The sequence below is a fragment of the Paenibacillus sp. FSL H8-0332 genome (assembly GCF_037963835.1).
GTDB lineage: Bacteria > Bacillota > Bacilli > Paenibacillales > Paenibacillaceae > Paenibacillus_AQ > Paenibacillus_AQ rhizoplanae.
On record NZ_CP150145.1, the window covers coordinates 6,626,500 to 6,684,170 of the forward strand.

General features: G+C 53.8%; 51 protein-coding genes and 1 pseudogene (2 of these 52 only partly in view). 13 read left to right on the forward strand and 39 right to left on the reverse strand.

Annotation, left to right across the window (positions count from 1 at the left end; all coding sequences use genetic code 11):
- Positions 1 to 685, forward strand: partial view of a GTP 3',8-cyclase MoaA gene (gene moaA / locus NST43_RS28835; protein WP_339220794.1) — the 3' portion only. 317 nt of this gene lie to the left of the window's left edge; the window shows 685 of its 1,002 coding nt (coding positions 318-1,002); its start codon lies off the left edge, out of view; the stop codon is at positions 683 to 685.
- 412 nt (positions 686 to 1,097) lie between these two features.
- Here the strand turns inward: moaA and NST43_RS28840 are convergent, their stop codons facing one another.
- Positions 1,098 to 1,301, reverse strand: coding sequence for a hypothetical protein (locus tag NST43_RS28840; protein WP_339220795.1), 204 nt, complete (start codon positions 1,299 to 1,301; stop codon positions 1,098 to 1,100).
- A 186-nt stretch (positions 1,302 to 1,487) separates the two neighbouring features.
- Between NST43_RS28840 and NST43_RS28845 the strand changes: the two genes are divergently transcribed.
- Complete coding sequence (locus NST43_RS28845) at positions 1,488 to 1,817, forward strand: hypothetical protein (RefSeq protein ID WP_209989094.1); 330 nt, start codon at positions 1,488 to 1,490, stop codon at positions 1,815 to 1,817.
- A gap of 358 nt (positions 1,818 to 2,175) precedes the next feature.
- On the opposite strand, the gene NST43_RS28850 is transcribed toward NST43_RS28845, so the two are convergent.
- From NST43_RS28850 to NST43_RS28865, 4 genes are all read right to left on the reverse strand, one after another.
- A complete protein-coding gene (locus NST43_RS28850) occupies positions 2,176 to 3,498 on the reverse strand; it encodes a helix-turn-helix transcriptional regulator (protein WP_209989101.1) in 1,323 nt (440 codons plus the stop codon).
- 5 nt (positions 3,499 to 3,503) lie between these two features.
- Complete coding sequence (locus tag NST43_RS28855; protein WP_339220797.1) at positions 3,504 to 4,823, reverse strand: helix-turn-helix transcriptional regulator; 1,320 nt, start codon at positions 4,821 to 4,823, stop codon at positions 3,504 to 3,506.
- Positions 4,824 to 4,898: 75 nt separating this feature from the next.
- Positions 4,899 to 5,078, reverse strand: coding sequence for a Spo0E family sporulation regulatory protein-aspartic acid phosphatase (locus tag NST43_RS28860; protein ID WP_209989105.1), 180 nt, complete (start codon positions 5,076 to 5,078; stop codon positions 4,899 to 4,901).
- 331 nt (positions 5,079 to 5,409) lie between these two features.
- Positions 5,410 to 6,804: a helix-turn-helix transcriptional regulator gene (locus tag NST43_RS28865; protein ID WP_339220799.1), complete on the reverse strand. Its 1,395-nt coding sequence runs from the start codon at positions 6,802 to 6,804 to the stop codon at positions 5,410 to 5,412.
- On the opposite strand from NST43_RS28865, the gene NST43_RS28870 reads away from it, so the two are divergent.
- The gene (locus NST43_RS28870; protein ID WP_209989108.1) at positions 6,788 to 7,060 is read left to right on the forward strand and encodes a hypothetical protein; all 273 of its coding nucleotides are present in this window, start codon (positions 6,788 to 6,790) and stop codon (positions 7,058 to 7,060) included. The two genes, NST43_RS28865 and NST43_RS28870, sit on opposite strands and share 17 nt — an antisense overlap.
- Positions 7,057 to 7,440, forward strand: coding sequence for a hypothetical protein (locus NST43_RS28875; RefSeq protein WP_209989110.1), 384 nt, complete (start codon positions 7,057 to 7,059; stop codon positions 7,438 to 7,440). Before NST43_RS28870 ends, NST43_RS28875 begins: the two co-directional genes overlap by 4 nt.
- Positions 7,441 to 7,465: 25 nt before the next feature.
- Here the strand turns inward: NST43_RS28875 and NST43_RS28880 are convergent, their stop codons facing one another.
- A complete protein-coding gene (locus tag NST43_RS28880) occupies positions 7,466 to 8,083 on the reverse strand; it encodes a LysE/ArgO family amino acid transporter (RefSeq protein ID WP_339220801.1) in 618 nt (205 codons plus the stop codon).
- 427 nt (positions 8,084 to 8,510) lie between these two features.
- Here NST43_RS28880 and NST43_RS28885 point away from each other — a divergent pair, with 427 nt between their 5' ends.
- Complete coding sequence (locus tag NST43_RS28885; RefSeq protein WP_339220802.1) at positions 8,511 to 10,115, forward strand: PLP-dependent aminotransferase family protein; 1,605 nt, start codon at positions 8,511 to 8,513, stop codon at positions 10,113 to 10,115.
- A gap of 137 nt (positions 10,116 to 10,252) precedes the next feature.
- On the opposite strand, the gene NST43_RS28890 is transcribed toward NST43_RS28885, so the two are convergent.
- From NST43_RS28890 to NST43_RS28900, 3 genes are read right to left on the reverse strand one after another with little or no spacing between them, the layout of a single operon-like run.
- Positions 10,253 to 11,320 (reverse strand): HAMP domain-containing sensor histidine kinase, encoded by a 1,068-nt coding sequence (locus tag NST43_RS28890; RefSeq protein WP_339220803.1) that lies wholly within the window; start codon positions 11,318 to 11,320, stop codon positions 10,253 to 10,255.
- Between the two features lie 2 nt (positions 11,321 to 11,322).
- Positions 11,323 to 11,994, reverse strand: a complete 672-nt coding sequence (locus tag NST43_RS28895) for a response regulator transcription factor (RefSeq protein ID WP_209989119.1) — start codon at positions 11,992 to 11,994, stop codon at positions 11,323 to 11,325.
- A complete protein-coding gene (locus NST43_RS28900) occupies positions 11,924 to 13,789 on the reverse strand; it encodes an ABC transporter ATP-binding protein (protein ID WP_339220804.1) in 1,866 nt (621 codons plus the stop codon). The genes NST43_RS28895 and NST43_RS28900 overlap by 71 nt, the downstream gene beginning before the upstream one ends.
- Positions 13,790 to 14,029: 240 nt before the next feature.
- On the opposite strand from NST43_RS28900, the gene NST43_RS28905 reads away from it, so the two are divergent.
- Positions 14,030 to 15,247 carry an MFS transporter gene (locus NST43_RS28905; RefSeq protein WP_209989123.1) on the forward strand — a complete coding sequence of 406 codons (1,218 nt, stop codon included), beginning with the start codon at positions 14,030 to 14,032 and terminating at the stop codon, positions 15,245 to 15,247.
- A gap of 72 nt (positions 15,248 to 15,319) precedes the next feature.
- Here the strand turns inward: NST43_RS28905 and NST43_RS28910 are convergent, their stop codons facing one another.
- Positions 15,320 to 17,023 carry a glutamine--tRNA ligase/YqeY domain fusion protein gene (locus NST43_RS28910; RefSeq protein ID WP_339225554.1) on the reverse strand — a complete coding sequence of 568 codons (1,704 nt, stop codon included), beginning with the start codon at positions 17,021 to 17,023 and terminating at the stop codon, positions 15,320 to 15,322.
- 180 nt (positions 17,024 to 17,203) lie between these two features.
- On the opposite strand from NST43_RS28910, the gene NST43_RS28915 reads away from it, so the two are divergent.
- Entirely contained in the window at positions 17,204 to 17,449 is a 246-nt protein-coding gene (locus tag NST43_RS28915; protein WP_209989126.1) for a DUF2164 family protein, read from the forward strand.
- A 42-nt stretch (positions 17,450 to 17,491) separates the two neighbouring features.
- Positions 17,492 to 18,040 (forward strand): GNAT family protein, encoded by a 549-nt coding sequence (locus NST43_RS28920; RefSeq protein ID WP_209989130.1) that lies wholly within the window; start codon positions 17,492 to 17,494, stop codon positions 18,038 to 18,040.
- 663 nt (positions 18,041 to 18,703) lie between these two features.
- Here the strand turns inward: NST43_RS28920 and NST43_RS28925 are convergent.
- The 21 genes and pseudogenes from NST43_RS28925 to NST43_RS29025 form a co-directional block, all read right to left on the reverse strand.
- Positions 18,704 to 19,366 (reverse strand): MOSC domain-containing protein, encoded by a 663-nt coding sequence (locus NST43_RS28925; protein ID WP_339220805.1) that lies wholly within the window; start codon positions 19,364 to 19,366, stop codon positions 18,704 to 18,706.
- The gene (locus tag NST43_RS28930; protein WP_209989133.1) at positions 19,356 to 19,880 is read right to left on the reverse strand and encodes a GNAT family N-acetyltransferase; all 525 of its coding nucleotides are present in this window, start codon (positions 19,878 to 19,880) and stop codon (positions 19,356 to 19,358) included. The genes NST43_RS28925 and NST43_RS28930 overlap by 11 nt, the downstream gene beginning before the upstream one ends.
- A 60-nt stretch (positions 19,881 to 19,940) precedes the next feature.
- Positions 19,941 to 21,152, reverse strand: coding sequence for an MFS transporter (locus NST43_RS28935; RefSeq protein ID WP_339220806.1), 1,212 nt, complete (start codon positions 21,150 to 21,152; stop codon positions 19,941 to 19,943).
- A 49-nt stretch (positions 21,153 to 21,201) separates the two neighbouring features.
- Positions 21,202 to 21,507, reverse strand: coding sequence for a hypothetical protein (locus tag NST43_RS28940; protein WP_339220807.1), 306 nt, complete (start codon positions 21,505 to 21,507; stop codon positions 21,202 to 21,204).
- Positions 21,508 to 21,622: 115 nt separating this feature from the next.
- A complete protein-coding gene (locus tag NST43_RS28945; protein ID WP_339220808.1) occupies positions 21,623 to 22,450 on the reverse strand; it encodes a formate/nitrite transporter family protein in 828 nt (275 codons plus the stop codon).
- A 228-nt stretch (positions 22,451 to 22,678) separates the two neighbouring features.
- Complete coding sequence (locus NST43_RS28950) at positions 22,679 to 24,043, reverse strand: FAD-dependent oxidoreductase (RefSeq protein ID WP_339220809.1); 1,365 nt, start codon at positions 24,041 to 24,043, stop codon at positions 22,679 to 22,681.
- 395 nt (positions 24,044 to 24,438) lie between these two features.
- On the reverse strand, positions 24,439 to 26,073 hold the full coding sequence (locus NST43_RS28955; RefSeq protein WP_339220810.1) for a formate--tetrahydrofolate ligase: 1,635 nt from the start codon (positions 26,071 to 26,073) through the stop codon (positions 24,439 to 24,441).
- A gap of 242 nt (positions 26,074 to 26,315) precedes the next feature.
- Positions 26,316 to 26,792 (reverse strand): glutathione peroxidase, encoded by a 477-nt coding sequence (locus NST43_RS28960; protein ID WP_209989147.1) that lies wholly within the window; start codon positions 26,790 to 26,792, stop codon positions 26,316 to 26,318.
- A 118-nt stretch (positions 26,793 to 26,910) separates the two neighbouring features.
- On the reverse strand, positions 26,911 to 27,933 hold the full coding sequence (locus NST43_RS28965) for an LLM class flavin-dependent oxidoreductase (RefSeq protein ID WP_339220812.1): 1,023 nt from the start codon (positions 27,931 to 27,933) through the stop codon (positions 26,911 to 26,913).
- A gap of 300 nt (positions 27,934 to 28,233) precedes the next feature.
- The gene (locus NST43_RS28970; protein WP_339220813.1) at positions 28,234 to 28,572 is read right to left on the reverse strand and encodes a DUF3243 domain-containing protein; all 339 of its coding nucleotides are present in this window, start codon (positions 28,570 to 28,572) and stop codon (positions 28,234 to 28,236) included.
- A 166-nt stretch (positions 28,573 to 28,738) separates the two neighbouring features.
- On the reverse strand, positions 28,739 to 29,572 hold the full coding sequence (locus NST43_RS28975) for a M15 family metallopeptidase (RefSeq protein WP_209989153.1): 834 nt from the start codon (positions 29,570 to 29,572) through the stop codon (positions 28,739 to 28,741).
- 533 nt (positions 29,573 to 30,105) lie between these two features.
- Positions 30,106 to 31,776, reverse strand: a pseudogene (locus NST43_RS28980) (DEAD/DEAH box helicase); the annotation flags it as partial.
- Between the two features lie 547 nt (positions 31,777 to 32,323).
- The gene (locus NST43_RS28985) at positions 32,324 to 33,994 is read right to left on the reverse strand and encodes an AarF/ABC1/UbiB kinase family protein (protein ID WP_339220814.1); all 1,671 of its coding nucleotides are present in this window, start codon (positions 33,992 to 33,994) and stop codon (positions 32,324 to 32,326) included.
- The gene (locus tag NST43_RS28990) at positions 33,995 to 34,354 is read right to left on the reverse strand and encodes a polyhydroxyalkanoate synthesis regulator (protein ID WP_339220815.1); all 360 of its coding nucleotides are present in this window, start codon (positions 34,352 to 34,354) and stop codon (positions 33,995 to 33,997) included.
- A gap of 74 nt (positions 34,355 to 34,428) precedes the next feature.
- Entirely contained in the window at positions 34,429 to 35,061 is a 633-nt protein-coding gene (locus NST43_RS28995; RefSeq protein ID WP_173135990.1) for a ThuA domain-containing protein, read from the reverse strand.
- 63 nt (positions 35,062 to 35,124) lie between these two features.
- On the reverse strand, positions 35,125 to 35,937 hold the full coding sequence (locus tag NST43_RS29000; RefSeq protein ID WP_339220817.1) for a uroporphyrinogen-III synthase: 813 nt from the start codon (positions 35,935 to 35,937) through the stop codon (positions 35,125 to 35,127).
- Between the two features lie 91 nt (positions 35,938 to 36,028).
- A complete protein-coding gene (locus NST43_RS29005; RefSeq protein WP_339220819.1) occupies positions 36,029 to 38,083 on the reverse strand; it encodes a methyl-accepting chemotaxis protein in 2,055 nt (684 codons plus the stop codon).
- Between the two features lie 487 nt (positions 38,084 to 38,570).
- Positions 38,571 to 38,966 (reverse strand): transcriptional repressor, encoded by a 396-nt coding sequence (locus tag NST43_RS29010; protein WP_339220821.1) that lies wholly within the window; start codon positions 38,964 to 38,966, stop codon positions 38,571 to 38,573.
- A gap of 72 nt (positions 38,967 to 39,038) precedes the next feature.
- The gene (locus NST43_RS29015) at positions 39,039 to 40,154 is read right to left on the reverse strand and encodes a Ger(x)C family spore germination protein (protein WP_209989175.1); all 1,116 of its coding nucleotides are present in this window, start codon (positions 40,152 to 40,154) and stop codon (positions 39,039 to 39,041) included.
- Complete coding sequence (locus NST43_RS29020; protein WP_339220823.1) at positions 40,151 to 41,251, reverse strand: GerAB/ArcD/ProY family transporter; 1,101 nt, start codon at positions 41,249 to 41,251, stop codon at positions 40,151 to 40,153. The genes NST43_RS29015 and NST43_RS29020 overlap by 4 nt, the downstream gene beginning before the upstream one ends.
- Positions 41,248 to 42,615 (reverse strand): spore germination protein, encoded by a 1,368-nt coding sequence (locus NST43_RS29025; protein ID WP_339220825.1) that lies wholly within the window; start codon positions 42,613 to 42,615, stop codon positions 41,248 to 41,250. Before NST43_RS29025 ends, NST43_RS29020 begins: the two co-directional genes overlap by 4 nt.
- Positions 42,616 to 42,768: 153 nt before the next feature.
- Between NST43_RS29025 and NST43_RS29030 the strand changes: the two genes are divergently transcribed.
- The 3 genes from NST43_RS29030 to NST43_RS29040 all read left to right on the forward strand — a co-directional run bounded on the left by NST43_RS29030 (position 42,769) and on the right by NST43_RS29040 (position 45,646).
- Entirely contained in the window at positions 42,769 to 44,322 is a 1,554-nt protein-coding gene (locus NST43_RS29030; RefSeq protein WP_339220827.1) for an FAD-dependent oxidoreductase, read from the forward strand.
- Between the two features lie 244 nt (positions 44,323 to 44,566).
- Complete coding sequence (locus NST43_RS29035) at positions 44,567 to 45,286, forward strand: 3-ketoacyl-ACP reductase (RefSeq protein WP_173135974.1); 720 nt, start codon at positions 44,567 to 44,569, stop codon at positions 45,284 to 45,286.
- A 42-nt stretch (positions 45,287 to 45,328) separates the two neighbouring features.
- Entirely contained in the window at positions 45,329 to 45,646 is a 318-nt protein-coding gene (locus NST43_RS29040) for an antibiotic biosynthesis monooxygenase (RefSeq protein ID WP_339220829.1), read from the forward strand.
- Between the two features lie 392 nt (positions 45,647 to 46,038).
- On the opposite strand, the gene NST43_RS29045 is transcribed toward NST43_RS29040, so the two are convergent.
- The 7 genes from NST43_RS29045 to NST43_RS29075 form a co-directional block, all read right to left on the reverse strand.
- Positions 46,039 to 48,267, reverse strand: a complete 2,229-nt coding sequence (locus tag NST43_RS29045; RefSeq protein WP_339220831.1) for an MMPL family transporter — start codon at positions 48,265 to 48,267, stop codon at positions 46,039 to 46,041.
- Positions 48,268 to 48,961: 694 nt separating this feature from the next.
- A complete protein-coding gene (locus NST43_RS29050) occupies positions 48,962 to 50,866 on the reverse strand; it encodes an ABC transporter ATP-binding protein (protein ID WP_339220832.1) in 1,905 nt (634 codons plus the stop codon).
- Positions 50,863 to 52,623 (reverse strand): ABC transporter ATP-binding protein, encoded by a 1,761-nt coding sequence (locus tag NST43_RS29055; protein ID WP_339220833.1) that lies wholly within the window; start codon positions 52,621 to 52,623, stop codon positions 50,863 to 50,865. The genes NST43_RS29050 and NST43_RS29055 overlap by 4 nt, the downstream gene beginning before the upstream one ends.
- Positions 52,616 to 53,002: a MarR family transcriptional regulator gene (locus tag NST43_RS29060; protein WP_209989194.1), complete on the reverse strand. Its 387-nt coding sequence runs from the start codon at positions 53,000 to 53,002 to the stop codon at positions 52,616 to 52,618. Before NST43_RS29060 ends, NST43_RS29055 begins: the two co-directional genes overlap by 8 nt.
- Before the next feature lie 403 nt (positions 53,003 to 53,405).
- Positions 53,406 to 54,812: a DNA-binding protein gene (locus tag NST43_RS29065; RefSeq protein WP_209989197.1), complete on the reverse strand. Its 1,407-nt coding sequence runs from the start codon at positions 54,810 to 54,812 to the stop codon at positions 53,406 to 53,408.
- Between the two features lie 143 nt (positions 54,813 to 54,955).
- Entirely contained in the window at positions 54,956 to 55,240 is a 285-nt protein-coding gene (locus NST43_RS29070) for an aspartyl-phosphate phosphatase Spo0E family protein (protein ID WP_339220835.1), read from the reverse strand.
- Positions 55,241 to 55,357: 117 nt separating this feature from the next.
- Positions 55,358 to 56,275, reverse strand: coding sequence for a LysR substrate-binding domain-containing protein (locus tag NST43_RS29075; RefSeq protein WP_339220836.1), 918 nt, complete (start codon positions 56,273 to 56,275; stop codon positions 55,358 to 55,360).
- Between the two features lie 112 nt (positions 56,276 to 56,387).
- Here NST43_RS29075 and NST43_RS29080 point away from each other — a divergent pair, with 112 nt between their 5' ends.
- Both NST43_RS29080 and NST43_RS29085 read left to right on the forward strand, forming a co-directional pair.
- Positions 56,388 to 56,759 (forward strand): CidA/LrgA family holin-like protein, encoded by a 372-nt coding sequence (locus NST43_RS29080; protein ID WP_209989414.1) that lies wholly within the window; start codon positions 56,388 to 56,390, stop codon positions 56,757 to 56,759.
- The gene (locus NST43_RS29085) at positions 56,759 to 57,439 is read left to right on the forward strand and encodes a CidB/LrgB family autolysis modulator (protein ID WP_209989411.1); all 681 of its coding nucleotides are present in this window, start codon (positions 56,759 to 56,761) and stop codon (positions 57,437 to 57,439) included. Before NST43_RS29080 ends, NST43_RS29085 begins: the two co-directional genes overlap by 1 nt.
- A 27-nt stretch (positions 57,440 to 57,466) precedes the next feature.
- Here the strand turns inward: NST43_RS29085 and NST43_RS29090 are convergent, their stop codons facing one another.
- Positions 57,467 to 57,671, reverse strand: the 3' portion of a protein-coding gene (locus NST43_RS29090) for a Gfo/Idh/MocA family oxidoreductase (protein ID WP_339220837.1). Its footprint extends 764 nt past the window's final position; only the last 205 of its 969 coding nucleotides appear in the window; its start codon lies beyond the right edge, outside the window; the stop codon is at positions 57,467 to 57,469.

A 57,671-nucleotide genomic window follows, 5' to 3' on the forward strand; every position in this document is an offset into this window, starting at 1 on the left:
AGCGGCTCTCCTGAAGCAGGCCGGGCTGTCCCGGGTGAACATCAGCCTGGATTCGCTGCGGCCGGAGCGCTTCTCGATGATTACCCGCGGCGGCGATGTCGCCAAGGTGTTGAAGGGAATTGAAGCCGCAGAAGCCGCTGGCCTGTCCCCGATCAAGCTGAATGTCGTGCTGATGAAAGGCATTAACGATGACGAGATCAAGAATTTCATCGCCTTGACCCTGAACAGCCCGCTGAATGTGCGCTTCATTGAATACATGCCGATTGGCAGCGCCAGCGATGCCTGGCGACAGACCTATCTGCCGCTTGAGACTGTGATAGAAGCCTGCAAGGAAGCTGGCTGGACCACCGAAGAGGCCGACATGCCCTCCGGGAATGGCCCTTCCCAGAACCGGCGTGTCACCGGCGCGAAGGGAACCTTCGGGCTGATCCACCCGGTCAGCGAGCATTTCTGCGACAATTGCAATCGGCTGCGCCTGACCGCCGACGGCAACATCAAAGCCTGCCTATACTGGCAGGACGAATATAATGTGCGCCCGCTGATCAGCGACCCTGCGGCGGTGCAGGCCCTGTTCCGCCAGGCGCTCGGCAACAAGCCGCATAACCACGAAATGGCGCTGGCCCTGGAGCACAAAGCCCAGAGTCACACGCCAACCGCCCGCCGCATGTCGCAGATTGGGGGGTAGGGCGCTGGTAGTTAAGGATGGGAGCTTGCTAGAATAATGTGAGCATTAGGCGTTAATCCTCACGAAGTGGACGAAGGGAAATAGCCTGCTGAACGTACCAATCTTTTAGAAAGAGGATACGTTTATGCTAGACTTGGCACAAACTTAAACAAAAAGATGGGCTACTGAATTGAAGGTTTTATCCTACCTTCAATCAGTAGCCCAAATATTATTATGCTAACAATTAAAGTTTCCAGCCTCCGCTATCCAGGTAGGTTTTCACGGTCTTAAAGTAAGGAATAAGGATGTTGTTCAAGTCACTAGCAGTTGCATCATAGTCAACTGAAAATAGATAGCCGTTCCCGTTGGTTGTCCAGCTGCTACAGCTTGGTTTACAGCTATTTCTATAGGTGTCATTAATCGTGCTGAAGCTTCAAATCGTTCTTCGAAGAAAGGCCTCTGGAATCCATTTACCCGTAGTCTCATCGTTAAGTATAACTGTTTTTTTACCTTCCGCTTTATTATAAAGCTTATCCTCCTTTTCAGCTGCTGCCAAAATATCCTTCTTCTGTTGATAGGTATACGTCAATTTGGTGAGTTTGTCTTCAGTTACAACACCAGTATTTTCTTTTTCCATTTCGGAAATGCTGGAGCAGTGGAAGAAGTTCATCATTGTTCCTCCAGCGTTTATTATTGTCTCTATTTTAAAAGTATAGGCTCTTAAGGTCACAGAGAAGAGAAAGTAATTTGCATTGACGAAATATTTATTTAAGACTAGTATAGGTAAATAAATCAAAATAATAGAATAATAAGGATATTTTAAATGATGGTAGAAACTTACGTTAGAATAGTTTTAGTTACATTAATATCTTTAGTTGTTGTATACTACACATATCTATTGGCACAAGCAAGGGCTATATTAAAACAAGCCCATAAGGATTCAACTGATGAAAGTGTGGAACGCATCGTACTTCTTAAGCAAAAGCTCGTTCCAACGGTATGTTATTTACTATGCATGGTTACCATCGGAGTGCTCTATCTCGTAGGAATTAATATCGGAGTCATGTTGTGTGTGCTCATAATCTTAAATGTTATTATTGCTTTCGTTGGCGACAAAAGGATTTTGTCAAAAGCAGAAATCAAGAAGAAATAAGTTCGGCTTTTTCGTGACGCATTCAGTGGCACAAAGCAAGACGAGACGGAAGTGTGGACTTTGATGTTACTCGCAAGATTGTAATTACAAATTCGCTCTTTACCATAACCAATTTTGGATGTGCGAAAAAAAGACTCTAGGCTATAAGCTGCTCCCGGTACCCAACCGGAGGTAGCTTATTTAACTTTCGTTACGTTCGATGCTTATTGTTAAAGTGGGAAAGTTCACATAAAGGCATCAAATATATTTCATTTTTTTTTGGAAATTAGTTATATTATTCTATCTTGGTCAAACGTACAACGGCCGAGATTCCAGAAGGATTCTCAGCCGTTGTACAAGGATTGTGTATGTGTATACTTCAGCACGACTTCGGAATATTGGAAATCGCAATTTCGAAATCGACGGATATCGTCCCCCGGATCACTTGTTGCTCACTGTCTAATTTGGCAGATAAGTCTACGCTTTGCATAATTACATCATCGCCTTTATACCGATTGCGGGACAGATAGTAAGTCGCCAGCTCGCTGCAGAATTGTGTGTAGTTTTTTTCATGAATGAATTTGTTGTGTTCACCAAAGATACTGTAAACCTTCCGGTAAGGAATGTAGTCCGCAAATCTCTGTATCACATGATCCACGTCCCACTTATACTGATTAGCCAATTGAACGATCTTAAACAGCGCCATGAATATTTCATTTTCGTGATTTGAGATGTATTCCACATATGTGTCAAGGACCTCAATCTGTCCATCCATTACGCGGTACAGGTACGTATTAGCCGTTCCCCATTCTATATATTGAGCCTTAATACGCCTTGCTTCTTCGTCATCTTCCCTTATCCAGCTATGATCCATATACTGAGGTAACGTGTCCAGTGCAGTTTTGTAATCCCCCATCTCTTCATAATTACAGGACCTCATAAGCTGAGCATGTAATATATAGGTATAAAGCGGCCTTTTATATAACTTATGATCTCTATGCCTACGGCATGATTCATCATGAAGGTCATAATGGAAGGAGGCCACTCGGAGCATTTCTTCTACAACCTCAGATACCTTATCCCATTCCTGAAGCGCGTGATAGATATCCGCCAACTGCTTCAGCGCATCCAGCTGATTAATTTCATCCAGCTTATCGACATAATTCTCCAGCAAAATAGCGGCGATTAAATTTTTCTGCGGATCATCGCCCAAATGAATTAGGAATAACCGATATTGACAGAGCGCCAAGCGTTCGGAATGCTGATATTTCTCGCTGGCTCCTACATTTTCATAGATTAATGCTGCGGCCTGCCAGTTCTTCTGTTCAAATAACTCCTCGGCAATCTCGAACAGCAGTGGTGCATACAGCAGATTATCCAGTAAATTCTGTGCCACCCGCTCAATACAATCCAGACGCGATAACGCTGCGCATTGCAGCAGAAAAGGCCGTAAACGCCGCCAAGTAGGTGTCGAATCATATAGACATTCATCCACATACTTACTATAAAAGTAGTCCTCCGACAGTCCCATCCCGCTTGTCACGCGAGTCAAATGATTCATCGCCAAGGCCTGCTGTCCCTTCATCACCCGGCTGAGTGTACCAGAATGAATTCCACTGGAAATTGCAAATTGATTAATAGACAGTTTATGTTTTGTAAGATACGCCGCTATCTCGTCTCGAATTTTGACTGTATGTACCACAGCATTTACCACCTTTTTTCATCCGAGATCGCAATCTCGAAATCCACGGATATCGTCCCCCGAATCACATGATGCTCGCTGTCTAATTTGGCGGATAAGTCTACTCCTTGCATAGACACCTCATCGCCTTTATACCGATTGCGGGACAGATAGTATGTCGCCAGTTCGCTGCAGAACTGCTTATGCTGATCACTCATCATCTGGTTGTTACGCTCTCCAAAAATACTTGAATATTTACGATGACGAATATACCCAGAAAACCTTTGAAGAACATGATCCACATTCCAATTGTAGCGATTGGCCGCCTGGACAATCCTAAATAATGCTATAAATATTTCATTCTCACGGGTCGAAATATATTCTACATATTCACCAAGCACCTCGAACTGTCCATCCATTAGACGGTTGAGATAAGTATTGGCTCTACCCCAATCCTGGTATTGGGCAATAATCCGCCTCACTTCTTCATTATCTTCCCGTATCCAGTTTCCATCCATATATAAAGGTATTATTTCTAGCGCAGCCTTGTGATCTCCGCACTCCTCGAGCACATACGCACGAAGAAGCTGGGCGTAAAGAACATAGGCGTACAGCGGCCTTTTGTGTACCTGTCCATTATTTGGCTTACGATTTGATTCTTTATGAAGATCATACAGATTTGCAGCGACCCTCAGAATTTCCTCTGCTAATTTACCTACCTTATCCCACTTCCGCAAGGACGAATAAGTGTGGGCCAACTGCTTCAACGCATCCAACTGATTGATTTCATCCAGCTTATCTACATAATTCTCAAATAATGAGGCTGCAATTAAATTTTGCTGCGGATCATCGCCCAAATTAATCAGGAAGAGCCGATATTGACAGAGCGCCAAACGTTCGGAATGCTGATATTTCTCGCTGGCTCCCACATTTTCATAGATTAATGCTGCGGCCTGCCAGTTCTTCTGCTCAAATAACTCCTCGGCAACCTCGAACAGCAGCGGTGCATACAGCAGATTATCCAGTAAATTCTGTGCCACCCGCTCAATACAATCCAGACGCGATAACGCTGCGCATTGCAGCAGGAACGGCCGCAGACGCCGCCAAGTCGGTGTCGAATCATATAGACATTCATCCACATACTTACTGTAAAAGTAGTCCTCCGGCAGCCCCATCCCGCTTGTCACGCGAATCAAATGATTCATCGCCAAGGCTTGCTGCCCTTTCATCACCCGGCTGAGTGTACCGGAATGGATTCCGCTGGCAATTGCAAACTGATTAATAGATAGTTTATGTTTTGTGAGATACGCTGCTATTTCATCCCTGATTTTGACTGTATGCTCCACAGCATTTACCACCTTTTTTATACACGTGTCCAATGGATTTTATATTTGAATTTGCAGTATTTTCTAGATCAATGCTTAAGCAGGCGGCATTGTCATCATCCGGTAGGCATTGTCGTAAGCATTGAGCAGTTCATCCAGTACTATGGATTGCTGCAAGACCACAGGATGATCAAAACCGCCATATTGACTATGTAATTTATAAAGCTTGCTTCTGGCTCGCTCAATACGAATTCTAACGATTGCTGGACTATGCATGGGAATCCCGCCTCCTTATGCAACATTATAGATTTTTATGTAAAATTACACAAAACAGGTCTCTTTGCATTGTCTACTATATTGGTTATAGATACAATAATTTCAAAACCATGGCGCAGCCAAACTAAACTGTCTACACGACAGGCTAGGTTCTGAATATATTCCCTTTAAAAATCAGCAAATAAAAAACGTTCCCGGAATAAACGGGAACGTTAGTTGAGGGGTCAGTTAACCACCAATACCATGTGAATTAGTTTGGATTAAAGACTGAATGCTGCTATTTTTTACAATTCCACTAGTTGAAATTGTAGACAAAATTACGACAGATAAGCTACATAGAACTAGAAGCTTGATAAATTGTTGTTTCATTTGGTTTGCACACCTCTCTGATTAAAAGTTTGTATCTTTCCATCTCTTCTCCACTGGCAGCATCCCTGTATTGTTCAAACAAATTGACACAAGTGATTACTACACTCTCGTTATTTATAATAGATGAAGATTCCAAACTTTCTAGTAAGAATTCTATCCCTCTGTTTCTCTTATTATGTAAATAATAGTTTGCCAATTCAGCGAGAAATCTGGCGTGTTTGTCTGCCATAATCTGTGAGTTGTATTGACCAAATTCTGATTTATAAGTTCGATATGGGATATAGGCAGAGAAGCGCTCCAGAATGTGATCAACATTCCAATTATACCAATTTGCACATCGGATAATATTGTACATCGCCGTAAATATCTCGTCAGTTTGTGCAGATATATATTCGACATACTCGTCTAGCACTTCTATTTGTCCGTCCAGCATGCGGTATAAATAAATATTCGCAGTACCCCATTCTCTAAACTGAACTAACGTCCGTCTCGCTTCTTCATCATCTTCCTTTATCCAGCTTCCGTCCATATAGCGCGGCACAAGTTCTATAGCAGATTTATAATCCCCGTATTCCATGCAAATACTAGAGAGAAAGAGATGAGCGCGCAAAATATAGAGATATAGTGGAGTTTTAGAAGTTTTAATGTTACCTCGATTAAGGTTTGACTGGAGCTGGAGATTATACCGTAGTGTAGCCAGTCCAAGCATCTTCTCTGCGAGTTCATCAACTTTAGGCCACTGCTGCAAGGAATAATAGACTTCCAACAAATCCTTCAACCCATCCAACTGATCCGCCTCATTCAGCCGCGGAACGTAACTCTCAAACAAAGTGGCCGCGCGCAGGTTCGTGCTCTGGTCATCACCCAGGGCAATCTGGAACAGGCGGTATTGGCAGGTGGCCAGACGTTCGGAATACTGGTATTTCTCACTGGCGCTTACATTCTCATAGAGCAGTGCAGCCGCCGGCCAGTGGCCCTGCTGGAACAAGCCTTCCGCAACTTCATACAACATGGGAACATAGGTCAGATTATCAAGCAGGTTCTCCACCAGACGCTCAATACAATCCGTTCGCCCCAGTTCCGCACACTTCACAATGAACGGGCGAAGCCGCCGCCAGGTCGGTGCCGAATAATAGAAACATTCCTCCACATACAAGCTGTAAAAAAAATCCTCACTGAGCCCCATTCCTGCAGTGATTAACTCCAGATGGCTCATGGCAATGGGCTGATGGCCATTAATAATCCGGCTCAGTGTCCCGGAATTAATACCGGAGCTTATGGCGAACTGATTAATGGACAGCCCATGCTGGGTTAAATAATCTGCAAGCTGGTCTCGAATCATGACTGCAGGCTTCAAAGCAACACCACCTCCCACATTCCATAATTTAGAACATTATGTTTATATCTGTATGGTAGAGGATGGGATTTCAACCGTCAATAGAATAGAGTCAAATAAAACAACTATAGCTCGAAAGTGTGAAGAAATAGAAACAGTTTGGCAACCTGCTTGCCGAACCATAGGAGGTGAAGTTATTGAATCAAATGGTTTAGTCGATTTTGGTGAACAAAAGATAAAGGCCAGGAACATTTCTGTAAGGAGGGATAGTTTATGAGAAAAATCGGCATCATTTCATTGATGATATTACTTGTTTTTATATATATTTTAGTCAGACCAAATCCTGAGATTGTTAGCGTCAGTCTTATTTCCGAAACAGCTGAAACTGCTTACACTGATAACGATAGCATTCGAATATTCAAAGATGCTATAAGAACTGTGAAAAAAGTACGCGGGGCTGTTGATGTGGGTCCACCAACGTATCGAATGAATGTTACTTACGCGGATACCGAAGTTGTGAAATTCAGCCTTTATTTAGATTTTGAGACCAAAAGTGGATTTTTGATTAAGGATAGTAATAGCGAAAAAATGTTGAAATTAAAAGATCGCAGTTCTAGAGAATTAACAGATCTATTGAGTAAAGTAAGTACAAACTAAAATAGTCAGTTAAATGAGGATTGCTTTAGCCATACAACAGCCACCACAACTGAACTCCCATGTAAACGGCGATTGCCCAGATCAGCAGGGCCGAAACGGTATTCAGCCCCTTCATGACCTTGCCGGACGCATCCATCCTGCCAAGCTGGCGGCCCGCTGCAGCAAGACCCAGGAACCAGAGCCAGGAGACGCCCACCGTCGCCGCCGCGAAGGTCCAGCGCACCGCCCCTTCGTATTGCAGCGAGCTGGTTCCGATCACGCCGACCGTATCCAGAAGGGCATGCGGGTTCAATAGAGATACTGACAGCGCATAGAGTATCTGTCCCTTCGGCGAGAGACGGCCCGACTCATCCTTTGCCGGAGCAGAGTGCCAGATTCTCCAGCCCATGAAGGTGAGAAACAAAATGCCCACACCATATATAACAGGCGTGACCCAGCGCAGCGATAAAATGACCAAGGAAACTCCACCGACTGCGGCAGCGATAAGCAGTGTGTCGCATACCGCTGCCGTCAGTGCGACAGGCAGTACACTGCGAAATTTGGGGTGTTGTGCCCCTTGATTAAAAACAAATATATTCTGCACGCCCAACGGCAGAATCAGCCCGAAGGCCAGGATCATTCCATGTAGAATGGCTTGCACCATTTCTTATCCCCCTTTGATCTTCCTTATGATGCTTCGCGATAAACAAACCTCTCAGGCTTCCTCCGGTTATAACCTACTGATCGTACCCTGCCATAGCGGCTGCCGTAACCATCCAAGTTCTTCGACACACACCAACCAAGAGGAATGAAAGGAGAGGAATCATGGTAGACTGGAAGAACGAAAGAGAGAGAAAGCAAGCAAGCAATGAGGGATTATGTTAGTCAACAGCGGCTGTGAAGGGGGACAATCGCTCGGTGGCCTGCGCAGTGAGCAATGTGTTCGGTTTTTCGCATACAATTGGCCCGATTGCCTGCGCAGAGCATAATGTATTCGGTTTTCCGCATACAATTGGTCCGATTACCTACGCAGTGGATAATGTGCTCGGTTTTCGCTTTTGTACAATAATTCGTCCGGAAGGGGCCTGCCCTTGACACATCCACAACGCTCCAACCATGCAGACTTAAACACGCCCAGCCCATCCGTACATACGGAGGCTTCCCGGCCCGCAGCTCCTGGAGCGCTGCAAGCTGGTGCTGGCTCCGACCTACCGGAGAACTGGAAGCCGGACCCGGCTTCTCCGCTGCCGCTGCATGGTCAGATCTCCGGCTACTTCCTGACCAAGATCAGCACCGGGGCCTGGCCTCCCGGTATGCGGCTGGCCCCGCAGCGGGTGCTGTGCCGCAAGCTCGGAGTGAATCGCAGCACGGTGGTTACAGCGTTGGGCCAGCTGACCGCCTTGGGCCTGATTGAAGGCAGACGCGGCGGCGGAACTATAGTTACAGGTATGCGGCAGCCTATCGGCCATACAGATACGGCAGACGCAGCAGCTCCGGCCGGAACGGAGCGTTCAGCCCACGGTAACTGGAACGACTATGTGGAGGAGGGGATTCACTATCCCAACCTGCCCACCGTACAGGACATTAACCGGCTCGAATACGAGCCGGGCCTGATCCGCCTTGGCACGGGTGAGCCAGCGCCTGAGCTGCTGCCCGGAGCCGCGATGAACGAGGTGCTGGCCGGACTCGCGCAGCGCGTTCTTCCTCCGCTCTCCTATGAAGAGCCGCTCGGTAGTCCGGTGCTGCGGGCGGCGGTCAGCCGGTTACTGGCCCGGAGCGGCATTACCGCTGGCCCGGACTCCATTCTGATTACCTCCGGCGCCCTTCAGGGGCTTCAGCTCATTGCCCTCGGGCTGCTGCCGCGCGGCTCGTCTATTCTGCTGGAGAAGCCGTCTTATCTGTATTCGATTCATGCCTTTCAGTCTGCGGGGGTGAAATTCAGCGGCCTGCCTATGGATGAGCGTGGTCTGATCCCGGACCGTCTTGCAGCCGAGGCGGTCCGCAGTAAGGCCGCGATGCTCTACAGTATCCCTTCTTTTCATAACCCTACAGGGATCTTGATGGACGCCGAGCGCCGCCGGGAGCTGATGCAGGTCACAGGCAGACTCGGGCTGCCCATTCTGGAGGATGGGGCCTACCAGGAATTATGGCTGGACACACCGCCTCCACCACCGCTGAAGGCGCTGGATCAGGAGGGACGGGTCCTGCATCTGGGCACCCTGTCCAAGGCAGCCAGCCCCGGCCTGCGCATCGGCTGGATTGCCGGACCGGAGCCGGTCGTCCGGCGGCTGGCCGACATCAAGATGCAGAGCGATTATGGCGCAAGCTCCCTGTCCCAGCTGGCGGCCGCAAGCTGGCTTACGGGCGGCTATCATGAGGAGCATCTGCATGTGCTGCGCGGCAGACTACGCGCGCGCCGCGACCACATGCTTGAGCTGCTGCAGCTCCATTGCACCGGACTGGCAACCTGGAATGTGCCAGCAGGAGGCTTCTATATCTGGCTTTCTCTCCACCAGGCTGTTCCTCCGCGCAAGCTGTTCAGTGCAGCGCTAAGTGCCGGACTGCTGCTTAATACAGGCGATCTGTATGACCGCAGCGACGGGAGGCATCTCAGACTGTCCTACGCTTATGCCTCTGCGGCAGAACTGGAGCGCAGCATTCCCCTGCTGGCTGAGCTGATCCGGCGGGGACTGTGATTGGAGGCAGCACAAATAGCCCCGAACCCCTGACAACATCATCTGTGTGTCATGGTTCGGGGCTATACTGTTCGGACGCCTGGCCGTTGAAAGCTCGGACTGGATTACCGGGTGGATCATTCACATCAACGGCGAATTCATCCGCTCTGCTGCGGCAGACGCACGACGAATGCCGTCCCCTCTCCGGGACGGCTCGTTACGTGTACGCTGCCTTCGTGGAGCTCCACGATCTTCTTCACGAGCGGGAGTCCCAGCCCGCTTCCGCTGCCGCTGTTGACGCTTCTGGACTTATCCGCCTTATAGAACCGTTCGAAGATCCGCTCCAGCTCCTCTTCGGTCATGCCGATCCCGCTGTCCCTGACCTCCACCTCCACCCACTCCCCCATGCTGCGCACAGTGACGATAATCCGTCCGCCCTGCGGGGTGAACTTAATGCTGTTATGCAGCAGGTTGGTCCATACCTGGCTCAGCAGATCCTGTACCGCAGTTACGGTGGTCTCCTGAAGCTCAGCCTCTACCTCAATCTCCTTGCCGAGCCACTGCGGCTCTGCGGCCAGGATCATCACCTGCACTTGCTTATCCAGCCTATAAGGCTTCCGCTCGAACGGGAAGCTCTCCGCCTCCAGCACGGACAGCTTCAGCAGATTGTCGCTCAGGCCGGACAGACGGCGGCTCTCCGCTTCAATAATATCCAGGTAATGCTTGCGGATATCCGGACTGAGGTTCTCCTCTTGCAGCGCGGCAGCGAACCCGCGGATCGAGGTCAGCGGGGACTGGATCTCATGGGATACGCTTGCGATGAAGTCCTGCCGCATCAACTCCATCCGGCTCAGCTCACTCGCCATTTCGTTGATCCCTTCCACAATCCCTCCGAACTGCCGGTATTGGCCGCTGTTCTCCAGTTCAACCTTGAAATCGCCTTGGGAGATCTGCCGCATAGCCGTAAGGATCGGCCTATAGAAGTTCTGATCCTTTCCGCGTGTAGCGTAGGCAATAGTGGCCCCGCAGACGAAAAAGATGATAATCTGCATAGCCATAACAAACAGGTGATACCCGTATTCAGAGAAGGACCAGCCGAAATGACGGACCAGCAGTCTTGATCCGAAATAGCTCCCGTTCCAGGAGATATAGAGCATAATCAGCATTCCGGCGATAGGTCCGGCGATATCCATTTTATCCCATATCTTCATGATTCTACGCTTCATGCCTATCCCTCCAGCCGGTAGCCAAGCCCCCGGATCGTACGAATGGAGAATCCGAATCTCTCCTGCGGAAAACGCTCGCGCAGACGGCCCACATGTACATCCAGCGTCCGCTCATTGCCTTCGTAATCGTAGCCCCAGATCTCCTCAATGAGCCGGTCACGGGTCAGCGTCTGCCCCCGGTAACTGGCCAGCTTGAAAAGCAGCTCGAATTCCTTCAGTGGCAGCGTGAACTCGCCATGCTCGGAAAGCACTTCATAGGTTGCGCGGTTCATCCGCAGATTGCCAACGGTAACACTCTGGGCAGCCGAAATCTGGTAACGCTTCAGCAGCGCCTTGACCCTGGCGATCAGCACCGGCGGCTCGAACGGCTTGACCAGATAGTCGTCTGTGCCCAGCTCGAAGCCTTTGACAATCTGCGAGGTCTCCCCCTTGGCCGTCAGCATCAGTATCGGAAAATCGTACTGCCCCCGCAGCTCCCGGCACAGCTCCCAGCCGTCCATATTCGGCATCATAATATCAATGATCGCCATATCCGCCGCAGTCTCTTCGAGCAGCTGCAGCGCCTCCAGTCCGTCAGAAGCGCTCAGCACCTCTGCCATCCCTTCAGCTCTCAGGAACACTCCCACCAATTCGCGGATGTGCGGATCGTCGTCCACTACCAGTATTTTGACCATAGTCTGTAGAACCCTCCTCTATCCCTTGGCTCAGAAGCTCAGGTGTGTTCAGCTGCAGCTGCTGCTCGGCGAATTCACGGTACAGCTCATGGTCCCTCAGCAGCTCCTCATGCGTGCCCTTGCCGGTAATCCGGCCCTTCTCCATAAAAATAATCTGGTCCGCGTTCACCACCGTAGCTAATCTATGGGCGATTACAATCGTGGTCCGGCCCTGCATCAGATTGCCCAGCGCCTTCTGCACCACGGCCTCCGACTGGCTGTCGAGGCTTGAGGTAGCCTCATCCAGCATGAGGATCTTCGGATCGCGCAGCAGCGCTCTGGCGATGGCAATCCGCTGCCGCTGTCCGCCGGACAGCTTCACCCCGCGTTCACCGACATCTGTGTTGTAGCCGTCCGGGAGCTCCTCAATGAAGCCGTCAGCGTAGGCCATGGCCGCAGCCCGCTTCAGCTCCTCCTTGCTGACCTCGCGTTCCAGTCCGTATCCGAGATTCTCGGCAATGGTACCGGCCAGCAGCGGACTTTCCTGTGAGACATAACCGATCTGCTTCCGCCAGGATTTCAGGGAGAACACGGGCGCCGGTTTGCCATCCAGCCGGATGACTCCGCTCTGCGGCTCATAGAACCGTTCCAGCAGTGAGAACAGGGTTGTTTTACCGCCGCCGCTCGGGCCGACTATGGCAGTCACCTGCCCAGGCTGCATAGTGAAGCTTACCTTGCTGAGCACCTTCTCTCCTGTCTTGTATCCGAAGCTGAGGTCTTCCACAGCGATTGGCCCCTCTGTGCCTTCAGCCTCTTCCACGCCTTCATACACCTCTTCCTCTGCTTCAAGGGTCTCAATAATCCGCTCGGAGGCACCCTTGGCCTTCTGGAGCTGGGTGAAGAATTGCGTCAGCTGCGTCAGCGGCATAATAATCTGAATCAGATACAGAATAAAGGCGACCAGTTCACCGGCGGTGAGCGCCCCTGAGGATACCAGCATCCCGCCATAACCGATAATGACCACCAGCAGCATCATGAAGACGAAGGAGATCAGCGGGCTGATCAGGGCGCTGATCTTGCCCTCACGAATCCCGAAGCCCAGCAGATTCATAATCCCTTGCCGTCCAGCTTCATACTCCTTCTGCTCCGCTCCCGAGGATTTCACCAGCCGGATCTCGGACAATACGCCGCTGAGCACAGCGGTGAAGGAGGCCGTCTCATCCTGCGTTCCCTTGGAGATTTTGTACATCTGCCGTCCCAGCGGCACCAGAATGAGCGCCGACAGCGGGAGCACCGTGAACAGCACCAGCGTCATTTTCCAGTTCAGATAGAACAGCACCAGGACAGAACCGACAATGGAGATGAGGCCGGTGAACAGACTGGCCAGATGCTCCGAGATCAGTGTCTTGAGAATTCCTGTATCATTAGTCATCCGGCTGACGCTCTCGCCTGTCCGGTTCTCATTGTAGTAGGATACGGGCAGCACCAGGAATTTGCGCCACAGCCTGTCACGCAGACCCGCCACGACTCTTTGCCCGACGGCATTCAAAAGGTAGATCGAGACTCCGCCGGCAACGGTCTGCGCAATGAACGCTCCGGCGATGCCGGCAATCTGCAGCTTGCTGACAGAAGCCAGCGAGAAGCCGTCCACCAGATTCTTCGTGAACATGGGAATCACCAGACCGACTAGGGTCGAAATCACGCTGAGGCCAAGGGCCAGCGCCAGCAGCAGATAGGATGGTTTGGTTTCGTGCAGCAGCTTCAGGAACGGCTTCATGGCCGCCCCCTGCTTCTGCGGTGCTTGCTTGTTCTTCATAAGGAATCCCCTTTTCCGGCAGATAGGTGTATGGAGCAGTGGGGCCCCGCTTCCGCCTTAGAACCCAGAATAACTGGCCTTTGTAAACTGAAGTTAAACAGATATTTTGCCATTGATTTGTAATTCCCCATAAAAGTTGGTTTGTATCCCTTTTCAACAAATGTTACAGTGATATCAGCGGCATAATAAGGCGGACACAGCAAGAATGCAAGGCATCCTAGCGGGAAAGGAGTGCAAAGTTTGCGGGAGAATCTCGGTAAGCAGCTGTCTTTCACCTCTCTGAAATGGTTCAACTTCTTCGTATATGGAACGGTTGTCCTCTTCACCAGCTTCTTTCCCTTATATCTGCAGGATGTGGGGATGAATAAGCTGGAGATCGGGAGCCTGATGTCTGTAGGCGCACTGGTATCCATTATTGCCAACCCCTTCTGGGGCATCTGGAGTGACCGGTATCAGAATATCCGGCGGATTGTCCTCGTCATGCTGACGGGAACGCTCGTCTTATCCCAGCTTGTCTTTCAGGCCAATACATATGAAATGATCTACATATCCATCCTGTTCTTCTATTTCTTCCAGGGGCCGCTGTTCGCCCAGAGCAACACGATGATTCTCAGCTATATTGACGGAACCAGCCGCAGTTTTGGCTCTTTCCGGCTGTGGGGGTCGCTCGGGTGGGCACTCACTGCCATACTTGCCGGACCTGTGATTGAATGGGCCGGCATCTCTGTGCTGTCTTATCTGTTTGCGTCACTGCTCTGTGCGGCGATGATTGCACTGATCACTCTGCCGAAGCTGGACCATTCGATCGGAATCGCCCCCTTGCCCTTCAAAGGAATGCGTCAGATCTTCTATAATCCGTTCTTCCTGTGCTTCATCGTATTCGGCATCCTGGTCTCGATCCCGAATACAATGAATAACACCTTTGTGTCACTGTACATCACAGAGCTGGGCGGAAGCAAGACCATGATCGGTCTCGCTGTGTTCCTGTCCTCCATTCTGGAGATGGGTGTGCTGCTCCTGTGCAATTACGTTCTCCGGCGCAAAGTCTCAGTCCTGCTGGCCTCGCTCACGTTGGTCAGCGCGCTGTTTTTCCTGCGGTGGTGGCTGATGGCCGATGCAACGACCCCGCTGCAAGTCGCACTTATTCAGGTGCTGCACTCCATTACCTTCGGCGGCTTCTTCTATGTCGGAACCCAGTTGACCATGCTGCTGGTGCCAAGGCCCTACCGTTCGTCGGGACAGGCTCTCTACACGCTCACCTGGAGCGGAATGTCCGGCATTCTCGGCGGAGTCTTCGGCGGCTGGATGTATCAGACCCTTGGCGCGCAGACGATGTATCAATCCGGTGCGCTCCTGGCCCTGTTCGGGGCCATCGGCTTCGGAATCATGTGGCTCACCGTCATTCGCGGCGGCTACCACCCTCCGGCTGATCCCGAGGATGAGCTGGCAGAAGACTAGGAATGCGCAATACAGCAAACAGGCTTGGCCTCCCGGCGGGAGACCAAGCCTGTTGCCTTATATGGAGCTCTTCTAGCCTTTCTTGGGCTGGAAGGAGCTTTTGAGGGATACAATCAGATTGAACACCAGATGCTCCGGCGACGAATACTTGCTGTCTACGTTGAAGTACCCGTGACGGAAGAACTGGAACTTATCCTGAGCCACACTATCCTTCAGCCCAGGCTCCACGAAGCCCTGCAGGATCTCGATGGACTTCGGGTTCAGCTGATCCAGGAAGGTTGGCTCCGGCTTGTCAGCGGAAGCTTCCAGACCTTCTACTTCGGCATCCGTCTCCGCCTCTTCAGCAGAGATCAGCGGCTCATAAAGACGGAATTCCGCCGGTACAGCCTGTCCAGCATCTACCCAATGCAGCGTTCCCTTAACCTTGCGGCCGGTGAACCCGCTGCCGCTCTTCGTCTCAGGATCATAGGTGCAGTGCAGCTCCACCACTTCGCCGTTCTCGTCCTTGATGAAGTCGTTGCACTTGATGAAATAAGCATTCTTGAGGCGCACTTCATTGCCGGGGAACAAGCGGAAATACTTATTCGGCGGAACCTCCATGAAGTCATCGCGTTCAATATAGATCTCACGGGAGAACGGAATCTGGCGGTTGCCCATCTCCGGGTTCTCCACATTGTTCTCAATTTCGAAGTATTCGGTCTCGCCTTCGGGATAATTCGTAATAACTACCTTAAGCGGCCGCAGCACAGACATTGTCCGGGGAACCGTCAGCTTGAGATCTTCACGGATGAAGTGCTCCAGCATCTGCAGGTCCACGAGCCCCTGGCTCTTAGAGATACCGGTCTCATGCACGAAGCTGCGGATGGCCTCCGGCGTATAACCGCGGCGGCGCAGCCCGGAGATGGTCGGCATGCGGGGATCATCCCAGCCGTCCACATGGCCTTCATCGACCAGCAGCTTCAGCTTGCGCTTGCTCGTAACGGTCTGGGCCAGATTAAGGCGTCCGAATTCATATTGATGCGGCGCAGCCTCCATGTCACATTCCGCGACAACCCAGTCATAGAACGGGCGCTGGTCCTCGAACTCCAGGGAACAGAGGGAATGGGTGACATGCTCAATGGCATCCTCCAGCGGATGTGCGAAGGTATACATCGGATAAATGCACCATGCGTCGCCCGTATTGTGGTGATGAGTGTGGGAGATCCGGTAAATGACCGGGTCACGCAGATTGATGTTAGGAGAGGACATGTCAATTTTGGCGCGCAGAACCTTCTCGCCGTCCTTGAATTCTCCCGCCTTCATGCGGTGGAACAGATCAAGGTTCTCTTCTGCCCCCCGTTCGCGGTAAGGGCTGTTCTTCCCCGGCTCCGTCAGCGTTCCCCGGAATTCACGGATCTGCTCGGCGCTGAGATCATCGACGTAGGCCTTGCCCTTCTTGATCAGCAGTTCGGCCCGCGCATACATCTCCCCGAAATAATCCGAGGCAAACCGCAGCTCCTCCCATTCATACCCGAGCCATTTCACATCCTCCTGGATGGAGTTGACGTATTCGGTATCTTCCTTGAGAGGATTCGTGTCATCGAATCTCAGATGGGTCTTGCCGCCGAACTCATCCGCCAGTGTGAAGTTAATCCAGATCGCCTTGGCATGTCCGATATGTAAATAACCGTTCGGCTCCGGCGGAAAGCGGGTGACGACTTCCTTAACCTTACCCGAGCGGAGATCTTCGGTAATGACGTTCTTAATGAAATTGGAGGGTGTACCCTGGTTCTCCACATTGATCAACCTTTCATTCTGTAATATAACTACTTCCTTGTATGAACATGTTTCCTACTAATATACCCGTTAAGCAGGGAATGTTCAATAAAAGTTAAGCAGCCGCCGCAGCCTTTGACTTCTCTCCCGGCGATGGAGTAGCATGATAAATATAGGAATATGGAGACAAGGGGGATGCTTATGCAACCGGTAAAACTGCCTAAAGAGCAGCGGGAAATAATTACGGAGAATATCCGTGCCTACTTCGAGGCGGAGCGCGGGGAAACGATCGGCCACCTGGCCGCAGACAATCTATTGGAGTTCTTCCTGAAGGAGCTGGGACCGGCGATCTATAACGGGGCGCTTAGCGACTGCCGCACGCTTACCCTCCAGCGCATGCAGGCACTAGAGGATGATATCTACGCCCTGGAGTGGCAGAAGCGTTAGTTCAGCGAGGCTTATATCTCACAACGCATAGGGGGCAGCCGCATGTTTAATTATGTTATAGATGAAGAGCTGAAGCTGAAGCTGCTCATGCCGGAGCATGCCCGTCAGATGTTCGCCCTGGTGGAACGCTCCCGCCACCGGCTCAGGCAGTGGTTGCCTTGGGTGGATGGCGTAGCCGAACAAGCGCATCTTACCACGTTCATCAAGAACTCCGTGAAGCAGGGCATTGATAACGGCGGCTTCACCGCCGGACTGTGGGTCCGGGAGGAATTGGCCGGAATTATCGGCTATCACGAGATTGACTGGCATAACCGCTCGGTCGGCATCGGCTACTGGCTGGGCGAAGGCTATGAGGGACAAGGCTATATGACCAGTGCCTGCCGCGTCTTTGTCGATTATGCCCTGCTGGAGCTGGAGCTCAACCGCATCGAGATCCGCTGTGCCACAGGCAACATGGCCAGCAGAGCGATCCCCGAACGGCTGGGATTCATCTTCGAAGGGGTCATCCGCCAGGCCGAGAAGCTGCCTGCCGGTTATGTGAACCACGCAGTGTACGGCCTGCTGCGCAGCGAATGGAAGCTGCTGGGCTGACCCCGGAGGGGCCTTGCCGTAGGAGCGGAAACGGACAAGTTCCGGGGTGCTGGCGTGCTGGTTTCTTCTAGTGTTCGAGTCTACCCGTGACCGATTTTAGTTGGATTTTGTCCACTTGCTGATGAACGAATGCCCTCTGCTACTACAGTAGTTGGAGAAACAGCACTTAAATAATCACATTTCATCTCATGTGGTGGAAACGGGCGATATTAGATGTTGTTTTTCCACTTGCTGCCCTATGATTAGCGGAAATCGACGAATTAAGAAGCATTTATCCACTTGCTTATTGCAGAAGCCAGCCGGGAGCCAGGATTCATAGACACTTCTGCTCCTCATGCCCGCCTCCCGCCCACCTTGAGCGGGTTCAGCAGCTTGCCAGGCGGGATACTCCTTAACAACAAGAACCCCTGGAGCTCTCGAACCTGCTCCGGGGTTCTTTGGGGTGATCCCTTCCTTGTCCTGGGCTCTTTGGCCGGCTCTTGGTCGGCCCTTGGGCTGTTCTTGGTCTATCCTACCACTGTCCCTGGTCTACCCTTGGGCCGTACTTGATCTGTTCTCGGTCTACCCTCGGGCTGTCCTTGGTCTGCCCACAGCACGCCCTTGATCTACCCTCGCGCTCTCCTTGGTCTGCCCCTGCTCGTCCTCGGACTGCCCGTAGCCGTTCTACTTCTCCGCAGCCTCCAGCCAGCCCCGGAACCGCTCCCGGAGGCCAGCCGCAAGGCTATCCAGTCCGGCCAGCTCCGCGAGTCCGGTATGATCCTTGCGCCCGTGCTCCATCGAGTACAGGACCTGTCTCACCGGGATACGGCCTGCTCCGCTCTCCAGCTTCACGATCAGGTCCCCGGCTGCAAGGCTGCCCTCGCGCAGCACGCGGAGGTAGAAGCCACTGTAACCGGTGGACAGCACCTGGGCCGGCATATCCGCCGGTCCATGCTTCTGCGTGAGCTTGAAGCAAGGGAAGCGCGGCTGGCTGACCTCCAGCAGTGCTGTACCGATCTCAAAAATATCCCCGATACATACCTCGGTCTCCAGCAGTCCGCGCGCCGTGATATTCTCGCCGAAGGCGGAATACTCCAGCTTCCGGCCAAGCCGCTCCTCCCAGTGGGCATAATGCTCCACCGGATAGACGCAGACCGCCTTGTCGGGCCCTCCGTGGTTGACCAGATCCGCTTGCCCGTCCCCGGTGAACCCTCCAGCCCGAAGCGCAAGCGGCCCCGCTACCGGCAGCTTGTAGATTCCGGTGTCCAGCGGCTTACCACGGTATTCCACCGTCTTCGGCTTGCCTACATTCAGTGAGACGACTTGCATCTTCAGCTCAGTCTCCATCCCCTTCTCCTCCCGTCAGCCAGCAGCTCATAAATACTTCATCTACATAACGTCCACCCAGATAGAATTCCTCCCGCAGCCGCCCCTCTTCCTCGAATCCGCATTTACGGTAGAACTGGAGCGCCGGTGTATTGCAGGAGAGCACACGCAGCCGCAGCTTGCGGATGCCATGCCCCGCAGCATGGCGCTTGATCTCAGCGATCAACTGGCTGCCTACACCCAGCCGCTGAAAGCGCGGGTGCACAGCGATATTCACCTCGCATACATGGCGGTTGCTCTCCATCCCGCTGGGACAGCCGAAGCCGACATAACCGCATAGCTCCCCGTCCTGCAAGGCTACAAGCTGGGAGCCGGGCGGCGCATGCAGCAGATAGTCCTCCCGCGAGCGCCACATCAGCGGACCCGGGGTTGTATTCTCCGTCCAGATCATATTATCCAGCACGATCAGCTCACGGGCATCCCTGATTTCGGAAGGCCGGATAAGCAGCGCAGCATCTCTGTTAATTGGTTGCATTATTATACACCCCTTGCCTTACTAAGCAGATAGTTAAAGGATTAGTTGCAGCGTGAACGATTATGCAGTCCTGCGCTCAGGCTGTACAGCTGAACGGTTCACATAGGCGTGGACCGCGAAGAATCCTACAGACAGCACGGCCATGCCGCAAGCGAGCCAGCCCGTTGGCGCAAGACCGCCCCTGTCGAACTGAACGCCCATCAGATAAGGCCCGATGACACGGCCGATTGCGCCAATCCCGCCGCTAAGCCCGAGATAGAACGGCGCGCTGCGCTGGGTATGCTCCGAGATGAAGGATGGCATCGCCGGAGAGATCAGCATCTCCCCAAGGGTAGCCAGCACCATACCCAGCAGCATCCCCGGATAGCTTGGCATAAACAGAATTACAGCATACCCGCCCAGGTAAAAGACGGCGCTTGCTGTCATCTGCGCGGTTGAAGTCTGCGCGAACCAGCGTTTGATCAGGCTGACCAGCGGCTGCGCCGCGAAGATCAGCACACCGTTCAGCGTCCAGAGGAAGCCGTATAGCTGCTTCGACCAGCCTTCCGAGATAATGAACGGCGAGACTCCGCTATTCCAGATCGAATTGCCGATCAGCAGGAACAGCGAGCCCACCGCCATGAACAGATAGATCCGTATATGGCCGAGGAGTCTCCAGCCCGACACTTCATTCTGCGGTTGCTTTTTCGATAATGTGCTATGAGCCGGTGCCGCCCCTACCTTGCGCAGATAGACGAAGAAGAAGCAGGCGAACACCGCCGAGGTGACCCCGTTCAGCACAAAGCTCAGCATATAATTACCCAGGAAGCCGCTCAGCGCGGTTCCCAGAGCTACCCCTATATTATTGGCAACATAGATGATATTGAACAACTCCGCGCGCTGCTCCGCGAACCGGAAGCCGATAAACGCCTGAATGGCCGGGAGGGACAGGGAGTTGAACAATCCCATCATACCCATCACGATAATGAATATGCTCCAGCTTCCGCTCGCCCACGGGAGGGCAAACAGCGTCAGGGCATTCATGGCCAGAGCGCCGACAATCAGGCGGTTGACCCCTACCTTATGGTACAACGAACCGCCCAGCAGCTGTCCGGCAATCCCGCCGAGCGACTGCACCAGCAGAACGATTCCCGCGTCCTTCATACTGCGCCCCAGTTCATCGAATACATACATTGTAACCAGCGGCCACATCAGTGCACTGCCGGTAGCATTAATAAGACTGGCAATCAAAAATACTTTAATTTCCTTCGGATAGGCCTGCATGAATCTCATAACTTGTCTGTCATCCCCTGTAACATAGCTGTCATTAATCCATCCAGTATCATCCCAAAACAGGAGGCAGGGCAAGCATTTGCGTTAATGCTTTATCGCGGGAAACCAGGAAATTATCTAGTTGACAATCAATCCCGTCTTCCCGCCGCCAGCGATATTTATATTCTATAACCCGCTCTTTCACACGTAAACAAAAATACCTTACCGGCACTGATTCGTTCCCCGGAACCCGGGGTAATGATCCATATGAAACACTCCCTATTTTATTCACCGTGAGATCCGATTTCGTTCCCCCGAATCGGATTGCACGGTGAATTTTGTTTTGTCCGGAGGATAATTCTGCTGTACTTAACACAAAAACACCCCCTGTCTCTACGAATCCCTTGAAGCAGGGAGCCGAGAAGCAGGAAGTGCTTTGACCAAGCTATGTTACAGTCCGGCGATTCACACCGGGTCAGGTTCGATATTGATTAAGCATGTTTCTTCAAGCCCGCAGCAGGGATGCCCGTGGCCGAGTTCACAGCACCCGGCTCCTTGCGCAGATAAGCCATCCAGTACGCCGCAGCCACGAAGATCGCGCCGCCCGTCAGATTGCCCAGCCAGACCGGAACGAAGTTGGCCACATACTGGCTCCAGGTGAAATGTCCTTCGAAGATCGCAGCAGGGATAAGGAACATGTTAGCTACAACGTGCTGGAAGCCGATGGCCACAAACGCCATGGTCGGGAACCAGATACCGAGGATTTTGCCGCTGAAATTATCTGCCCCGTACGACAGCCATACCGCCAGCGCTACGAGCCAGTTACAGCCGATCCCGGAGATAAAAGCCTGCAGGAACGTAGCATCGATCTTATGCTCCGCCATACTTACCAGCTTCTCCAGATACACACCATCTGATGTAAGGCCAACGATGTGACCGAAGAAATAAGCGACGAACAAGGCGCCTGCCAGGTTGCTGAGTGTAATCAGCACCAGGTTCTTAATGACTTCCCAGAAGGAAATCTTCTTCGCAATAAAAGCCAGCGGCACAGCCATCATATTCCCTGTCAGCAGCTCCCCGCCCGCAAGCAGCACCAGGATCAGTCCGACCGGGAACACCGCAGCCCCGATGAAGTTGGCAATTGATCCCCACTCGGCAGGAGCACCTGCAATGACACGAATATCCAGCAAAAATCCGAGCGCGATAAACGCTCCTCCCAGAAAACCAAGAATGAGTACAGTGCTGAGCGGATTATGTGCCTTCTTAACTCCGTTCTCTACCGTCACTTCAGCGATTCCCTGCGGTTTGTTATAAGCCATGATTCCTATCCCCTTCTAATATTACTTAAAATTTGTTCCTTTATGCCATTGTAACGTGATCACAATCACATTAACGTGATAAAAGTCACTATCCGAAAACCCAAGTGAAAGTTTTCACTGACATGTCAAATTTACCATAAAAGCCTGCGGCACGGAATGTTTTTTTCATTCCCGGCTACCCTTGCACAAAAAAAGAGCCCTAAGCGGGCTCCGGCAAAATGTTAGCTTTTATACATGTACAGGTTCTTTGACTGCAGCCAGTTTCGGCAGAGCCTGGAGGCCTGCGGTGTTCAAGAAGTTCCAAGGCTTGTTGTAATGCGGCTGGAAGAAGAAGTCGATGAAGGCCAGCTGGTCAACGGTCATCTTATTCTGGATGCAGACCGATACAGTATTGATCGACTGCGTCAGATCCATCTTGGACATAATCTGCGCGCCCAGAATGCGGCGGGTGGCACGGTCAAAGACCACTTTTACCTGAACCTGCTCGAAGGTTGGCATGAACTCCGGACGGTAGTTGTCAATCAGCATCACACTTTCCGTATTCATTCCCTCGGCTGCGGCAGCCTCTTCCGTCAGTCCGGTTCCGGCAATATTGTCCTCATAGATCTTGATGCCCGACGTTCCTTGCGTCCCCATGTAAGGGATCGTGTTCGAGACCAGATTGCGGGCGACCAGGGTTCCCATACGCACTGCGTTGGTGGCCAGCGGGATATATGCGTGTTTACCAGTTGGATTGTAATGAATCGCGCAGCTGTCACCGGCAGCATAGACATCCGGCAGGCTGGTCTGCATATAATCGTTGACCATAATCGCGCCGTTCGGCAGCATATCCACTTGACCCTTCAGCAGCTCGGTATTCGGACGGAAGCCAATGCAGAGAATGACCAGATCCGTCTCATGTTCACCCTTGCTCGTAATCACCTTGGTCACTCTGCCGTTCTCCCCTGCGAAGGAGGCGACCTTCTCGCCCAGCGCCAGCTTAATGCCGTGATCCTCAAGCGACTGCTGGATCGGTGCGGTGAACTCTTCATCAAGATATTTGCTCAGGATGCGGTCTTCCCCATCAATCAGCGTAACTTCCTTGCCATTCATCTGAAAAGCTTCCACCAGCTCAACCCCGATATATCCGGCACCGACCACAGTGATTCTGTTCACCTTCTGCGCTTCTTCGATAATGGTGTTGGAGTGATTGTAATTCTTCGAGAGCAGGATGCCCTCCATGTCTATTCCTTCGAGCTTAGGCACAATCGGCCATGAGCCTGTAGTCATAATCAATTTGTCAAAAGTATCTTCCATTTCCTCGCCGGTCACGAGGTTGCGGGCTTTCAGGGTTTTGCGGGCGGTGTCCACGTTGATTACCTCATGGCGCATCTTCGTCTGCACTCCCAGCGCGGCCAGCTGTTCCGGGGAGGAATAGAATAGTCCCTGCGGGTCCTTGACCACACCGCCAACGTATAAGGCAATGCCGCAAGACAGGAATGAGATATTATCGTTGCGCTCATACACCGTAATCTGTGCATCCGGGTATAACTGTGCGGTATTTACAATGGCGGCCGTTCCGGCGTGGGTACATCCAATGACTGCTACTTTCATGATTTCTTCCTCCTCCAAGTTGAAAAGCTTATTTAGTAGGGCTTGTGTTTACGTTTGGTTACGTTTGTGATTGTTTTCACTTTATACACTGATTATATTGTGATATTTGTCACATTACAAGCACTTTTGTGATTTTTCTCACAATGTTCACAATTTCAAATTTTAATAACTTTGGAGTTTCACCGCATCATCCACTCCATTTGTGCTGCCGCTGCACTCTTCAACCTTGGCTTAGTTTCCCCCGGAGGAGGGGCATTATGTCTGCCAGGAGCAGGAAACAGCAGGAGGAAACCTGGCCTACGCAGTGCATCCGGTTTGCATACCAAATAGCCTCACCCTCCGCAGCATACCTGCGGTAAAGTGAGGCCAAACTACAACTATAAGCTGAGGATGTCTTATTCAAGACCCGAAATTACGCCATCCTCATCCACCAGTATGCCTTCTGCCGCCGGCTTGGCGGGGAGGCCCGGCATTGTGACTATGTTCCCGGTGATCACTACTGCGAATCCCGCCCCGAGGGACAGGGTGATGTCCCGGACGCCCATGGTGAAGCCTTCCGGGGCTCCGAGCAGCCGGGGCTGATCCGAGAAGGAGTACGGGGTTTTGGCCATGCAGACCTGAAGATGGTGCAGGCCCAGCCGGTCAATAATAGCCAGGCTGCGCTTGGCGGCCGGAGAGAAGGCTACTCCCGCTCCACGGTAGATCTCCGTGACGATGCGGTTGATTTTGGACGAAATATCCAGGTGGTCTTCATACAGCGGTGCGTACTGCACAGGCTCCTCTCGGTCCAGCAGCTTCATCAGCTCCTTAGCCAGCTCCTGTCCGCCCGCACTTCCCTCCGCCCATACCTTGGATACCGCAGCAGGTACCCCCAGCCGTCCGCAGGCCTCCAGCACCTCATTCACTTCAGCAGGGGCATCCCCTTCAAAATGATTCAGCGCCACCAGCACAGGCACGCCGAACTTGCGCAGATTCTCAATATGCCGCTCCATATTGGACAATCCGGAGAGCAGCGCCGGCTGGTTGCCCTGATGCAGCTCTTCCTTGCGGACGCCGCCGTTGTATTTCAGCGACTTCACCGTCACCACCAGGACAGCAGCCGCTGGAGCAAGCCCGGCCTGGCGGCATTTGATATCCATGAATTTCTCCGCGCCCAGGTCCGCGCCGAAGCCTGCCTCTGTCACCACCACATCGCCCAGTTTCAGCGCGTAGCGGGTTCCGATCACACTGCTGCAGCCATGGGCAATATTGGCGAACGGGCCGCCATGCACAATGACCGGGGTTCCTTCCAGCGTCTGCACCAGATTCGGCTTCACGGCTTCCTTCAGCAGCGCAGTCATCGCCTCCACGGCTCCAATCGCCTGTGCGGTTACCGGCTGACCCGCATGGTCATACCCGACCAGAATACGGCTGAGGCGCTGCTTCAGATCTGCAAGGTCGCTGCACAGGCAGAGCACGGCCATAATCTCGGAGGCTGTTGTAATCTGAAAACCGCTCTCCCGCACAGTTCCGTTGCCGTCGCCAATGCCGGTCACGATATTCCGCAGGCTGCGGTCATTCATATCCATAACCCTTTTCCAGACGATCCGCTGCGGATCAAGCCCCAGGCTATTGCCCTGGAACATATGATTGTCGATCATCGCCGAGAGCAGGTTGTGCGCTGACGTCACTGCATGGATATCCCCTGTAAAATGCAGGTTAATCTCATCTGCCGGAACGATCTGCGCCTTGCCGCCCCCGGTCGCTCCGCCCTTCATCCCCAGGCAGGGACCAAGCGAGGGTTCACGCAGCGCAGCTACCGTCCGCACACCCGCCGCATTCATCGCCTGGGCGAGTCCAATCGTCGTCAGCGTCTTGCCTTCACCTGCCGGTGTAGGATTCATCGCGGTAACCAGAACCAGCTTGCCGTCCGGTTGGTGCTTCAGCTCTGCCCAGAGCGAGGGCGCCAGCTTGCTTTTATATTTGCCGTACAGTTCCAAATGCTCTTCCTTGATCCCCGCTGCCGATGCTACCTCTGTAATTAACCTCATGCCGTTATGTAACCCTCCTGCCGTTATTATCCTGCATCCTTGCTTCCTGTGTGCGATTCATGGTGTCAGGCGAAACATATCTCTTCAAAGGATACAGGGTCTCTGAAAAGATTCAAGGATAATTTTCATACAGGGTGAAACTTAATTTTATAGAAAACTCCCGGACCGGGCGCATCTGCACCACTATCCGGGAGATCACGTATAGCCTGGCTCCAGCCTTCAGAGCGGATGATTCAGGTTCATTACAGCAGGGATTCGATAAGCCCCTTCATGCTCTCCGGTGATTCCTTCGGCTCGACACGGGCCGCTACATTGCCGCTGCGGTCCACCAGGAACTTCGTGAAGTTCCACTGGATATCACTGCTCTCGCCGTCACCCGGCTGCTGGCCCTTCAAATATTGAAACAGCAGGCTCGCGTCCGGACCATTCACATCAACCTTGGCGAACACCGGGAACGTAACCCCATAGTTAATCTGGCAAAAGGACTCCGCTTCCTCGCTTGTGCCCGGCTCCTGACCGGCAAACTGGTTGCACGGAAAGCCCAGCACCACCAGCCCCTGGTCCCCGTACTGCTCGTACAGCTTCTGTAAATCTCCGTATTGCGGGGTCAGTCCGCACTTGCTGGCCGTATTGGCGATCAGCAGCACCTTGCCCTCATAATCCTTAAACGGCACTTCTGTACCCGAAGGCGTCACTCCGGCAAAACTATAAATCGACATCTCTGCTTCGCTTCCTTTCGGCTGTATGGCCCAGTTCTGAAGTGCGCTTTAAGCTGTATATAAGTAACCTCTTCATTCTACCCTATTCGCAGCCAAAACCAAATTCCGGCGGCGAAAGCTACGCCCTGCGCTCCAGCCCGCAGGCTTCGGCGATGAGCCGGATGGATTGCAGCTTGTCCCCGAACTCATGGATATGGGAAGAAATCATCAGCTCCCCGCAGCGGTATTCTTCTGCCAGCAGCTGAAGCTGCTCCCTGACTTCGGCGGGCGAGCCTATGACCATCCGCTTCCGGTTATCTGAAATGGTAAAACGGTCGTACGGGGTATATGTATAATTCAGCGCAGTCTCTACGGACGGGGTCGGGGCAGAGAGGTGTTCCCTCTCCAGGCTGACCAGTGAGAGATCCATACTGGCAGCCAGCCGGTCTGCCCCGGCCGATGTCTCCGCACAGACGGCGAACACCGCAAGCAGCGACTTCGGCGATGCAGCAGCCACGGACGGTGCGAAGCTATCCTGGTACTCATGCACCGCGCCTGCTCCTCCATTCCGGGCAATGAACCGGGCGAAGGCATATCCGGTGCCCAGCCGGGCCGAGAGCGCCGCACTCTCCCGGCTTGAGCCCAGCAGCCAGACTTCCGGGGCTGAGTCCACCGCAGGCGTTGCCCGTAATCCGGCATAACAATGCGGGGAGGCTCCGCCCTCAGATTCATAGAGGTAGGCTACCAGCTCCTGGACCTGCTGCTCGTACCGGTCAACGTCGTCAATAGTCACACGGGTATCCTGTAGTGCTTTGGCGGCCAGAGCACCGCCGCCTGCCGCCCTCCCTATCCCGAGATCGATCCGCCCGGGATAGAGCGCCTCCAGGACGCGGAAATTCTCAGCGACCTTGAACGCACTGTAATGCGGGAGCAGCACCGCTCCCGAGCCGATGCGGATCGATGAGGTCACCGCAGCAAGATGCGCCATCAGCACTTCCGGGCTGGAGCTGGCGAGGCCCGGCGCAGCATGATGCTCCGCGACCCAGAAGCGGTGATAACCGAGCCGTTCCGCTTCGCGGGCCAGCAGCGCCGTCTGCCGGAGCGCCTCGGCCGGAGTGCTTCCCTCCGGCACCGGGGATTGATCGAGAATGCTTAATTTCATATGAGAGCAGCTCCAATGGGTTGGATTTTCGTGGCTTCAGAGTACCGCACACCCTATACTAACTATACCCGCACCCATATAATTCACAACCGGAAGATTATAATGCCGCCCAAGCAAGCTCACAAGATACGGTTCAGCCACAGACTGATATGTCAAAGGTTACTTGCATAATAAAGAGGCGGCTCCGCATGGATCGCGGAACCGCCTGATTTACTTTCATAGGAATGAGTGCAACAACGCTGTTCATGTTACTTTTTCAGGGAGCCATATTGCTTGTGTTGCTTACCGGCGCTGCTTCTGCTACTGCTGCACCATCTTCACCAGCATATGCGCCAGCCGATGGCGCTCATCCTTGTTTCCGGCCTTCCACAATTCCAGCAGCAGCTTTTCTTCGCTATTGCGGGGCTCCTCATACGCTGCCAGGTAACCGGCGATTTTCTCGGCGGCCAGTGCAAGCTGTTCGTCGCTGAGACCGATTTTTTGCGCCAGTTGAATGCGCTTTCCTAAATACGCCTTGAAATGCTCGAAGTTGTCCAGAATCATCTCCTTCTGCCCCGGATCGATCCGGTCCAGCGCCTCCGTTACCCGGTTCATGGTCACACTGCCGTCCTTACTCACCACATGATTATGTTCAGACATCCAGAACGCCTCCCATTTCATAGTGTGCGGTTTCCCACTACTTAACCAGCGTTCCTAGGGGTGAACCACCGTTCCCGGGCGGCATGCCCAATGCGGAGATGTGACCAGCCGCCCAGACACACAAACGGCCCCGCAAATTGCGGGACCGCCTGATTATAGTATAGGATTAATTCGACACCGGGATGGCGTCATAATATTCTTCGAGTGTAATCCCTCTTTCGGCGATGGAAGCGGCTATCTCCTTGCCTACATAACGGACATGCCAAGGCTCGTACTTATACCCAGTAATGGCCTCCTTGCCCTCAAGGAACCGGATGATATAGCCATATTCAGCGGCATGGGCGGCAAGCCACTCCGCCTCCTTCGTCCCTGCAAAGCAGCTCTCGGCTGCACATTTGCCGTCTCTGCCGGACAGGTCAATAGCCAGTCCCGTCTGATGCTCGCTGTGTCCCGGCATGGCGCTGTAGGTGCGGGCCTTCTCTTCACCGTCTCTGGCTACATAGTTATTGAACAGTCGTCTCTGGGTCGATTCCGAACGGTAGCCGGACACACCGGCCAGATTAACCCCGTCTGCCTTCGCCCCCGCGAACATCTCCTCCAGCGCCGCAGCCGCTTCACGCCGCAGCATGCGCTTCTCAATCTTTTCCGAGAAAATAAAAGGAACATCCGGATAGACCAGATCGGAAGGCTTATACTGCTCAGGCAGGCTGTACTGCTTATTGACCATGACCGCGATGCTCTCCGGCTCGGCTACTACCATCTCCGCATCATTATTCCCCGAAGTACCATTGCCTGAACCGCCAGGATCTAACTGATCCGTAGGCTCCGGCACTGCCGAAGCTTCAGGAGCTGCATCCGGCCCCTCGGCTCCCAGATCTGTACCTGTGTTTATATTGGTTCCGTTCTCCGGGGAAGCGGACGGTGCCGTGTACTCCCCGATTCCCCAGCCGACCGCAATGACGACGATGAGTAGAATGACAATTTTGGCGGTTTTGGACATGCTGTGTAATCCTCCTAAACGTTGTGTATCAAAAGTGCAGGTTACATTCTGTATCTCTCTATACTTATACCCGATTATTTATGGCGGTATCTATTAGACAGGCCTATTAGCCAAAAGGTTTCAGTAAATAAATATTACCATAGAGACTTGGCTGTTACGCCAACTGCCCTATGGTAACAAGGATTAGCTATACATGTAAAGCGCCTTTATCTGGAGGAGCCGCGTCCGCCGCGTGAACCGCCGCCGGAGCCGCCGCTTCGCCCGCCGCGCGATGAATTCCCGCCGCTGCTGCGTCCGCCCGAGCTGAAGCCGCCCTTACCACCCTTGGAGCCGCCGCGTGAGCCGCCTTTGGGAGCAGAGGCGTTGTAGCCCCCGGCATCGTTGCTGCGCGCTACATGCGCCCGGAATTTCGGGCTCGACTTCGCGCCGCCGGGATTATAACCGGCACCCGAGCCGGCACCCTTCGAAGCGCCGTAGCTGAAGCCGTCAGTTTCCGCGCCTCTGGATACGTTGGTGCTGTAGCCGCTGCTCGGCCCGCCTTGGGAGGCGTTGCCTCTGGAGGCCCCGCCCCGCGCAGCGCCGCCCTTGCCGCCGCGCCCGCCTGCGGCACCCGCACCTGCACCCGCAGCATAACCGCTGGCTGCTGCGCTGTCACCGCCGCTGGCGAAGGCGCCGTAGCCGCCGCCAGGTCTCGGCTTCTTCGCCGCGCCTTGCCCGGCGGAGTCGCCCTTCGGCGCCGCAGCAGCGCCTGCGCTGTACGCGCTGCGCTTGCCGCCTCCGGCCGCGTCCTTCCGGCTGCGGCCGCCGCTCTCCGCAGGCGCACCCCAGCCGCCTGCTTCCTTGCCGCCTCCGGCCGCGCCTTTACGGCTGCGGCCGCCGCCTTCCGCAGGCGCACCCCAGCCGCCTGCGTCCTTGCCGCCGCGTCCGCGTCCGCCCGGACGCCCTGCGGCTTCGCCGCGCGGCGCACCGCCGCTGCGGCCCTGCCCGCGGCCGCCACGGCCGGCGCGCGCCGCTTCAGGCGCCGCGCTCTGCCGCCCGCGCGGCGAGCCGCCGCCTTGGACCGAGGTGAATTCGCCTACGCCGAATTCATCCTTCTCGTACCGGCGGCGGTCCAGCCGCTGGGAGATGCCGTGCTCGATCAATTCGAGCCCGTCGCGCTCGCGCGGCGAAGCGAACGTGATCGCAAGGCCTTTGCCTCCGGCGCGGCCCGTGCGGCCAATCCGGTGGATATAGCTGTCCGCATCCAGCGGAAGATCGTAGTTGAAGATGTGGGTGATTCCTTCCACATCCAGACCGCGTGCCGCCACATCAGTAGCTACCAGCAGCTGGAGCTTGGCCTCCCGGAACCGCTTCATGACGGCTTCACGTTTGCCCTGCGACAGATCTCCGTGCAGCTCGTCGCAATCATACCCGGCCGCCTGCAGCGCTTCGTTCAGCTTGATGGCCCGGCGTTTGGTCCGGCAGAAAATAATGGCCAAGTATGGGCGGTCCCGCTCGATCAGCGAGATCAGCGCCTCTTCCTTGTTGCGGTCCGAGCATTCCACCACCTGCTGGCGGATATTATCCAGCGGAATCGGCGAGCCGCTCTTGATAATAATATCAAGCGGCTCCTTCATATAGTTCGCAGCCAGCCGTTTGATCGGGTCCGGCATGGTCGCGGAGAACAGCATGGTCTGACGGCGATAAGGCACAGCCGTAATGATCGTCTCCACATCCTCCAGGAAGCCCATATGCAGCATCTGGTCCGCTTCATCCAGCACCAGCATCTTCACTCCGCTGAGGTCCAGCGTCTCCCGGCGCAGATGATCCAGCAGCCGTCCCGGCGTACCGATGATCAGTTGTCTGCCGCCTTCCAGCTTGCGGAGCTGCTTCTCCACATCCTGGCCGCCATAGACTGCCAGAATCTTCACACCCGTGTGACGCGCCAGCTTGCGCGCCTCCTCGGTAATCTGCAGCGCGAGCTCACGCGTTGGCGCAAGGATAAGCGCCTGCGGATACGCCGCCTCTACCCGGATCTTGTCCATAATCGGCAGCAGAAAAGCCAGTGTCTTCCCCGTTCCCGTCTTCGCGCGCGCAATGACATCCAGACCTTCCACCAGCGGCGGAATAGCCTCTTCCTGCACCGGCGTCGGCTTCACGATTCCCTGCCCCTTGAGCAGATCGGTTAATACTTCAGATACTCCTAATTCCTTAAAACCCGGCAATTGCTCCACCTCACTCTTTTTCCTAAATTTTCATTTCATAAAAGTCCGGTCCAACCTCAAAAACATTGCCTGACGTAGCTTCATTCCCTCACTTGGCCTGCATCCGGCAAATTCAGGTGCATTAATACCCCTCATTCCCTCACTTGGCCCGCATCCAGCGAATTCAGGTGCATTAATACTCATTCTCGCACCAGAGGTTACCTGAAAGGGAACGCCCCTCCGGCAATCAAATTTCATAACTTATATTCATCCATTTAACGGAGTAATGTACGCAAGTAAGCAGGATACGGATATCGCTCGGGAGTATCCGTATCAAACAAAAGCGGAAGAACCCCGTCACCGGAGCCCTTCCGTCCCATGGGCCCGCAAGGCTGCGGTCGAAGTTCGGTTTTTAAGGCGCAGCAGCGATCCACCGGACATTCAGACGGCACTCCATTTGCGTTCCATTACACTTTAATTTCTGGCAAGTTATCTGTATATATTGTACTTGATTTCACACCGCTTGTGTGCATCTGCCGGAGAATAATTATTTCCCGTCTTCTTCCGGCTAGAATCTTCCTGATTTGAAGATGGAGAACAGCAGCCACAGAATCATCAGCAGGGCGATGACTGATCCGATCTCAACGATCGGGAAGTCCCAGAGCAGCGAAGGCTCGCCGCGCAGGGAAGATGCGATAATCAGCCCGGCCATAATGATGCTGAAGGCCAGCAGCACAATGCTGAAGGACAGACGGTTGCCGACCCGGCTGAACTTATGCTCCAGACCCTGGAGCTCGGGTACGCCGATCTCGACCTTCAGCTTGCCCTTGCTGATCAGCGACGAGAGCTGCCGGGCTTGGGCGGGAAGCTCCACCAGACTCTCGGCAAGATCGGCTACCCCGCCCAGCAGCTTGCGCTGCAGGCGGCTTCCGCTGAAGCGCTGCTTCAGCAGCTGCCTGCCGAACGGCTCGGCCATCTGCATAATGCTGAAGGCAGGGTCCAGGCTGGACACCATGCCTTCCAGCGTCAGCATGGTCTTGCCCAGCATCGCCAGATCCGGCGGAATGACCAGCCGGTGCTTGCGGGCAATGCCGAACAGATCATTCAGCGCTTTGCCGATGCTGACCTGCTTGAACGGGATATCATAATACTGCTCCCGCAGCCGGTCCATATCATCATGCAGCGCCATCCGGTCGGCATCCTCAGGAATTACACCCAGACGCAGAATAGCCCGTACCATTGAATCCGTATTCTTACGCATGAGGGCGATGACCAGTGCGGACAGGCCATCCTTCATGTCCTCGCTAAGACGCCCGACCATCCCGAAGTCGATCAGGGCCAGCTTCCCGTCCTTCAGCACCATGACATTGCCGGGATGCGGATCGGCATGGAAGAAGCCATGAATAAAAATCTGATTCAGCATCATCTCAACAAGCTGCTGGGCGATAGTCTTGAGCTTAAAGCCTGCGCCCAGCAGCTCGTCCCTGCGGTTCAGCGTAATTCCTTCCATATACTCCATGGTCAGTACCCTTGTGGAGCTGAAGTCCCAATAGATGGACGGAATATATACATTATCTTGAGCAGACAGCTGCCCGGCTATACGCTCGGCATTACGCCCCTCCTGGGCATAATCAAGCTCCGCCAGCAGTGCGCGGGAGAATTCCTCGACCATCCGGGTTAATCCGTATTGTCTGGCCCAGTCCATCTTGCGCTCGGCAAGCAGACTTAGATCCGTTAGAATTTCCAGATCCCTGCTCATGGTCCGCATGACGCCTGGACGTTGTATTTTGACCGCTACACTCTGTCCGCCATGCAGTACAGCCCGGTGTACCTGGCCGATGGAGGCGGCAGCGAGCGGATTGTTCTCGAAGTATTCAAAGACCGCATCAATATTCTGGTCCAGCTCCTGCTCCAGAATATTGCGGGCAGTCTCGGCAGAGAAGGGCGGCACATGATCCTGCAGCTTAACCAGCTCCTGAATAATCCCATCCGGCAGCAGATCGGAGCGCGTACTGGCAAGCTGGCCGAGCTTGACAAAGGTCGGCCCCAAATCCTCCAGCACCCGGCGGACCCGCTCACCGAGTGTCACACTTTCATGGACCTCCTGTGTAATAATCCGGCGGGGAAGTGACAGAAGATGGTAAAGGCCCAGTTCCTCCACCATATAGCCGAAGCCATGACGCATAAGCGCCATGGCTATAGCCCGGTAACGTCCGGCATGCCTTATGCGGATTGCCATTTATTCACTACGTGTTTCCGGCACGATGGTCTCCTGGGGGAACTCCTGAGGGGACTTGCCTTCCAGCTCGGCCACGCGTCCTTCCAGCTTGGCAATACGTGACTCCAGTCCGGCGATATCCTCCTGAACGGGCACCTTAAGCTCCTTCAGCACCCGCTGAACCTGTTCCTGCACGGCAGACTTGAACGCTCCCCGTTCTTCATCCCCGCGCTCTACCAGGCGGTCGACCAGGGCCTTGGATTCCGAAGGGGCCAGCTCGCCCCGCTTCACCAGCTCATCTACGACCTTCTCGACTTTCTCCTTGCTGACAATGGTGAGGCCAACTCCTAAAGAGATTGCTTTCTTTAACAAATCACTCATGGTACTTCCCTCCCAAAGATTCCAGTTATGGATAAAGTATACCCCTTAGCCCGCCATTTCACAAAAAAAGCGGATTATCTGGGGATTCGTGCCGCCCAGGTAGCTGCCCGCAGAATAAGCTGGCGGACTGCCGGGTGACGGAATGAAGGCTCGTGATGCCCCGGCATCAGATAGACTACCCGTCCCAGGCCATAGCTGTGGCACCAGGCCGCAGGCAGCAGCTCACCGTCCGCTTCGTACTCCAGCAGAATTTTTTTGTCGGTGAATGGGTCGAACTCGAACCGGTATGGCTCTTCATCCAGCTGGAAATCCTCCATGCCTTCGGTGATATCATGCTCCAGCACCTTGAATTGAAGCGGTGTAAAAGGCGGGTGTCCGGTGAATCTGCCGCCGATCAGCTGGGCCAGCTCATACCGCTTCGCCAGGGATATACCGGTATGCAGGACAATCAGTCCGCCTCCCCCGCTGACATAACTCAGCAGACCTGCAGTCTGCTGCGGGGATACCGTTTCGTTCCATAATTCATTATATGCGATGCAGAGATCGTATCCGGACAGATGCTCGCTTAACAGCAGCTTCTTGTTCTCCGAGCATTGCACCGTCAGAAGCTCATTCAGAATTTCACTGACCTGCTTATCTACCCCTTGCAGCGGGTGAAACCGGGGGTGTGTGTAATCGCCTAACAACAGACATTTTCTCTTATCCATGGGTCTCCTCCTCTGTATTACTAGTATTACTTTTCTTTGTACGCAGGGCCCGGCGGCCTTCTGCTACCGGTGTGCCGCAATATAGCGGCCCAGTGCCACGAACATGCTGCCCATCCGTTCATGCTCCGGCATAACAATCCGCTTCACGCCTTCTTCCTTCAGGGCCTCCGAGGTAAGCCGGCCGACGGATACCGCCAGCACCTTGTCCTCCAGTGCCTGAATGAGCGCCTCCAGCCGGCCCTGCTCCCTTGCATGCTGCGCCAGGAAGCGGAATTGCGGCGCACTTGTGAAGGCTACCGCATCCACCTGTCCTTCCGTTATCTCTGTGAGCAGCAGAGACAGGGCTCCCGGCTCCGGCTCGGTATAACGGTAAGGCTGCACACAGCCCACGGTTGCCCCCGCCTGCTCCAGCCACCCGACCAGATGAGGCGCAGTCTCCCCGTGCAGCTGCAGCATAACCCGCTTGCCCTGCAAATCCCAATCCTGCAGTCCGCGGATCAGACCGGCGCTGCTCCCGTCATCGTCACGCACCACCGGTTCAAGTCCCCGTTTCTTCAGGGCATTCACTGTCTTATAACCGCGCGCAGCAATAGGTGAGGCGGAGAGAACCTCCAGGAAGCGGCCTTCAAGCTCCAGCTTCGAGGCCATCTCGAACAACGCGTCGAGGCCCATGCCGGTAGTCAGAACGGCCAGATCCGGCGGCTGATTCGTCCAGGCGATCAGCCCGTCACGCAGGGCAGCATCATCCAGAAAGGTGGTTCCCTGGGCGGGACGGTGCAGCGCGGTTCCTCCCATATTCTCTACCAGCTTGGCCATTTCTTCCGCTTTGCGCGGACCGGCCAGGGCCACGGTAATGCCCTTTAATTGCTCTGCCATGAACGTTTCTCCCCTTCGTCACCCCGTATTATTGCTTATCAGTATACTTGCAAAGCGTGGTAAAAGAAAAGACCGGGCCGCATATTTATCCTCAGGAAATGTGCCGATCTTCGGGAAGACTCTCTCCGGGCTTAAGTACTTCGGACACTGGTGGAGCCTGATTTCCGGGATACAGCTTGAAGCGGCCCACGAGCTGCTGCAGCTCATCGGCCAGATGGCTCAGATCCGCTGAAGAGGAGGCGATCTCCTCCACGGAAGCAAGCTGCTGCTGGGCTGCCGCCGAGATGGTCTCGGTATTGCCTGCCGCCTCCTCGGTAATGCCGCGTATCTCGCCGATGGCTTTGTCCATACTGTCCGCTTCAGCGGTGAGGGTATGGACGGCATCGTTCATCGCTTCGATTTTCTCCGCCGCCCCTTTGACGGCCCTGCGGATGCGCGAGAAGGAACGCCCCGTTGTATCCACAGCCATAATGCCGCCCATAACCTTATTCTTCGCATCCTCCATAGTAGCTGTAGCCTGGAGCATCTCTGAATGAATGGACGTAATCTGTTCGGAGATCATCCTGGCCGACTTCTCTGATTCCTCAGCCAGCTTGCGGACCTCTGAGGCTACTACAGCGAACCCTCTTCCCTGTTCACCCGCTCTGGCCGCTTCAATGGAAGCATTCAGCGCGAGCAGGTTGGTCTGCCGCGAGATCCCCGTGATCACACCGGTAATCCCCTGAATCTGTACGACCCGCTCACTCAGCTTGTCGATGACCGTCCCCATCTCCTCTACGGTCTCATGAATGCCGTTGATTTTGTCCACCACGCTGATGACCGAATCATTGCCTTCCGAAGCCGAGAGCGAGGTCTTGTCCATCATCGCCGACACCTGCTCCATGAATTCCGAGATATGGGCTACCTCGCTTGTGGTGGCTGCCGTACTAATCATTCCTTTATGCACACTGTTCACCTGACGTTCAGTCCCTGCCGCCACTTCTTGAATTGCAACAGTAACATGCTCTATGGCTCTGGTCGTCTGCTCCGCCCCCGCTGTAAGCTGCTCAGCCGATGAGGAGACATTGTCCGTCATCTCCTGCACACCGATGATCATCTGCCGCAGATTTCCGACCATCTGGCGGAAATTCCCGGCCAGGAGGCCAATCTCATCCCCACGGAAATCCCCGATATCCTGCGACAGGTCACCTCCGGCGATGCGTTCAGTCGCTCTGCGCAGACGTAGCAGCGGCTTCAGGATCGACGAGACATTGAAATAGATCAGCACTAGTGCCAGAAGTACGGATACAGAGATCACCAGCCACACCGTTTCGCGGATATCACTGGTCGCCCGCGTAACCTCATTCAGGCTGATGGTCCCCCCGATTCTCCATCCGGTCAGCCCGTTCACCATGTAGGTCAGCTTCTTCGGTGAATCCTTATAGACATAATCGAAGCTTCCGCTCTCACTCCCGAACATTTGCTTCACGAAATCAAGCGAGGATTCTTCGCCAATCGCTTCTGACGGATGAACCAGAAATTTCTTGCTGCTGTCTACAATGAGAATATAACCTTCCTGGCCCACCTTGATATTCGTCAGACTGGCGAGTGAGGACAGGTTAAGATCAAGGCTGACTACCCCGTCTCCGCCTGCAAGCACCGCCGAAATGGCAACCGCGCTCTCCTGATTGACCGTCTGAAATACCGGTGAGATCACGATGCCGCTGCCATGCTTAAGCGCATTGACATAGGTATTCTCCTTGCGCGGATCATAGCCGTCCGGCAGCTCCATCTCTGCTGCGCGGATACTTTTGCCTTTGCTGGTTCCGGCATAAATATCCAGCACATCAGAATGCAGCGCGGCATATTCCTTCAATCGGCTCTCCAGAACAGGCGCAGTCTCTCCGGCTGCTTCACTATTAATAGAATTCGCCGCAAGCTGGCCGGCAAAATAAAGAATATCATCTATTTTGGACTGAATATTGTGATTAATAATCTCGTTCACTGCTACTACGCTTTCCTTGGCATTATTGGTAAGCTGCTCCCCAACCTTGCTGCTGGCGGATTGATAGGTTTGCCAGCCTATAATGATGCTCGGCACCAGCAAGACAAGCAGATAGGTAGCAATCAGCTTGGTACGGATGTTCAGACGCGCCTTTTTAGTCATATGATGAACTCACTCTCTCTTTCTTCATGGGTCTTAAGAACGATAATTTGGCAGACTAACTATATAATTAAATACCGCCCCCGGAAACCCTCTTTTCTGCTCCAAATCATGATTATTCTCCTATCTTTATTGATAATTTTTATATGTACACAACAAAAAACCGTTTCGATGAAAACGGTCTTTTGTTATATTCAACCTTTTGTCCAAGGCATATTCCCGTACAAAGGTCCTATATAGATTGTACTTTTATTTTTCTGTGACGGGATTGCCGTGACTCCAGAGAATGTTTGGCCCTCCGGCCGCTGTTGTCTACAGATTTCTTGATTTCAATCCGCTTTTCGCGGAGGAAATCCGGTGACTGCTGATGCTTCCGAAGCGAGCTTTCCTGCGGAAAGCTTTCAGGCGGACGCTATCGCTCCTACAGTTCCAAAATTCTCCTCCGCCACTTTTCCCTGTCTGTATATTTTCAAGTTCAATCTATATAGTTCTATTGCGAATTCTTGCTTCTGCAGGCCGGGCATACGCCACCGAATACAACATGCGTATGGGTGATCGAATAGCCGGTATCCGCCGCTACCGAGTCGCTCCACTCCTGCGGAACCTGGCTCATCACTTCATCTACCGCGCCGCAGATCTCACAGACAATATGCTGATGATCGTCCAGGCGGGCGTCATACCGGCTTGCCGCCTCACCCAGCTTCAGCTCACGAATCATCTGCTTATCCGAGAGATAACGCAGGGAATTGTAGACTGTTCCGTAAGCCAGATTATGTCCCTGCTCCACCAGCCGGTTCATGACTTCCGCAGCGGTCGGGTGGTCATGGGAATTACGGACGATATCGTATACAGCTTGACGTTGAGAGGTTAAGTTCAGGGTTCTCATCTTTATCATCCTCTAGCTTGTTTTTAGATCAAGTATAAGTCCTGATGCTGAAAGCGTCAATCCGGCCGGACTTTATTTGATCATTCCCGAGTATTTCACATCGACATCGGCTTTGACCTGGAATTTCAGCCGGGGATATAAGTTCTCCCAGTCCGACATCTCTGTTGCGTTGTTCCAGTGCCGTGACCCGTAACGCAGCCCCCACCCCAAGGGGTCCATGCCGCTATCCTGAATTTTGACCAGCAAGGCTGTAACAGCCTCACGCAGCTCCGCAGCTCCTGCCTCATTAATCTTCTTCAGCATCTGGTGGGTGATCATCTCCTCCGTACTGTTCTCCTCCAGAATTGCCCGAATCTTGATGGTGTACCGGATATAAGGCTCTCCATCCGGCGGAGTCACAATCCGGTAGCTGGAGGAAGAGCTCTCGGTATAATACTGGTACATTCCACTGCCAATATGGGCAGGGAAATTCGTCTGCAGATCGGAGCGGGACAGCAGGTTGAACAGCCGGGTCTCATCGGGCGTGAGGACCAGCTTGATTTTGTTCTTATCCAGCAGAGCGATTTTATCAATCAGGAATTGATTCTCCTCCGGCACCTCAATAATCGGCAGGATGGGATCTATCCCCTTCTCATAGATGCTTCTCATCAGCTGATAGGAGTACACACTTGAGATGAAGGGGGACTCGGTCCCTTGCCCGCTCATCGCCAGAATCAGAGAGTTGGACGGAATGCGCTCCGACGGCGGCTTAACCTGCAGCACTTCCAGTGCCCCCGGCCTGCCCACGGCAAAATTAATAATCAGCTGGATATCCCTGCGCCGTACCGCCCAGTCTACAACATGCCGGATATCCTTGGCGGCAATCTTTTCACCCAGAACCACTGATTTACAGTGGACATAATCCAGCTCCTTCTCCACCTTGGACTTCATTCTGCGCAGCGCCTCGGAGATACTCTCCGATTCTTCCGTGAGAATCTGCATCTTCTCGTCAATCTTCGTTACATCTCCTTGCGGAATCGCCAGCTTCAGACTGACCTTGAATGTTCCTTCCGCCTTACCGGGATCTATTCCAATCGCCACTACGAATATTCTACGGTCGATATCCTTGTAGTTGCAGCCTGAAATGAGCACGGCCATGACGGTGGACAGCAGCATCAGCAGCATGGCCCGAATGACTCTTCCCCTCATGCTCTGCGCCTCCTTATCATCCAGTAGCACCAGAATAACAGCAGGATCAGCAGCAGCTCCCCGTACCAGCGGATGTGCAGCAGGAATACTCCCAGCATATTAAGGTTGTATTGATCCATACGCATCAGAAGAAGGGTCCCTGCCGCAAAAACCCCCAGGATAACCACCTCCTGCCGCAGCTTGGATCTGGGTTTGCCGCCTGTAGAGGGAAGCTGGCTAAGGAACAGCTCTTTGCCGACATGCCACTGGATAACGGCACTGACCAGAGCCAGCGTACTGTAAGCAAAATAAAAAACATACAGCATACGCTCAACCAAAAAGGCCTCGATACTGATGCTGTCCGCCGTGGTGAACCAGGTATACACATGCCGTTCGACGCCGACGGTCCCATGGTACCCGATAGGCACATAAAAAGTGACGAGCAGCACCAGCAGCCCCTCCAGACTCAGAATCCACACATGCTTAAGCTTCAAACCATGAAATACCCGGTTGAAGATGGCCATATTAATGTAGCCGCTGAACGTAAACGTCGCTGCCGCAATACTGTTCATATCCGGACGATGTAACGAATAGGTCATCATTTGCAGTACGGCATCCCAGCTAAAGTTCGGGTTAACGACCGCCTTGACTGTCGTATACAGAATTAAGGGCAGTGTGATTCCGAGTGTCACCTCTAGCCCGTAGAGCAGGGACAGCGGGTCAATTCGGCTGCAGAGACATACCACAGCCAGGAATCCCAGCAGGACTGCCGTTGGATGGGTATCCGGGCTGACAAACCTCAGGGTAATATCCACAAAGGACAACAGAATCAGCGCACCGGCGAAATACCATAGAACCGCATAAATAAGAATTAGCGGAGAGGCCAGCAGCCTCGGCAAGGCCGACGCGAAGATTTCCGGGAGTCCCTTGCCAGGGAATTTATTAATGACTTTGGTGAACAGGTAGATGAACAGGGTGCCTGTAACCACCGCAACCAGAATGGAGGACTGCGCACCGTCAAAGCGGGTATCGAGCAGCTCCCGGGGGGTGAAGTTAATGATATTGATCAGGGAGTTCATGAGAAACAGGCAGTAGAAATAGCGGCTCTTCGCCATCATTGTCCCCCGCCTTTCTTCTTCAGGGATGTTCCTATAGTATCCAGGAAGAACAGCTTGAAATAAGGCTGGCCGAAGCTGCGCTGGCTGCATAAATACAGCGTGAAGCCCACCAGGCAGATAACCACGCCGACGAGTCCGAGGAAGGCTGCTGCAATGACAAAGAAATATTTCAGAACCCGGATCGAGAAGCTCATCATATTGAGCGGCACCAGGAAATTGGATATCGCCACAACGGAGACGAGAATAATCATTATGTTGCCAATCAGCCCCGCTGCTGTAGCCGCTTGTCCCAGAATCAGACCGCCCACCGTTGTCGCTGTCGGACCGATCGCCCGGGGCAGCCGCAAGCTGGCCTCCGTCAGGAACTCCATCATGATCATCATCAGAATCACCTCGACAAAAGAAGGGTAAGGCACCGTTGCACGGCTTCCCCCGATCAGCAGGGCAATCTGTACGCGCACAATCTCCGGATTGTACGAGGTGAAGGCTATATACAAGGCTGGCAGCCATAATGTCATGGCCACGCCCACGATGCGCAGCAGCTTGAGGAAGCGCCCTACGAAGGGAAGCTGGATTTTGTCATCCATAGCTATGAAGAAATCGTTGAAGATCGACGGAAGCACAATGGCATACCCGGTCGTATCCAGCAGGATAGCTACCTTGCCCTCAGCCAGATTGAATACTACCCGGTCCGGGCGCTCTGTAACGATGGTTTTTGGGAAAATGCGCAGCTTGTCGCTGCTGATATACTTCTCCAGCTCTCCGGCGGCCTGCAGAATATCCAGCTTAAGCGAGTCCAGCTTCTCTTTTAACTCCGCCAGCACCTCAGGATTCACTCTGTCCTCGTCATAGAGAATCGCTGCCTTGGTCTTGGACATATTGCCAATAACGGTGAATTCCATCTTGAGTGCAGCGGATTGATAGCGCCGCCGGATCAGATTGAGGTTCACTGCGAGATTCTCCCCGAGCGCGTCGGAAGGGCCTTGACTGATGCTCTCCGTGACCGTCTCCTTCACACTGCTGGCCTCGGCCCGCAGGACATCGAAGAAACAGAGCTTATCCTGCCACCCTATACAGGCATAACCGCTGAGCAGAAGCTCCACTGCCCGCGGTCCCTCTCTCACCACCTCACTGCCCGGGTAATCCGCGATATAGCTGTAATAGCCTGCGGGATTCCCCATTTCGTAGAACGGAGCAATGATATTCCGGCTGATCGCCTGTCCATCCGTAACACTCTTGATATACAGCAGGCTGACCTGCCCCGCCGGAACTGTCAAGCTCTTGTCTTCAAGGTCGCCGAACCCGCTTAGCTGACCTCTGATCCCGTTCAAAGAGGCCTCCTGCTTATGCTCTTGTCCTGACATGGGTCCGTCTCCCCTCTATGCCCGTTTCTCCTTGAATCTCTTTATATTGGCACTTCCTGCCTGTTTTCATGCACCTGCGGCTGGAGCGTGGCGTTTCTATTTCCAGAAGAGTGGTAATAATTGAATGGATAATGACTTAGGAGGGACTGTACTATGAACTCACAGGAACACCGTTCGCAAGGTCTTCCGCAATTCCCGGAATCGTTATGGAGAAGCAGCACCGGGCTGCCCTCTTTCGCGGCGCTTGCGGAAGATCATGTCACAGACGTAGCTATTGTAGGGGCGGGGATTACCGGGATTACCACCGCTTATCTATTGTCCAATGCCGGGTACAAGGTCACCTTGCTGGAGGCCGGAGAGATTCTCGGCGGAGCCACCGGCTTCACCAGCGCCAAGATCACCGCCCAGCACGGGATGATCTACGGCAACCTGCTGAAGAATTTCGGTGAGGAGCAGGCCCGCATGTATTATCAGTCCAACCGTGAGGCCATGGAGTGGATGATGGCCACAGCGGAGGAATTGGACCTCTCCTGCGGGATGAAGCCGGAAGCCGCCTATCTCTATGCCGACAAGGGAGATGAGAAAACGCTGAAGGAGCTGAACCGGGAATTCGAGGCGTACAGCAAGCTCGGACTGCCTGGGGAGTGGCTGGATCAGGTGCCCCTGCCTCTGGGCGCGGGCGGCGCGATCCGGATGCCGGGGCAGGCCCGGTTCCATCCGCTTGAATATTTAAAGGGACTGCTGCAGGCGGTTCTGGATAAGGGAGGTACCGTATTTGAACATACGATGATCGGGGAGCAGGTGGATTCGGACGGACACCTAACCCTTCATACCGAGGGCGGCAAATACCAAATCCGCTGCCGCCATGCCGTGTCTGCTTCGCATTTCCCTTTTTATGACGGCGGATCTCTCTACTTCTCGCGGCTGCATGCCGAACGCTCCTATTGCCTGGCGTTTGAACCGGAAACGGATTATGAAGGCGGCATGTATCTGAGTGCCGGTGAACCGACCCGTTCGCTGCGGGCCGTGGAATGGGGCGGGCGCAAGCTGGTCATCGCCGGAGGGGAGAACCACAAGACCGGACAAGGCATCTGTACGTTCGGCCATTATGAGAATCTGGAGAAGTTTGCAGGAGAATTACTGGGCATCCGCAGCATTCCTTTCCGCTGGTCCACCCAGGATCTGATCACTCTGGACCGGGTTCCTTACATCGGCAAACGGGCAGAGGACGAAGAAATCTATATCGCTACCGGGTTCGGGAAGTGGGGCATGACCACCGGGACCCTGGCCGCGCGCATGATCGCAGACTCGATTCAGGGCAGCAGTAACCCCTACACCGGGTTATACGATCCTTCACGCTTCAAGGCGGTTCCCGCCATCAAGAATTTCGTTGTGCAGAATCTCTCTGTCGCCAAGGAGCTGGTATCCGGAAAAGTGGAGATTGTCCATACAAAGACGCAGGATCTGGAACCGGATCAAGGGGCCGTGGTCTTCCATGACGGTAAACGTATTGGCGCCTACCGCGATCCTGAAGGCCAACTGCATCTCATCGACAGAACCTGCACCCATATGGGCTGTGAATGCGAGTGGAATGACGGTGAACGCTCCTGGGATTGCCCGTGTCACGGCTCCCGCTTCTCCTATGAAGGCGATGTGCTGGAAGGGCCGGCGACTGTGCCGCTTAAGAAAATCACGGCCGGCGATTGAGCTGACAGCGACTGAGCTGACGGCGGCTGAGCTGACGGCGGCTGAGCGACGGCGGCTGAGCGGACGGCGATTGAACTGAGCCTCTGCCCGCGATGCGCGTCACCGGCGGCGGCCCGGGCGGATAGTAGGATAATATTGCCCGGGGCTGCCGCTCCGGCGTGATTGTCGCTGTCCGCTCAGGTATAATAGCAATATATTCGATCTTGCAGTACCCATCATTCTATAAGGAGCGTGACGACAGGTTATGGATTTGAGAGGAACCAGTATTGTAATTACAGGGGCAGGCAAGGGAATCGGCAAGGCGCTCGCCATGGCGCTGGCGAAGGAAGGCGCCAACCTGGGCCTTATCTCCAGAACTTCAGCGGATCTGGAGGCGCTGAAGACGGCTCTGACTGAGGTATATGACATCAAGGTCAGTATTGCAGTAGCGGATATAGCCGTACGTGAAGAAGCCGAGCGCGCAGTTATGGCCCTGCAGAAGACCCTGGGACCCTTCGATGCGCTCATCAACAATGCCGGGATCGCCCAGTTCGGCACGTTCCTGGAGATGGACCCTGCCGACTGGGAACGGCATATGCAGATCAACCTGTTCGGCGCCTACTATGTAACCCGTGCGGCACTGCCTGCTATGATTGAGCGTTCAAGCGGCAATATTATCAATATCTCATCCACCGCAGGAGAACGCGGCTTCGCCACAGGCTCCGCCTACTGTGCTTCCAAGTTCGCGCTGATGGGCATGACGGAAGCGCTGGCCATGGAGGTGCGCAAGCATAATATCCGTGTCGTGGCGCTGACTCCGAGCACAGTGAATACAGGCCTGGCTACAGGCGCAGGCCTTAAGATCGGAGAAGAAGACCGGATGATGCAGCCCGAGGACGTGGCCGAGCTGACACTCGCCGCACTGAAGCTGCCTGACCGCGTCTTCCTCAAAACAGCAGGAATCTGGACCACCAATCCGCAATAATAACAGCAGTCATTACGAAAGCCCTACAAGGAGGACTATGTTATGCTGGTAGTTACCAATACAATTAAGATCAAAGAAGGGCACGGAGAAGCGCTGGCCTCACGGTTCGGCGCTAATAACGGTGTGCAGAGTATGCCCGGATTCATCCGCATGGAGGTCTGGCACGGAGCGCCCAAGGAAGGTGTGGAGGAACTGAAGATCTCCACCGTCTGGGAGAGTGAGGACGCGCTGAACGGCTGGACTTCAAGCCCTGCCTTCCGCGAATCGCACCGGGGCGCAGGCAAGAACGAGGCCATTGTCGGTGCCTCGCTCGACAAGTACGAGCTGCTGCACAGCCGCACTCCGGGCGGCCAGGCCTGAAGAACTGCATAGAAGTAGAAACGGCTGCGCCTTCCTTTTCAGGACAGCGCAGCCGTTTCAGCGAGAAATAGAAGAAATCTATAAATTATATTTAAACAAAATCACCGTAACGGATAAATGCCGCAAGGATTTATACAGCCCAGGCCCCAGGCAGCTTATAAAGCGGCTTACAGCGTTCTCCATTCAGCCTACTTCTGGCTGTACGGGGCGAATGAGGTGCACTTCTGCTCTTCATTCGCTCATTTGGCCCGCGTCAGGGGAATTCAGGTGCACTTCTGCTCCTCATTCGCTCATTTGGCCCGCGGAACTTCCTTTGTTCTTAGCATAAAATCCCTATATTTGTGAACAAAGATGCCCCGCAGGCCTGATAGCCTTGCGGGGCATCCCTATGGTTAACCCTGTGTATCTGGAACAGAGGTTTCGCTTATCTCCTCATGCTTACCCGGCCAGAAGGCCACCCGCCCGAAGAGGACGGTGATGGCCGGCACCAGGAAGGGGCGGACCACGAAGGTATCCAGCAGCACACCAATCGCTGTGATGATGCCGAATTGCACCAGCACCTGAATAGGAAGGCTGGCCAGCACGGCGAAGGTACCGGCCAAGATGAGTCCGGCGGAGGTAATTACCGACCCGGTCTCATTTACGCCTTCAGCAATCGCCCGCTTCAGCGGCATGTGCTTACTCTTTTTCCAGATATTCGAGATCATGAAGATGTTGTAATCCTCCCCTAGCGCTACCAGGAAGACGAAGGAATAGAGCGGAATTGAACCCTGAATCGCATCTGCACCGAGTACATAATGAATGATGATCCAGCCCAGACCCAGTGCCGAGAAGAACGACAGGATGACCGTCCCCACCAGATACACCGTAGCTACAACGGATCTGAGATAGACCAGCAGCAGCAGCGTAATCAAGCCGATTACGACTGGTATGATCAGATCGGTATCCCGCTCCCCAAGCTCCTTGGTATCATGCTGGGTAGCGGTCTGGCCGCTGATCCACACCTTATCCTGTACGTTCCCGATTCCCGACTCCGCCAATGCCTGCTCAACCGTAGATTGAAGTGCCGGAATATGATTCATCGCTTCGATGGAATACGGATTGTCCTTGAATTCGATATCATAGGCGGTAATCTTCGGGTTGACGGCCCCCTGCTGCGGGTCTGAGACCTCATCCACGTAGGACAGGCTGCTCAGCACGGATTTCAGGTCTTCTCCGCCAGATAAGCCCTCTGTATCGACCATCAGCTTAGCGGGCGCAAGCTCCCCCGGAGAGAATTGCTTGCCGATCAGGTCGAAGCCTTCCCGCGACTCCATATTCTTCGGGAACGACGACAGAATATCATAAGTGAACTTAATTCCGCTGGAGAACGAGGCCAACACTCCTAGAAGCACTACTGTAATTCCGACAATGGCCCAGGGGCGGGAAACGACCAGCTGCCCGATTCCTTTGCGGCGGTTCGGCTGCGGCTGCGGTACCGGTCTGCCCTTGGCCTTGGCACGTTCCGCTTCCATCTGCGGAGTCCGCGGCACGAACGGGAAGAACGAAGTCCGTCCGAAGATCGCCAGCAAGGCCGGAACCAGGGTCAGACTGGCCACCCCCATAATCAGAATGGAGACGCTGAACGGCACGGCAAACCGGTGGTACGCGCCGTATTTAGCCAGCAGCAGAGCGAAGAGTGCGAGCACCACTGTGAAGCCGCTCATCGCAATCGCCCCGGAGGAGTGGGAAATGGCACTCAGCAGTGCACGCCCCTTATTCTCCTCCACCTTCAGCATCTGGCGGAAGCGCGAGATCAGAAACAGACAATAGTCTGTCCCTGCCCCGAAGAGCAGCACCGTCATAATCGAGACCGCCTGCGAATCCACCGTAATCCAGCCTTCTCTGGCCATCAGGCCCAGCACCGGGCTGGTTACACCATAAGCAAAGCCTACAGCAACCAGCGGAATCAGGGCCAGAATCGGCGAACGGTAGATCAGGAGCAGGAAGACTAGCACCAGAATGACGGTTGCAATTAGCAGCGATACATCGGCATCCTTGAAAAGTCCGGTAGCATCCACCGAGATTCCGACCGGACCGGATACGCGCAGACTTAAGTCTCCGCTGTCCGGCTTGGCGGCAGACGGGTCAGCCCCCGTCTCTGTCTGAATCAGCTTCTTCAGGCTGGTTAGCGAATCGCCTAGCTGGTCGCTGTCCGCCGTCTTGTCGAACAACACCGGGGTGACGATCGTGCTCCGGTCCTCCGACAAGGACGCCTGCAGCGCCTGCGGCGGCAGCTTACCCAGCGGCGGAACGAAGTTCTGATGCTCCAGAGGCTGCTGCTCAAGCTTGCTGTATACTGCGGTTATATGTACGAGGTCCTCCTCCGATATTCCGCCGTCACGATGCCATACAAGCAGTGCCGGCACTCCGCTTCCGGCCGGAAATTCTCTCTCGGCAACGACCGATGCCCGCACCGATTGTGAATTCTCCGGCAGGTTAGGTGCATTATTGGCAACCTGAGAGTTCACCGAAGGCCATAGCATGGTCAGCACTCCAACCACCGCGATCCACACCAGCAGAGTAATCCATTTGGTCTTGCTCCCTGCTACCCATTTTCCGTAGCCTGACATACCTTTCATCCTCTCTCCTGTCCGTCCGCCCCAAAAATGAGCCACGGGTCATTTTGATAATCTTATCATATATACCCCGAAAATTTTAAGCAAACCTTTTTTCTCGTTTCGTAGAAAACTAGAGTTTTAATCTGCTGCATCGTCACCGGAATATCTTGATTCATTACCTCTTACAACAGAGAGTTACAATAACCATTTACTAGAGAATTCCCCCGGATTAAATGCTCACTATGTGCGGACCAGACCAGAAATGCTGCAATTAATGCAGCTTCTGCTCACCAATAATCGGGTATTCGGAGGATTGTTGCAGGGAATGCAGGAATTTTACTTGTAGCTGCTAGATAAGAGGAAGAATCGTGTATTCTATGCAACATTTTCTTACTGAGGTGAATTGGATGCGGTTAAAGTTGCATTTTGGGCAGGAAATGGTGAAATCGCGCGATGGACGATAGATGGAGTTAGATGGGAGTTGGTTGAGGATAGATGGAGGTTGGGTTGGGTTGGGTTGGGTAGATTGAGTGTATTAGGTAGATTAGGTTAGAAGTGCATTAGATAAAAAACGGCGTCCACGCAAAGTCTGTCCGAAGACTCTCTGCAATGAACGCCGGGGCTGAGCTATCAAGTGGAGCTATGAAGTGGAAACGGCTACGCTGTCTTTTAAAAGGACGGCATTCGTTTCAGCTTATCTTGGAACCAATCGGGATTAGCCTGCGTCCGGCAGGTCATCCCCGGAGAACTGGCTGTTATAGAGATCGGCATAGAAGCCGCCGGCTTCCAGCAGTTCCACATGGGTGCCCTTCTCAATGACGCTACCCTGGTTCATGACCAGGATCAGGTCGGCATCACGGATGGTGGACAGGCGGTGAGCGATGACGAAGCTGGTTCTGCCGTGCATCAGTGTGTTCATCGCCTTCTGGATCTGCACCTCTGTCCGCGTATCTACGCTGCTGGTCGCTTCATCCAGGATAAGGATGGACGGATCGGCCAGAATCGCCCGGGCGATGGTAAGCAGCTGCTTTTGACCCTGGGAGATGTTGGAGGCTTCTTCGTTCAGAATCGTATCATACCCGAGCGGCAGCGTACGGATGAAGTGATCGGCATGCGCGGCCTTGGCCGCCCGCACCACATCAGCCTCCGTAGCCCCTTCTCGCCCGTAAGCGATATTATCGCGGATGGTCCCGTTGAACAGCCAGGTATCCTGGAGCACCATTCCGAATTTGCTGCGCAGCTCACTGCGCTTCATATCGGTGATGTTCACACCGTCGATCACAATCTCCCCGCCGCTGATCTCATAGAAGCGCATGAGCAGGTTGATCAGCGTGGTTTTGCCGGCTCCGGTTGGCCCTACAATCGCAATGGTCTGTCCCGGGCTGACCTCGATGTTCATGTCTTCAATCAGGAGTTCACCCGGCTTGTAGCCGAACTGCACGTGACGGAATTCCACAGAGCCCTCTTCGGCAGCTGCTGAACGTTTCGCCAGTGTAGCTGCCACTTCAGGAACTTCCTCTTCCTCATCCAGCAGTTCAAATACACGTTCTGCCGAAGCGATGGTGGACTGAATAATGTTGGCGATATTCGCGGTCTGCGTAATCGGCATGGTGAACTGGCGCGAATACTGGATGAACGCCTGAATGTCGCCGACGTCGATCACTTTTTTGGTCACGAAGATCCCGCCGACCACACACACCAGCACATACCCCAGGTTCCCGATGAACATCATCAGCGGCATAATAATCCCGGAGATGAACTGGGAGCGCCAGCCGGAGTTATACAGGTCCTCATTGATGGCATTGAAGTCCTTCAGTGAATTCTTCTCCCGTCCAAAAGCCTTGATGATCCGGTGCCCGGTATACATCTCCTCCACATGACCATTCAGCTGGCCCAGCGATTTCTGCTGTCCGACGAAATAAGTCTGGGAGCGCTTGGTGATCAGCATAATCACCACGAAGCTCAGCGGCAGCGTAACGACCGTAATCAGGGTCAGCCAAGGGCTGATCGTCAGCATCATCACAATAACCCCGACAATCGTCACAATGGCGGTGATCAGCTGGGTCAAGCTCTGCTGCAGGGTGGTACTGATGTTGTCCACATCATTGGTCGCCCGGCTGAGAATTTCCCCGTGGGTCCGGGAATCGAAATATTTCAGCGGCAGCCGCTCCAGCTTGCTGTTGATCTGCTCGCGCATATCATAGACAACCTTCTGCGCCACACCGGCCATTACATACTGCTGAATGTAACTGAACAGTGCACTGAACAGATACAGCGCGGCCAGAATAATCAGAATATTATTCACATAGCCAAAATCAATCTCGGCCCCAGCCACGCCCATCATCTTGCCATAAGCGCCTTCGAAGAGCTTGGTCGTTGCTTTCCCCATAACCTTGGGGCTGAAAATACTGAATACGGTACTGGCAATCGCCATCACGAATACAATAATTAGCTGAACCTGGCGCGGACGCAAATACCGGACCAGGCGGCGCAGGGTGCCCTTGAAATCCTTCGCCTTCTCGGCGGGCATTCTCATGCCGGGACCGCCGCCCGGTCCACCGCCGAAGCCGCCGTGTCTGCCGCCTTGCGGCGGCTTCGCTGCTTTGTTCTGTTCACTCATGCTATTTCCTCCTCTGACAGCTGCGAGGATACGATCTCGCGGTACACCTCATTGTTATCCAGCAGCTCGCGGTGCGTGCCCATTCCGACAATTTGACCTTCATCCAGTACGATAATCCGGTCTGCATCCATTACTGTGCTTACCCGCTGTGCGACAATAAGGACAGTAGATTCCGTAGTCTCCGCCTTGAGCGCGGCACGCAGCTTGGCATCGGTCTTGAAGTCCAGCGCGGAGAAGCTGTCGTCGAACAGGTACACCTCCGGTTTGCGGACGAGGGCACGGGCGATCGACAGACGCTGCTTCTGGCCGCCGGAGACGTTGCCGCCCCCCTGGGAGATGCTTGAATCGAAGCCTTCCTTCATCGCTGTGACAAAGTCATAGGCCTGTGCCACCTTGGCGGCATGAAGAATCTCTTCCTCAGTAGCATCCTCTTTGCCGTAACGGATATTCTCGTTGATGGTACCGGTGAACAGCACGGCTTTTTGCGGAATATAACCAATCTTGCTCCGCAGTTCCTCCTGCGTCATCTGGTGCACATCCACACCGTCCACACTCACCGTACCTTCTATAGCATCATAGAATCTAGGTATCATGTTCAGCAGCGTCGACTTACCTGACCCGGTTCCGCCGATAATGGCGGTAATCTCACCGGGGCGCGCACTGAAGGTAATTCCCGACAAGGCCGCCTGTTCCGCACCCGGATAAGCGAAGGATACATTGTCGAACTCCACATACCCGCGCAATCCGTCACGGCCGTCCTTATGGGTAGCTGTAGCCGTAGTCTTCAGTTCCGCAGAGGTAGGGTCCTTAATCTCAGGCTGCATATCCAGCACTTCATTAATGCGCAGTGCTGAGGCAGAAGCTCTTGGAATCAGTACGAACATCATCGATACCATGATCAGCGAGAACATAATCTGCATCGCATACTGAATGAATGCCATCAGAGAACCAACCTTCAGATCCCCGTCACCAATGCGGATTCCGCCGTAATACAGAATGGCAATCATCGAGAAGTTCATGACGATCATCATCAACGGCATCAGTCCCGCCATCACCTTGTTGACTTTAATCGCTGTGTCGGTAAGGTCGCGGTTCGCCTCACTGAACCGTCTGTTCTCGTGCTCAATCCGGTTGAAGGAGCGGATGACGCGGATACCGGTCAGATGCTCGCGCAGCACCAGATTTAATTTGTCCAGCTTGATCTGGATCGCCTTGAACAGCGGAAGACCCTTCATTCCGATGAAAAAAATCGCCCCAACCAGCAGCGGAATCACCACCACAAAGATCAGCGAGAGCTTGGCATCCTCCGACACCGCCATAATAATACCGCCGATCATCATCATCGGAGCACCAACCATCATGCGGAGCATCATAGTCAGTACCGTCTGAACCTGTGTAATATCATTAGTGGTACGTGTAATTAATGAGGCCGTGCCCAGCTTATCGAATTCATGAAGTGTAAAATTCTCCACATGATTGAACACCCGGGAACGGGTATTCTTCCCGAAGCCTGCCGCCACTTTGGCTGACAGATAGCTGGCAATAATAGAGCAAAGCACACCGCCTGCCGCCACGAGCAGCATGAAGCCGCCGATTCTCCAGATATACGGCTGGTCTCCGTCCACAATCCCTTTATCGATAATGTTACTCATCAAGGTGGGAAGATACAGATCACCCATGGACTGCAGGAATACCAGAATCAATACCCCTGCGATGGCCAAGCGGAAGGGCTTCAGTTGTTTCATTAATTTAATCAAGCTTCTCATCTCCGTTCATTTGTAGCCGGTCTAAGTTAGGCGGAGGATTATCCTCCATGAAGGCATAGACCTTCAACAGCAATTCCGCCAGCTGGTCAGATTCTTCCTCCCCCAGATACGCCACCATCTTCTGCAGGGTAGCGTCCATGTGGTCCCTGGCCTTGCGTGTAATAATTTTGCCCTGTTCGGTCAACTTGATGCGCACTACTCTACGGTCGGAGGCATCGGCTTGCCGCTCAACCATCTGCTTGGCTTCAAGACTGTTAATCAGCTGGGTTACCGTGGGCGGAGTCAATCCCAGGAAACGGCTGATCTCCGACACCTTAAGTCCCAGATCCGTAGAATGTGACGCCCGTGCTATACATATCAGTAAAGTCATCTCACTTGGCTTATGCCCCTCCACCGAGTGATGCCAATGCCCTTTGCGCAGCTTCCTTAATGCTGAGAAAAGCTTGTGCCCGACTGAGTTTTCACCTTCCCGCTCTATCCCAATGCTTCCACCTCATTTTAGTTAGGTCTACAAATAATTAAATCATATACTAATTAGGCTACCTAATTATATTTTCGTGCCTGCAATTTGTCAATTCCTGATTACGCCCTCACTATGTAATTTATTTCACATATCCACGCACAAACGCTCCCTCGACACAAAGGGCCGGGGAGTCTATCTAAGCTATACAATTCACTGCTCTAATCCGCTTTAGAATTCCACTCCGTGTTCAACAGCAGTTAGCCCTCTGGTCTTGGACTTCTGATCTGTTCCTATACCCGCAAGAATGAAGCTAAACAATACCAAAACGCTGGCCGTCATCAACAGTGATCTCTTCATGCGCTCTCACCTCCCTGATCAGCTCCCGGTACGCATTCTGCTGGGTATCCGAGGCGTAGTCTCTGTTCAGTTCAAATAAGGTTACACAATTAATGAAGTCCTTGCCGTTGTTCAGCCTGATGGCCAGACGCAGACAATGAATGATATAGTCTATTCCCTTGGCATATTGCTTGCGGGAGATATGGTAGATCGCAATCTGATAATAGAGACGGTACACCCGGTCCACATTGATCGTATCCTGGAATTGTTCAAAGCGCAGCATCTCCCGGGAAAAGCGCGACATCACCGCATCTGCGGAGAATCCGAAGCGGTTGGCCGACTCCATAATGATCACCATGCCGGACAGAATCTCGCCGGGGTGCTCGGACAAGAAAACGATATAGGACGGCAATACAGAGATGTTGCCCATCAGAATCTCAAGCGTAAACCCGTTGGCGGCAGCAAACAGCTTGAAGCTGTCCACACTGCTGCGCCCCTCGTCATCCATCATCTCAAACCATCCGAGATCCGCATAGCCGGCGGTGTATTTCTTGGCCTGCTCATACTCCCCTTGCTTGGTAAGCGCTGATGCCTTCAGCAGATAACCATGCCCGTAATAGACCACCAGCGGACGTTCCGCCTGAAAGGCTTCTGCCCTCTTCCCCTTGCTGCGGCGCAGCTCCTCGCGGTAGATGCCGCTTGCTAATGCCCTCAGCTCATCGGCGAATTTCTCTACATCCTTCCAGCGGTGCAGCGCGAAGCATACCTTCGCCAGCTTCAGCAGCCCGTCCAGCTGCATCTCCTCGGGAAGCAGTCCGCGATACGGCTCGAAGCTGATTACAGCGCGCAGCTTCTGCTCCATATCCACATCGGGAGTGGACTGCAGAGACTTGAAGATACGGTATTTGCTAATCGCCATCCGTTCGGAATAGCCGTCCGGCTCATGGTCTACAATCAGCTTGTAGAATACGACGGATTCCTGTACTCTGCCGCCGCAGAACAGCCTCTCTGCCACCCTGAAGATGATATCGAGCGGCCGCTGATATTCCATAATCCTGCTTAAGACCTCTTCAATGCACTGCTGCTTGCCCATCTCGGCACATTTGACCAGGAAGGGCTCGACGCGGCGGCGGGAGATTCTTTCTTCACTGAAGCAATCATCCACATACAGCGGATACAGCCAGCCTTCCGGGAATCCGAAGGCCCGGGTCATGGCATCCAGCTGTCCCAGCGAGATGGGCTTCGGCGGACTGCCGTGAAGAATGGCGCTGAGACTGCCACGGTTCAGGCCGGATATTTTGGCAAATGAGGCAAGATTATGGCCCGAGCGGGACAGACTCTTCTCGATTTCCGTTCGTAATGTAGTCAGCTTCGCCTCCACCCGGCACCTCCCAATCCATCATTCAGGTTATCCTTCTATTAATTGCCATTATAGGACATGACTATGAAAAGCACAACAAAATGGCCCCACAATAGTAGGGCCACAGGTTCCGAACACCGTCAGAAAACCGGTTGTATTATTGATTATTGCTGCAAAGCCGCCTTATTCCTGATCCGCGGGCTCTTCGTATTCTTGCCGTAGGGCGCGGCTCCGTTCTTGCGGCTGCGCAGACTCTCCATCATCAGGTTCTGGGCCATGACAATGTATCCGTCCAGCCGCTGGCTAAGCTCCAGCACTGCGTGGTCGCTCAGACTCCGTTCCTGGGCAACCTCCAGGAGCTCGCTTCTTAAGTTCTCTATAGTAAGGAACAGCTCGTCTTCTCTGTAATCCCGGCCGCTAACATCAGGAGAATTCTGGTAAAGGTTCACGGTCACTCACCTTCTCTCTATCAACTTCTCCCTTATCATAAATCATGATGCCAAAAAACAAAATTTGCAAAAAAAGAAAAAAATGTCGCTGGAAGTATAAAAATAAACCTCCGATATTTATATATCCTGAGGATGCTCCGGCGGGAGATACCGCTCCCCGAGTACATTCATCGCAAAAGCAATCCACTCCCTTGCGGCAAAGGACAGGTAGCGTTCCTTACGCCAGATCATGCCCAGCTGCCAGGGAATCACCGGCTCAGTCAGGGGAATGACCGTTACCTGCGAACGGTCGATATCCCGGCAGATGGTCTCCGGCAGCAGCGCAATGCCCATTCCGGCGGCGACCATCCGGCTGATCAAATCCCACTGGGAGCTTTCATAGACCACCTTGGGCTGAAAGCCCGCTTTGACGCATTCCGAGATAATCCGGTCATGCAGGGCGAAGTCCTCCCGGAACAGGACGAACTCCTCCTCGGCCAGCTCTTTCAGCGGCACCTGCCGGGCTCCGTCCAGACGGTGTCCTGCGGGAACCAGCAATTCCAGCTTCTCCTCCACAAAGGTGAAGCTGTGGAACCGTGTCTGGTCTACCGGCAGCACAATCGCCCCGATGTCGAGCAAGCCGGACTCTACGTCATCCTCTACTTTCTTCGCTCCGTCCTCATGCAGCCGGATCGTCACCTCGGGATACTTCCGGTGGAATTCCCCGATGACCGCCGGGAAGAAGCTGGCCCCCACCATGGGCGGCAGTCCGATACGGATATGCCCCCGCTTCAGATTGCGCAGGCTGTCCAGCTCAGAGGAGAGGCTGGCAAAGGACTCTACAATATTCTGCGCCTTGACGAGCAGCAGCTCTCCGGCATCCGTCAGGCGGATGCTTTTGCCTTCGCGGTAGAACAGATCGGCCCCAAGCTCCGTCTCCAGATTACGGATCATCTTGCTGATGGTCGGTTGGGTAATATACAGCGATTCTGCGGCTCTGGAGAAGCTGTTCAGCCTGGCGGCCTGCACGAAATACTCCAGCTGTCTGATATCCATTAGGTAACCTCCATGTATAGACAATTAGAATGTGAGCTATTCAATCTATTCATTTTACCTATGAAAGAATTGGATGTAAAATTTCAGTAAGAGATGAAAGGAGGTAATCATGATGAAAAAGATTGCCTTAGGCTTACTGCAGGTGGCTGGACTAACCGTGTTCTCCCTGCTGGTTAACGGATTGACCTCACTACTGCATATTCCGCTTCCCGGAAGTATTATCGGGATGATTCTTTTATTCCTGCTGCTCGAATCCGGCGTGATCCGTCTGAACTGGGTGGAGGCAGGAGCTTCGTGGCTGCTGGCTGAGCTATTGCTGTTCTTCATTCCATCGGCTATCGGGGTGATGAACTACTCGAAGCTGCTTGAATCCTTCGGCCTGCAAGTATTGGCTGTTGTGCTCGTGGGCACCTTCGCTGTCATGGCCAGCTCGGGTCTGCTGACAAGCGTTATCTATAAAGTAAAGGAGCGTAGAAGCTCATGATGACCGGACTATTATTCCTTGGACTTACCATCGCGGTATACCTTGTAACCAAACGGATCTATGCAGCCAGCGGCAAAATGTACACCTCTCCGCTGATCATCACCCCGCTGGCAATCATCGGCTTCCTGCTGATCACAGGCAGCTCTTATGAATCCTATAATGCAGGCGGCAAATGGCTGTCGGACCTGCTTCAGCCAGCGACAATTGCCTTTGCGATTCCGCTGCACAAGAACTTCAAGCTACTCAAAAAGCACGCCGCCGAAATTGCGGCAGGCGTGCTGTCAGGAACGGTAACGGCTGTACTGTCTTCCATGCTGCTGGCCAAATTAATGCACCTGAGCGGAGATCTGGCCACCAGCCTGGTCCCCCGTTCGGTAACTACACCGATTGCCATGAGCATCTCGCAGAGCATCGGCGGGGTTCCCAGCATCACCGCAGTCTTCGTCATTCTCACGGGTGTACTTGGAACCATGATGGGGCCCTCGGTGCTGCGCCTCTTCCACATTGAGAATGAAGTGGCTCGCGGAGTCTCGCTGGGCACCGCAGCGCATGGCACCGGCACCTCCAAGGCCTTCGAGCTTAGCTCGCTGACCGGCACCATCTCCAGTATCTCAATGATTCTGGCGGCGCTGTTCTCCATTGGGCTGGCACCCGCACTGCTCGCAGTGTTCATTCATTAAGCAGCTCCCTGGCCCTAAGACGGAGACCTACAGCTTCACAGGCAATCCGCTCTGGGCGGATTCATACGCGGCGCAGGTTACCTTCAGCGTCTTATACCCGTCCTCATAATCGCTGAGAATACGGGAGCGGTCCCCGGTGCGGACGGCGTACAGGAATGCCTCGCTCTCTACCGCGTAAGGATTGCCCGAATTCTTGTATTCCTTGCTGTCCCCGCTGCGGACTTCGAGAAGA

Coding starts and splice junctions, on each gene's coding strand:
- NST43_RS29005 (WP_339220819.1), bottom strand. CDS start 38,083: ATGACTAAAAAGGCGCGTCTGAACATCCGTACCAAGCTGATTGCTACC.
- NST43_RS28925 (WP_339220805.1), bottom strand. CDS start 19,366: ATGGAGACTGAGCTGAAGATGCAAGTCGTCTCACTGAATGTAGGCAAG.
- NST43_RS29020 (WP_339220823.1), bottom strand. CDS start 41,251: ATGATGGCGAAGAGCCGCTATTTCTACTGCCTGTTTCTCATGAACTCC.
- NST43_RS29080 (WP_209989414.1), top strand. CDS start 56,388: ATGAAAAAGATTGCCTTAGGCTTACTGCAGGTGGCTGGACTAACCGTG.
- NST43_RS28930 (WP_209989133.1), bottom strand. CDS start 19,880: ATGCAACCAATTAACAGAGATGCTGCGCTGCTTATCCGGCCTTCCGAA.
- NST43_RS29060 (WP_209989194.1), bottom strand. CDS start 53,002: ATGACTTTACTGATATGTATAGCACGGGCGTCACATTCTACGGATCTG.
- NST43_RS29010 (WP_339220821.1), bottom strand. CDS start 38,966: ATGAGAACCCTGAACTTAACCTCTCAACGTCAAGCTGTATACGATATC.
- NST43_RS28990 (WP_339220815.1), bottom strand. CDS start 34,354: ATGAGTGATTTGTTAAAGAAAGCAATCTCTTTAGGAGTTGGCCTCACC.
- NST43_RS28900 (WP_339220804.1), bottom strand. CDS start 13,789: ATGAAGAACAAGCAAGCACCGCAGAAGCAGGGGGCGGCCATGAAGCCG.
- NST43_RS28985 (WP_339220814.1), bottom strand. CDS start 33,994: ATGGCAATCCGCATAAGGCATGCCGGACGTTACCGGGCTATAGCCATG.
- NST43_RS28845 (WP_209989094.1), top strand. CDS start 1,488: ATGATGGTAGAAACTTACGTTAGAATAGTTTTAGTTACATTAATATCT.
- NST43_RS28840 (WP_339220795.1), bottom strand. CDS start 1,301: ATGGAAAAAGAAAATACTGGTGTTGTAACTGAAGACAAACTCACCAAA.
- NST43_RS28960 (WP_209989147.1), bottom strand. CDS start 26,792: ATGTCGATTTATAGTTTTGCCGGAGTGACGCCTTCGGGTACAGAAGTG.
- NST43_RS28870 (WP_209989108.1), top strand. CDS start 6,788: ATGACTGCAGGCTTCAAAGCAACACCACCTCCCACATTCCATAATTTA.
- NST43_RS28995 (WP_173135990.1), bottom strand. CDS start 35,061: ATGGATAAGAGAAAATGTCTGTTGTTAGGCGATTACACACACCCCCGG.
- NST43_RS28875 (WP_209989110.1), top strand. CDS start 7,057: ATGAGAAAAATCGGCATCATTTCATTGATGATATTACTTGTTTTTATA.
- NST43_RS28965 (WP_339220812.1), bottom strand. CDS start 27,933: ATGAAATTAAGCATTCTCGATCAATCCCCGGTGCCGGAGGGAAGCACT.
- NST43_RS29075 (WP_339220836.1), bottom strand. CDS start 56,275: ATGGATATCAGACAGCTGGAGTATTTCGTGCAGGCCGCCAGGCTGAAC.
- NST43_RS28860 (WP_209989105.1), bottom strand. CDS start 5,078: ATGCATAGTCCAGCAATCGTTAGAATTCGTATTGAGCGAGCCAGAAGC.
- NST43_RS29015 (WP_209989175.1), bottom strand. CDS start 40,154: ATGAGGGGAAGAGTCATTCGGGCCATGCTGCTGATGCTGCTGTCCACC.
- NST43_RS28915 (WP_209989126.1), top strand. CDS start 17,204: ATGCAACCGGTAAAACTGCCTAAAGAGCAGCGGGAAATAATTACGGAG.
- NST43_RS28880 (WP_339220801.1), bottom strand. CDS start 8,083: ATGGTGCAAGCCATTCTACATGGAATGATCCTGGCCTTCGGGCTGATT.
- NST43_RS29030 (WP_339220827.1), top strand. CDS start 42,769: ATGAACTCACAGGAACACCGTTCGCAAGGTCTTCCGCAATTCCCGGAA.
- NST43_RS28945 (WP_339220808.1), bottom strand. CDS start 22,450: ATGGCTTATAACAAACCGCAGGGAATCGCTGAAGTGACGGTAGAGAAC.
- NST43_RS29040 (WP_339220829.1), top strand. CDS start 45,329: ATGCTGGTAGTTACCAATACAATTAAGATCAAAGAAGGGCACGGAGAA.
- NST43_RS28950 (WP_339220809.1), bottom strand. CDS start 24,043: ATGAAAGTAGCAGTCATTGGATGTACCCACGCCGGAACGGCCGCCATT.
- NST43_RS29050 (WP_339220832.1), bottom strand. CDS start 50,866: ATGAGTGAACAGAACAAAGCAGCGAAGCCGCCGCAAGGCGGCAGACAC.
- NST43_RS28920 (WP_209989130.1), top strand. CDS start 17,492: ATGTTTAATTATGTTATAGATGAAGAGCTGAAGCTGAAGCTGCTCATG.
- NST43_RS29035 (WP_173135974.1), top strand. CDS start 44,567: ATGGATTTGAGAGGAACCAGTATTGTAATTACAGGGGCAGGCAAGGGA.
- NST43_RS28970 (WP_339220813.1), bottom strand. CDS start 28,572: ATGTCTGAACATAATCATGTGGTGAGTAAGGACGGCAGTGTGACCATG.
- NST43_RS28935 (WP_339220806.1), bottom strand. CDS start 21,152: ATGAGATTCATGCAGGCCTATCCGAAGGAAATTAAAGTATTTTTGATT.
- NST43_RS28955 (WP_339220810.1), bottom strand. CDS start 26,073: ATGAGGTTAATTACAGAGGTAGCATCGGCAGCGGGGATCAAGGAAGAG.
- NST43_RS28890 (WP_339220803.1), bottom strand. CDS start 11,320: ATGAAGCGTAGAATCATGAAGATATGGGATAAAATGGATATCGCCGGA.
- NST43_RS29025 (WP_339220825.1), bottom strand. CDS start 42,615: ATGTCAGGACAAGAGCATAAGCAGGAGGCCTCTTTGAACGGGATCAGA.
- NST43_RS28975 (WP_209989153.1), bottom strand. CDS start 29,572: ATGTCCAAAACCGCCAAAATTGTCATTCTACTCATCGTCGTCATTGCG.
- NST43_RS29045 (WP_339220831.1), bottom strand. CDS start 48,267: ATGAAAGGTATGTCAGGCTACGGAAAATGGGTAGCAGGGAGCAAGACC.
- NST43_RS28895 (WP_209989119.1), bottom strand. CDS start 11,994: ATGGTCAAAATACTGGTAGTGGACGACGATCCGCACATCCGCGAATTG.
- NST43_RS29000 (WP_339220817.1), bottom strand. CDS start 35,937: ATGGCAGAGCAATTAAAGGGCATTACCGTGGCCCTGGCCGGTCCGCGC.
- NST43_RS29085 (WP_209989411.1), top strand. CDS start 56,759: ATGACCGGACTATTATTCCTTGGACTTACCATCGCGGTATACCTTGTA.